This is a genomic window from Pseudomonas sp. R3-57, assembly GCF_051132065.1.
Taxonomy (GTDB): domain Bacteria; phylum Pseudomonadota; class Gammaproteobacteria; order Pseudomonadales; family Pseudomonadaceae; genus Aquipseudomonas.
On the sequence record NZ_CP071655.1, the window covers coordinates 6024560 to 6079857 of the forward strand.

General features: G+C 60.4%; 55 protein-coding genes (1 of these 55 cut by a window edge). 34 read left to right on the forward strand and 21 right to left on the reverse strand.

Annotated elements, in window-relative coordinates:
* A protein-coding gene (locus J3P93_RS26980; RefSeq protein ID WP_203420211.1) for an LLM class flavin-dependent oxidoreductase crosses the window boundary here: on the reverse strand, positions 1-227 show its 5' end (the start). It extends 775 nt beyond the left edge of the window; the window shows 227 of its 1002 coding nt (coding positions 1-227); it begins with the start codon at positions 225-227; its stop codon lies beyond the left edge, outside the window.
* A 240-nt stretch (positions 228-467) separates the two neighbouring features.
* Between J3P93_RS26980 and J3P93_RS26985 the strand changes: the two genes are divergently transcribed.
* The gene (locus J3P93_RS26985; protein ID WP_016772308.1) at positions 468-899 is read left to right on the forward strand and encodes an OsmC family protein; all 432 of its coding nucleotides are present in this window, start codon (positions 468-470) and stop codon (positions 897-899) included.
* Between the two features lie 248 nt (positions 900-1147).
* Positions 1148-1387, forward strand: coding sequence for a DUF1161 domain-containing protein (locus J3P93_RS26990; protein WP_434593798.1), 240 nt, complete (start codon positions 1148-1150; stop codon positions 1385-1387).
* A 4-nt stretch (positions 1388-1391) separates the two neighbouring features.
* Here the strand turns inward: J3P93_RS26990 and J3P93_RS26995 are convergent, their stop codons facing one another.
* Positions 1392-1811 carry a hypothetical protein gene (locus tag J3P93_RS26995; protein WP_434593801.1) on the reverse strand — a complete coding sequence of 140 codons (420 nt, stop codon included), beginning with the start codon at positions 1809-1811 and terminating at the stop codon, positions 1392-1394.
* A gap of 40 nt (positions 1812-1851) precedes the next feature.
* Positions 1852-2274, reverse strand: coding sequence for a hypothetical protein (locus J3P93_RS27000; RefSeq protein ID WP_434593803.1), 423 nt, complete (start codon positions 2272-2274; stop codon positions 1852-1854).
* Positions 2275-2334: 60 nt separating this feature from the next.
* On the opposite strand from J3P93_RS27000, the gene J3P93_RS27005 reads away from it, so the two are divergent.
* A complete protein-coding gene (locus tag J3P93_RS27005; RefSeq protein WP_434593806.1) occupies positions 2335-3426 on the forward strand; it encodes an aminopeptidase in 1092 nt (363 codons plus the stop codon).
* An 83-nt stretch (positions 3427-3509) separates the two neighbouring features.
* On the opposite strand, the gene J3P93_RS27010 is transcribed toward J3P93_RS27005, so the two are convergent.
* The gene (locus J3P93_RS27010) at positions 3510-4160 is read right to left on the reverse strand and encodes an HAD family hydrolase (protein WP_434593808.1); all 651 of its coding nucleotides are present in this window, start codon (positions 4158-4160) and stop codon (positions 3510-3512) included.
* A gap of 29 nt (positions 4161-4189) precedes the next feature.
* Positions 4190-4735, reverse strand: a complete 546-nt coding sequence (locus J3P93_RS27015; protein WP_434593811.1) for a gamma carbonic anhydrase family protein — start codon at positions 4733-4735, stop codon at positions 4190-4192.
* A 62-nt stretch (positions 4736-4797) separates the two neighbouring features.
* On the opposite strand from J3P93_RS27015, the gene prlC reads away from it, so the two are divergent.
* From prlC to J3P93_RS27030, 3 genes are all read left to right on the forward strand, one after another.
* Positions 4798-6876, forward strand: a complete 2079-nt coding sequence (prlC, locus tag J3P93_RS27020; RefSeq protein WP_434593814.1) for an oligopeptidase A — start codon at positions 4798-4800, stop codon at positions 6874-6876.
* Positions 6873-7157 (forward strand): YheV family putative zinc ribbon protein, encoded by a 285-nt coding sequence (locus tag J3P93_RS27025; RefSeq protein WP_090288005.1) that lies wholly within the window; start codon positions 6873-6875, stop codon positions 7155-7157. The genes prlC and J3P93_RS27025 overlap by 4 nt, the downstream gene beginning before the upstream one ends.
* A gap of 92 nt (positions 7158-7249) precedes the next feature.
* The gene (locus J3P93_RS27030) at positions 7250-9277 is read left to right on the forward strand and encodes a M3 family metallopeptidase (protein WP_434593818.1); all 2028 of its coding nucleotides are present in this window, start codon (positions 7250-7252) and stop codon (positions 9275-9277) included.
* Positions 9278-9285: 8 nt separating this feature from the next.
* Here J3P93_RS27030 and J3P93_RS27035 read toward each other — a convergent pair whose 3' ends face one another.
* Complete coding sequence (locus J3P93_RS27035; RefSeq protein WP_434593821.1) at positions 9286-9930, reverse strand: dual specificity protein phosphatase family protein; 645 nt, start codon at positions 9928-9930, stop codon at positions 9286-9288.
* Between the two features lie 300 nt (positions 9931-10230).
* Here J3P93_RS27035 and J3P93_RS27040 point away from each other — a divergent pair, with 300 nt between their 5' ends.
* From J3P93_RS27040 to J3P93_RS27050, 3 genes are read left to right on the forward strand one after another with little or no spacing between them, the layout of a single operon-like run.
* Positions 10231-10977 carry a gluconate 2-dehydrogenase subunit 3 family protein gene (locus J3P93_RS27040; protein WP_434593823.1) on the forward strand — a complete coding sequence of 249 codons (747 nt, stop codon included), beginning with the start codon at positions 10231-10233 and terminating at the stop codon, positions 10975-10977.
* A 2-nt stretch (positions 10978-10979) separates the two neighbouring features.
* Complete coding sequence (locus J3P93_RS27045; RefSeq protein ID WP_394504928.1) at positions 10980-12764, forward strand: GMC family oxidoreductase; 1785 nt, start codon at positions 10980-10982, stop codon at positions 12762-12764.
* Positions 12765-12776: 12 nt separating this feature from the next.
* Complete coding sequence (locus J3P93_RS27050) at positions 12777-14078, forward strand: c-type cytochrome (RefSeq protein WP_434593825.1); 1302 nt, start codon at positions 12777-12779, stop codon at positions 14076-14078.
* Positions 14079-14143: 65 nt separating this feature from the next.
* On the opposite strand, the gene J3P93_RS27055 is transcribed toward J3P93_RS27050, so the two are convergent.
* Complete coding sequence (locus tag J3P93_RS27055; protein WP_434593828.1) at positions 14144-14446, reverse strand: hypothetical protein; 303 nt, start codon at positions 14444-14446, stop codon at positions 14144-14146.
* A gap of 212 nt (positions 14447-14658) precedes the next feature.
* Here J3P93_RS27055 and J3P93_RS27060 point away from each other — a divergent pair, with 212 nt between their 5' ends.
* The 3 genes from J3P93_RS27060 to J3P93_RS27070 all read left to right on the forward strand — a co-directional run bounded on the left by J3P93_RS27060 (position 14659) and on the right by J3P93_RS27070 (position 18297).
* Positions 14659-15714: a PA0069 family radical SAM protein gene (locus tag J3P93_RS27060; protein ID WP_434593831.1), complete on the forward strand. Its 1056-nt coding sequence runs from the start codon at positions 14659-14661 to the stop codon at positions 15712-15714.
* Between the two features lie 237 nt (positions 15715-15951).
* Positions 15952-16680, forward strand: coding sequence for a carbonic anhydrase (locus J3P93_RS27065; RefSeq protein WP_258451014.1), 729 nt, complete (start codon positions 15952-15954; stop codon positions 16678-16680).
* 90 nt (positions 16681-16770) lie between these two features.
* Positions 16771-18297, forward strand: coding sequence for a SulP family inorganic anion transporter (locus J3P93_RS27070; protein WP_090287988.1), 1527 nt, complete (start codon positions 16771-16773; stop codon positions 18295-18297).
* Positions 18298-18433: 136 nt separating this feature from the next.
* Here J3P93_RS27070 and J3P93_RS27075 read toward each other — a convergent pair whose 3' ends face one another.
* The gene (locus J3P93_RS27075; RefSeq protein ID WP_093096227.1) at positions 18434-19084 is read right to left on the reverse strand and encodes a hypothetical protein; all 651 of its coding nucleotides are present in this window, start codon (positions 19082-19084) and stop codon (positions 18434-18436) included.
* 369 nt (positions 19085-19453) lie between these two features.
* Between J3P93_RS27075 and coxB the strand changes: the two genes are divergently transcribed.
* From coxB to J3P93_RS27095, 4 genes are all read left to right on the forward strand, one after another.
* Positions 19454-20581 (forward strand): cytochrome c oxidase subunit II, encoded by a 1128-nt coding sequence (coxB, locus tag J3P93_RS27080; protein ID WP_434593836.1) that lies wholly within the window; start codon positions 19454-19456, stop codon positions 20579-20581.
* An 82-nt stretch (positions 20582-20663) separates the two neighbouring features.
* Positions 20664-22250 (forward strand): cytochrome c oxidase subunit I, encoded by a 1587-nt coding sequence (gene ctaD, locus J3P93_RS27085; RefSeq protein ID WP_042609004.1) that lies wholly within the window; start codon positions 20664-20666, stop codon positions 22248-22250.
* 129 nt (positions 22251-22379) lie between these two features.
* On the forward strand, positions 22380-22931 hold the full coding sequence (locus J3P93_RS27090; protein WP_434593840.1) for a cytochrome c oxidase assembly protein: 552 nt from the start codon (positions 22380-22382) through the stop codon (positions 22929-22931).
* A 25-nt stretch (positions 22932-22956) separates the two neighbouring features.
* On the forward strand, positions 22957-23844 hold the full coding sequence (locus J3P93_RS27095; RefSeq protein ID WP_093096231.1) for a cytochrome c oxidase subunit 3: 888 nt from the start codon (positions 22957-22959) through the stop codon (positions 23842-23844).
* 62 nt (positions 23845-23906) lie between these two features.
* On the opposite strand, the gene J3P93_RS27100 is transcribed toward J3P93_RS27095, so the two are convergent.
* Positions 23907-24110, reverse strand: coding sequence for a twin transmembrane helix small protein (locus J3P93_RS27100; RefSeq protein ID WP_434593843.1), 204 nt, complete (start codon positions 24108-24110; stop codon positions 23907-23909).
* Positions 24111-24181: 71 nt separating this feature from the next.
* Between J3P93_RS27100 and J3P93_RS27105 the strand changes: the two genes are divergently transcribed.
* From J3P93_RS27105 to J3P93_RS27125, 5 genes are read left to right on the forward strand one after another with little or no spacing between them, the layout of a single operon-like run.
* Positions 24182-24922, forward strand: coding sequence for an SURF1 family protein (locus J3P93_RS27105; protein ID WP_434593846.1), 741 nt, complete (start codon positions 24182-24184; stop codon positions 24920-24922).
* A complete protein-coding gene (locus J3P93_RS27110) occupies positions 24888-25481 on the forward strand; it encodes a hypothetical protein (protein WP_434593849.1) in 594 nt (197 codons plus the stop codon). The genes J3P93_RS27105 and J3P93_RS27110 overlap by 35 nt, the downstream gene beginning before the upstream one ends.
* Before the next feature lie 10 nt (positions 25482-25491).
* Positions 25492-26571 (forward strand): COX15/CtaA family protein, encoded by a 1080-nt coding sequence (locus J3P93_RS27115; RefSeq protein ID WP_434593852.1) that lies wholly within the window; start codon positions 25492-25494, stop codon positions 26569-26571.
* A complete protein-coding gene (gene cyoE, locus J3P93_RS27120; protein WP_434593855.1) occupies positions 26559-27458 on the forward strand; it encodes a heme o synthase in 900 nt (299 codons plus the stop codon). Before J3P93_RS27115 ends, cyoE begins: the two co-directional genes overlap by 13 nt.
* Positions 27455-28090 (forward strand): SCO family protein, encoded by a 636-nt coding sequence (locus J3P93_RS27125; protein WP_434593858.1) that lies wholly within the window; start codon positions 27455-27457, stop codon positions 28088-28090. The genes cyoE and J3P93_RS27125 overlap by 4 nt, the downstream gene beginning before the upstream one ends.
* 294 nt (positions 28091-28384) lie before the next feature.
* Here the strand turns inward: J3P93_RS27125 and J3P93_RS27130 are convergent, their stop codons facing one another.
* The 3 genes from J3P93_RS27130 to J3P93_RS27140 form a co-directional block, all read right to left on the reverse strand.
* The gene (locus tag J3P93_RS27130; protein ID WP_434593861.1) at positions 28385-29155 is read right to left on the reverse strand and encodes a MetQ/NlpA family ABC transporter substrate-binding protein; all 771 of its coding nucleotides are present in this window, start codon (positions 29153-29155) and stop codon (positions 28385-28387) included.
* A 66-nt stretch (positions 29156-29221) separates the two neighbouring features.
* Entirely contained in the window at positions 29222-29896 is a 675-nt protein-coding gene (locus J3P93_RS27135; RefSeq protein ID WP_434593864.1) for a methionine ABC transporter permease, read from the reverse strand.
* Positions 29896-30903, reverse strand: a complete 1008-nt coding sequence (locus J3P93_RS27140; RefSeq protein ID WP_203420185.1) for a methionine ABC transporter ATP-binding protein — start codon at positions 30901-30903, stop codon at positions 29896-29898. The genes J3P93_RS27135 and J3P93_RS27140 overlap by 1 nt, the downstream gene beginning before the upstream one ends.
* Before the next feature lie 262 nt (positions 30904-31165).
* On the opposite strand from J3P93_RS27140, the gene katE reads away from it, so the two are divergent.
* A complete protein-coding gene (katE, locus tag J3P93_RS27145) occupies positions 31166-33307 on the forward strand; it encodes a catalase HPII (protein WP_434593868.1) in 2142 nt (713 codons plus the stop codon).
* 93 nt (positions 33308-33400) lie between these two features.
* On the opposite strand, the gene J3P93_RS27150 is transcribed toward katE, so the two are convergent.
* Genes J3P93_RS27150 through J3P93_RS27165 form a run of 4 tightly spaced genes read right to left on the reverse strand, consistent with a single transcriptional unit; the run spans position 33401 to position 36200 of the window.
* Entirely contained in the window at positions 33401-34114 is a 714-nt protein-coding gene (locus tag J3P93_RS27150) for a PA5502 family lipoprotein (protein WP_434593871.1), read from the reverse strand.
* Between the two features lie 37 nt (positions 34115-34151).
* Positions 34152-34940 carry a zinc ABC transporter permease subunit ZnuB gene (gene znuB, locus J3P93_RS27155; RefSeq protein ID WP_434593873.1) on the reverse strand — a complete coding sequence of 263 codons (789 nt, stop codon included), beginning with the start codon at positions 34938-34940 and terminating at the stop codon, positions 34152-34154.
* Positions 34933-35718, reverse strand: coding sequence for a zinc ABC transporter ATP-binding protein ZnuC (gene znuC / locus J3P93_RS27160; RefSeq protein WP_434593875.1), 786 nt, complete (start codon positions 35716-35718; stop codon positions 34933-34935). The genes znuB and znuC overlap by 8 nt, the downstream gene beginning before the upstream one ends.
* Positions 35718-36200 carry a Fur family transcriptional regulator gene (locus tag J3P93_RS27165; protein ID WP_090287953.1) on the reverse strand — a complete coding sequence of 161 codons (483 nt, stop codon included), beginning with the start codon at positions 36198-36200 and terminating at the stop codon, positions 35718-35720. Before J3P93_RS27165 ends, znuC begins: the two co-directional genes overlap by 1 nt.
* Before the next feature lie 66 nt (positions 36201-36266).
* Between J3P93_RS27165 and znuA the strand changes: the two genes are divergently transcribed.
* Complete coding sequence (znuA, locus tag J3P93_RS27170) at positions 36267-37187, forward strand: zinc ABC transporter substrate-binding protein ZnuA (protein ID WP_434593879.1); 921 nt, start codon at positions 36267-36269, stop codon at positions 37185-37187.
* A 127-nt stretch (positions 37188-37314) separates the two neighbouring features.
* On the opposite strand, the gene J3P93_RS27175 is transcribed toward znuA, so the two are convergent.
* Positions 37315-38268 carry a homoserine kinase gene (locus J3P93_RS27175; protein ID WP_434593882.1) on the reverse strand — a complete coding sequence of 318 codons (954 nt, stop codon included), beginning with the start codon at positions 38266-38268 and terminating at the stop codon, positions 37315-37317.
* 61 nt (positions 38269-38329) lie between these two features.
* Positions 38330-38620 carry a DUF2782 domain-containing protein gene (locus J3P93_RS27180; RefSeq protein WP_090287949.1) on the reverse strand — a complete coding sequence of 97 codons (291 nt, stop codon included), beginning with the start codon at positions 38618-38620 and terminating at the stop codon, positions 38330-38332.
* Positions 38621-38694: 74 nt separating this feature from the next.
* On the opposite strand from J3P93_RS27180, the gene polA reads away from it, so the two are divergent.
* Positions 38695-41499 (forward strand): DNA polymerase I, encoded by a 2805-nt coding sequence (gene polA / locus J3P93_RS27185; protein ID WP_434593885.1) that lies wholly within the window; start codon positions 38695-38697, stop codon positions 41497-41499.
* Positions 41500-41917: 418 nt separating this feature from the next.
* Here polA and yihA read toward each other — a convergent pair whose 3' ends face one another.
* Complete coding sequence (gene yihA, locus J3P93_RS27190) at positions 41918-42562, reverse strand: ribosome biogenesis GTP-binding protein YihA/YsxC (protein WP_056791221.1); 645 nt, start codon at positions 42560-42562, stop codon at positions 41918-41920.
* A gap of 191 nt (positions 42563-42753) precedes the next feature.
* On the opposite strand from yihA, the gene J3P93_RS27195 reads away from it, so the two are divergent.
* The 7 genes from J3P93_RS27195 to J3P93_RS27225 all read left to right on the forward strand — a co-directional run bounded on the left by J3P93_RS27195 (position 42754) and on the right by J3P93_RS27225 (position 50062).
* Positions 42754-43059, forward strand: coding sequence for a c-type cytochrome (locus J3P93_RS27195; protein WP_016772347.1), 306 nt, complete (start codon positions 42754-42756; stop codon positions 43057-43059).
* A 30-nt stretch (positions 43060-43089) separates the two neighbouring features.
* Positions 43090-43701 carry a c-type cytochrome gene (locus J3P93_RS27200; protein ID WP_434593890.1) on the forward strand — a complete coding sequence of 204 codons (612 nt, stop codon included), beginning with the start codon at positions 43090-43092 and terminating at the stop codon, positions 43699-43701.
* Positions 43702-43900: 199 nt separating this feature from the next.
* Entirely contained in the window at positions 43901-44542 is a 642-nt protein-coding gene (locus J3P93_RS27205; RefSeq protein WP_434593893.1) for a thiol:disulfide interchange protein DsbA/DsbL, read from the forward strand.
* Positions 44543-44556: 14 nt separating this feature from the next.
* A complete protein-coding gene (locus J3P93_RS27210; protein ID WP_434593896.1) occupies positions 44557-45435 on the forward strand; it encodes an endonuclease/exonuclease/phosphatase family protein in 879 nt (292 codons plus the stop codon).
* The gene (locus J3P93_RS27215; protein ID WP_434593899.1) at positions 45432-47489 is read left to right on the forward strand and encodes a diguanylate cyclase; all 2058 of its coding nucleotides are present in this window, start codon (positions 45432-45434) and stop codon (positions 47487-47489) included. The genes J3P93_RS27210 and J3P93_RS27215 overlap by 4 nt, the downstream gene beginning before the upstream one ends.
* 100 nt (positions 47490-47589) lie before the next feature.
* Entirely contained in the window at positions 47590-48372 is a 783-nt protein-coding gene (locus J3P93_RS27220) for an N-acetylmuramoyl-L-alanine amidase (protein ID WP_434593902.1), read from the forward strand.
* A 76-nt stretch (positions 48373-48448) separates the two neighbouring features.
* On the forward strand, positions 48449-50062 hold the full coding sequence (locus tag J3P93_RS27225; RefSeq protein WP_434593905.1) for an EAL domain-containing protein: 1614 nt from the start codon (positions 48449-48451) through the stop codon (positions 50060-50062).
* Positions 50063-50089: 27 nt separating this feature from the next.
* Here J3P93_RS27225 and J3P93_RS27230 read toward each other — a convergent pair whose 3' ends face one another.
* Together J3P93_RS27230 and algB are read right to left on the reverse strand one after the other, a co-directional pair.
* Positions 50090-51880, reverse strand: a complete 1791-nt coding sequence (locus tag J3P93_RS27230) for an ATP-binding protein (protein WP_093096328.1) — start codon at positions 51878-51880, stop codon at positions 50090-50092.
* Positions 51881-51890: 10 nt separating this feature from the next.
* Entirely contained in the window at positions 51891-53237 is a 1347-nt protein-coding gene (gene algB, locus J3P93_RS27235) for a sigma-54-dependent response regulator transcription factor AlgB (protein ID WP_093096334.1), read from the reverse strand.
* Positions 53238-53666: 429 nt separating this feature from the next.
* On the opposite strand from algB, the gene J3P93_RS27240 reads away from it, so the two are divergent.
* From J3P93_RS27240 to J3P93_RS27250, 3 genes are all read left to right on the forward strand, one after another.
* Positions 53667-53954 carry a hypothetical protein gene (locus tag J3P93_RS27240; protein WP_093096338.1) on the forward strand — a complete coding sequence of 96 codons (288 nt, stop codon included), beginning with the start codon at positions 53667-53669 and terminating at the stop codon, positions 53952-53954.
* Between the two features lie 74 nt (positions 53955-54028).
* Complete coding sequence (locus J3P93_RS27245) at positions 54029-54193, forward strand: DUF1328 domain-containing protein (protein ID WP_003177151.1); 165 nt, start codon at positions 54029-54031, stop codon at positions 54191-54193.
* 2 nt (positions 54194-54195) lie between these two features.
* Positions 54196-54660, forward strand: coding sequence for an inhibitor of vertebrate lysozyme family protein (locus tag J3P93_RS27250; protein ID WP_434593909.1), 465 nt, complete (start codon positions 54196-54198; stop codon positions 54658-54660).
* The last annotated feature ends 638 nt before the right edge of the window (positions 54661-55298 follow it).

The following is a 55298-nucleotide window of genomic DNA, read 5'->3' on the forward strand; positions in this document are numbered from 1 at the left end:
CGAATGCTCGAGGTTCCGCCGGCCAGATAACCGAGCAGCACCGACGTCGCCGAGCTGGCGATGCCATCCATGTTGTGGTGTTCAGCCACCCAGAAGCGCGTGTAGCCAAGTTTCTCGACATGCTGCGCCAGGTCCAGCGAATTGCGCAGCGACTGCGCCGGGCTGCCGTTTTCGCGCACCGGCACCAGGTCGAGGGTGGAAAACTTTACGTCGGACAGTTGTTTCATAAACCTGCATCTCCGAGTGGGGAGGCAGGTTTTTCTTGCGAACGAAAACCTGCCAGATCCATAAGCGTGTTTCATGCAATGAGGGCATATACCCGAGTTTCAATAGACGCGTCGAAATTTCCCACTAAAAAAGTCAACGATTCAGCCGGGCTGAACTTTGTTCCGCGGTCTATCCTCAGAAGCCTTGCTAGTGAAAACCACAACGGCGCGGCGTTCCGCGCCCTACTTGAGGAGGCAGACATGGCTATCGTGAAAAAGGCATCGGCGCATTGGGAAGGTGATCTGAAAACCGGTCTGGGCTCGATTTCCACCGAAACCGGCGTACTCAGAGAAGCACCTTATGGCTTCAAGGCGCGCTTCGAGGGCGGCAAGGGCACCAACCCGGAAGAACTGATCGGCGCCGCGCATGCCGGCTGCTTCTCCATGGCGTTTTCGATGATTCTCGGCGATGCGGGCCTGAAGGCCGACAGCATCGACACCAACGCTGAAGTCACGCTGGATCAAGTCGATGGCGGATTCGCGATCACTGCGGTGAAACTGATCCTCAAGGCGAAGATTCCCGGGGCGACCCAGCAACAGTTTGAGGAATTGAGCAACAAGGCCAAGGAAGGTTGCCCGGTGTCCAAGGTGCTGAATGCGAAAATTACCCTTGAGGCTTCGCTGGTCAGCTGATTCAGCATCGGCTGGTCTGACGCTATCGCGAGCAGGCTCACTCCTACAGTTGATCGCATTCCAGCTGAACAAATGTGATCCCTTGTAGGAGTGAGGCTGCTCGCGATAGCAATCTCAGCGTTACGAAGACCTCAGGCTCTAGGCACAAGGTGTGAGCAAAGTCAGAACCCGCTCCGTGGAAATGTGGTCGAATAACTGACAGCAGCTTCAGCGCACGCCTGTGCGCGCTGCCTCAAGGAGCTTCATCGATGAAACGTATTGGCTTGGCGATCCTTTGCAGTGCACTGGCCACCTCCGCTATCGCAGCCCCCAAGAACTGCGAAGAACTCAGAAAGGAAATCGAAATCAAGATTCAGGCGAAGGCGATCCCGTCATACACCCTGGAAATCATCACCAAGGAGGAGGCGAAGCAGCACGATTCAGCCATGATCGTCGGTTCTTGCGAGAGCGGTCAGAAAAGAATCATCTACCAGAAAAACGACAGCTGACCCGCTAGATGATGCAGTTGAACTCGCGGTCTTCGGCAACGATTTCCCGTTTCGCGTTGTATAACCGCGCACTTGGCGTAAAGGCCAGCGAGCGCCCCTCCAGCAGATAACGCTGGCCCGCCTCGAAATGCTCGTAACGAATGGTCAGGTAGCACAAGCGCTCGACCGGGCCGGTCAGCAAGCTGCCGCCGCCACCGAACACTTCGAAATCGAAGCGCACGCGCAGTTCATGGCTGCCGGGGGTGACCTGAAAGTAACGCCCGTCGTTCAGGCGTTGGTTGTCCAGGCGCTCGGCCATCAATAACTTGCCACCGGGGCTAGGCGTCGAGAACTCGACCCAGGCCATTTGCGGATCAACCGGGGGCAGCGGCGTCTGACAACCGGCGAGCAGAATGGCAGCGAGCAACAACAGCACTTGGCGCATGATGAATGTCCACGGATCGGAACATTCAGCATAGCGCCGATCAGCTGCTCTGGCAGCCCGCCGGCGTGGCTTGGCCGACTACCTTGCGCTGTTCGTCATACAGTTTGGCCCACGGCCGGAAGCCGATACTGCCAGCTTGCAATTGATAGCGTTGGCCGGCATTGAAGTCCTTGAACTTGACGCTCAACCGGCAATCGCGCCAGAGCGGTTCAGCGCCAGGGCCGATATTGGTGGCCTCGACCGGGAACTGATAACGCACCTTCAGCTCATGGCTGCCGGGCTGTACTTCGAAGTAGCGCTTGTCGACGGCGACTTGCGTGTCGACCTGCAGCGCTTGCAGCGCCGTGTCCTGTTGTCGGGCGTCCAGATCGATCCAGGCTTGCGAGGGGTCAGGGTCGGGCATGCCGAATCCGGCACAACCGGCCAGCGTCAGCAGGCCCCCTGTCAGCATCAACTTGCGCATAGCGGTGCTCCTGAAGGCGGGATAGTCTTGCGGGGCAGACTCTCCGGGGGATTTCTTATTTTGATCAGGCCGTTTCCAAGCCTTGGGTTACTTGATCGCGTTTTTGCGATTTTGTTTCCGGGTGTGTTGTTTTTGTTGCTCAACGGTTGTGCCAGCGTCAGTTACTACGGCCAATTGGCCAGTGGGCAGTTACAACTGCTGCGCGCGCGCGAACCGGTCCAAAACGTGATCAACGACCCGAGCCGCGACGCGACGTTGCGCGCCCACCTGGCGCAATCGCAGAAGGCCCGCGCCTTCGCCAGCGAGCATCTGCACCTGCCGGATAACCAGAGCTACCGGCTATACGCCGACATCGGTCGGCCGTTCGTGGTGTGGAACGTGTTCGCCACTGCCGAATTTTCCCTGACCCCGCAGAATCATTGTTTCCCGATTGCCGGGTGTGTGGCCTATCGCGGCTATTACAGTCAAAGCGCGGCGCGGGGCGAAGCCGCGATCCAGCGCTTGAATGGTATGGACGTGTCGATTGGCGGCGTCGAGGCCTATTCGACGCTCGGCTGGTTCAACGACCCGATTATCAACACGATGATGGGCTGGGGCGACGAGCGTCTTGCCACGCTGATCTTCCATGAGCTGGCACACCAGCGTTGTTATGTGCAGGACGACACCGAGTTCAATGAGTCCTTTGCCACGTTTGTAGAGCAGGAAGGTACCCGACAGTGGCGCGCGTTTCGCGGGTTGCCGGCCGATAACGCTTCACGGCTCAAGCAGCGCGACCAGTTCATCGGATTGGTTCTCGACACTCGCTCACGCCTGGAAACCTTATATGCGCAGCCATTGCCAGCCGAGCAGATGCGCGAGCGCAAAGCAGCGGAGTTCGAGCGTTTTCGGCGCGATTATCGGGCGCTGCGCGATCGCGAATGGGCCGGCGACAAGCGCTATGACGTCTGGGTGAACGCGCCGCTGAACAATGCGCGATTGTTGCCGTTTGGGCTGTATGACCAGTGGGTGCCGGCGTTTGCGGCGGTGTTCAAAAAGGTCGGGGGGGATTGGCAGAGGTTTTATGCGGAGGTTGAGCGGTTGGGTGAATCGCCGGCGGCTGAGCGTAAGGCGGCACTGAAAGCACTGACAGATCCGGAACTTGGAGGTGGCTGAAAGGGGCCATCGCGAGCAGGCTCACTCCTACAGGGGAATGCGTTCCAAATTTAGGAGTGAGCCTGCTCGCGATTGCAATCTAATCAGCGCCGCAAAAACGCCTGATGCAACTGATCCAGTGTCTCGAAGTGATAAGCCGGCGCTTCGGCATTCAGCTCTTCAAAGCTGCCAAACCCATACCCCACCGCCGCTGCATCCAGGCCATTACTACGCGCGCCGATCAAGTCATGCTTGCGATCGCCGATCATCAGCGTATCGGCCGGGTCCAGCCTTTCTTCCTGCAGCAGATGCGCGATCAGCTCGACCTTGTTGGTCCGCGTGCCATCCAGTTCGCTGCCGTAAATCACCTTGAAATGCCGAGCGAAATCAAAGTGCCGGGCAATCTCACGGGCGAATTCCCACGGTTTCGACGTGGCGATAAACAGCTGTCGCCCCTGCCCGCTCAAGGTTTCCAGCAACGGCGTGACGCCATCGAACACCCGGTTCTCATAAAGGCCAGTGACCTTGAAGCGCTCGCGGTAGAAATTCACCGCCTGCCACGCCTTGGCCTCATCGAACGCGTAGAACTGCATGAACGCCTGCAACAGCGGCGGGCCGATGAAGTGTTCGAGTCTGGTCAGATCCGGCTCGTCGATGCCGAGTTTGCCAAGGGCGAACTGGATGGAACGGGTGATGCCCTCACGCGGGTCGGTCAGGGTGCCATCGAGGTCGAACAATACGGTCTGGTAATGCATGAATAATCCTGCGCAGTCGCGATTTCGCTTCAGAGTGTGTCGTAGCCTTCGACCAGATGCAGGTCCTTGAGCTTCACATAATTGGCAGCGCTGTAGGTGAAGAAGGCGTTTTCCTTCTCAGTGAGCGGGCGCACCTGTTTCACCGGGCTGCCCACGTACAGGAAGCCGCTTTGCAGGCGCTTGCCCGGCGGCACCAGGCTGCCGGCGCCGATGATCACATCGTCCTCGACCACGGCGCCGTCCATGACAATGCTGCCCATGCCGATCAACACGCGGCTGCCGACGGTGCAGCCGTGCAGCATGACTTTGTGGGCGATGGTCACGTCGTCGCCGATCAGCAACGGAAAGCCATCGGGGTTGAACGGGCCGGCATGGGTGATGTGCAGCACGCAGCCGTCTTGCACGCTGGTGCGCGCGCCGATGCGAATTCGGTGCATGTCGCCGCGGATCACGGTCAGCGGCCAGACGGAGCTGTCTTCTCCGATTTCGACGTCGCCGATCACCACCGCGGAGCCGTCGACAAACGCGCCTTTCCTCAACTGCGGGGTGTGTTGCTGGTACTTGCGAAGGGCCACGATTAGTTCTCTCTCTGTCGCCGATAGCTGCGGTGAGTGTCGATTGTAATTAAGATGGGCGCATGTTTCTTCCAGCCAAGGTGCCAACCGTGAGCGTGAACAACCCTCTGCTGCAGTCCTACGACCTGCCACCGTTCTCCACGATCCGTGCCGAACACGTGCTGCCGGCCATCGAAACCATTCTGGCCGATAATCGCGCGGCCATCGCCGAAATTCTCAAGAACCAGGGCCAGCACCCGACGTGGGCCGGTCTGGTATTGGCGATGGACGAACTCAATGACCGTCTCGGCGCAGCCTGGAGCCCGGTCAGCCATCTCAATGCCGTGTGCAACAGTGCCGAGCTGCGTGAAGCCTACGAGTCGTGCCTGCCGGCCCTGAGCGCCTACTCCACCGAGATGGGCCAGAACCGCGAGCTGTTCCAGGCTTATGAAGCGCTGGCCAGCAGCCCGGAGGCCGCCAACTTCGACGTCGCGCAAAAGACTATTCTCGAACAGGCGCTGCGTGACTTCCGTCTGTCGGGTATCGACCTGCCGGAAGCCGAACAGAAGCGCTACGCCGAAGTGCAAAGCAAACTGTCCGAGCTGGGCAGCCGGTTCTCCAACCAATTGCTCGATGCCACTCAGGCCTGGACCAAGCACGTCACCGACGAAGCCGCCCTCGCCGGCCTGACCGATTCGGCCAAGGCGCAAATGGCCGCCGCCGCGCAAGCCAAAGGCCTCGACGGCTGGTTGATCACCCTCGAATTCCCGAGCTACTACGCGGTAATGACCTACGCGCAAGATCGTGCGTTGCGTGAGGAAGTCTATGCCGCCTACTGCACCCGCGCCTCGGATCAAGGCCCGAACGCCGGCCAGAACGACAACGGCCCGGTGATGGAACAGATCCTCGACCTGCGTCAGGAACTGGCGAAACTGTTGGGCTTCGCCAGCTTCGCCGAACTGAGTCTGGCGACCAAGATGGCCGAATCCAGCGATCAGGTGCTGAGCTTCCTGCGTGATCTGGCCAAGCGCAGCAAGCCGTTCGCCGAGCAGGATCTGCAACAGTTGCGCGCCTACGCCGCCGAACAGGGCTGCGCCGATCTGCAAAGCTGGGACAGCGGTTTCTACGGCGAAAAACTGCGCGAACAGCGTTACAGCGTCGCTCAGGAAACCCTGCGCGCCTACTTCCCGATCGACAAAGTGTTGAGCGGTCTGTTCGCTATCGTTCAGCGTCTGTACGGCATCGAAATCGCCGAGTTGAAAGGCTTCGACACCTGGCACCCGGACGTGCGCCTGTTCGAAATCAAGGAAAACGGCGAGCACGTCGGGCGCTTCTTCTTCGACCTCTATGCCCGCGCCAACAAGCGTGGCGGTGCGTGGATGGACGGCGCCCGCGACCGTCGTCGCACCGTCGAAGGCGTGCTGCAAAGCCCGGTGGCCAACCTGGTGTGCAACTTCACCCCGGCCGACAGCGGCAAGCCAGCGCTGCTGACCCACGATGAAGTGACCACCCTGTTCCACGAGTTCGGCCATGGTTTGCATCACCTGCTGACCCGTGTCGATCATGCTGGCGTATCGGGCATCAATGGCGTGGCGTGGGATGCGGTCGAGCTGCCGAGCCAGTTCATGGAAAACTGGTGCTGGGAGCCGGAGGGCCTCGCACTGATTTCAGGTCACTACGAAACCGGCGAGCCGCTGCCGCAGGACCTGCTGGAAAAAATGCTCGCTGCGAAAAACTTCCAGTCCGGCCTGATGATGGTCCGTCAGCTGGAGTTCTCGCTGTTCGACTTCGAACTGCACGCCACCCACGGTGACGGCCGCAGCGTGGCGCAAGTACTCGAAGGCGTGCGCGATGAGGTATCGGTCATGCGCCCACCGGCGTACAACCGCTTCCCCAACAGCTTTGCGCACATCTTCGCTGGCGGGTATGCCGCCGGTTATTACAGCTACAAGTGGGCTGAAGTGCTGTCCGCGGATGCCTTCTCCAGATTCGAAGAAGACGGTGTGCTCAACGCGCAAACCGGTCGCGCTTTCCGCGAGGCGATTCTGGCCCGTGGCGGTTCGCAGGCACCGATGGTGCTGTTCGTCGATTTCCGGGGCCGTGAGCCGTCGATTGACGCACTGTTGCGCCACAGCGGCCTGAGTGAGGACGCGGCAGCATGAGTGAGGGGCCTGTGATTACCAAAAAACGCTTCATCGCCGGGGCCGTCTGTCCGGCGTGCAGCGAGCCGGACAAACTGATGATGTGGAACGAAGACGGCGTGCCGCACCGCGAATGTGTGGCCTGCGGTTATTCAGACACGCTGAATGAGCAAGGGCTGTCGGTGCCCAAGGAATTGGGCACACGGGTCAACACCAGCGCGCTCAAGCCGCCAGCGGACAAGAAAGTCCAGGCGGTGCAGTTTTTCCCCAATCCGAAACTGAAGAAAAAGACCGACGAGTAAAATCGCCCCTTCGAGGTGGTATTCCTTTACCGCCTGATCTTCGCGCTTTGTCCGTAGGCTGAGTTTTTCAGCCTACGGTCAAGGAAGACGCGATGCCCCCTGCCAACCCCCTGCTGCAACGCTGGCAACTGCCGGCCTGGTCCAAGATACAAGCCGAACACTTGGTACCCGCCTTCAATGCCATCGTCGCTGACAACCAGCGGATCATCGCCGAGGTGATTGCCACCCAGACCGTTCACCCGAACTGGGATGATCTGGTGATCGCCGTCGACGAGGCCGACGCACGGATCGCCGAAGCCATCGCCATCATCGAAGTGCTCGACACGGTCAAAGGCACTGATGCCGACTGGCTGGCGCGAAGCGCACAGTGCAGCCTGATCGCGAAGCGCTATCGCTCGCAGAAATTTGCCAATCTGGCGCTATACCGCACCTATCAAGGTCTGGAGCGGAGCCCGATCGCCGCCAGCTTCGATGCGTTTCGCAAGGCATCGCTGGCCAGGACCCTGTCCGGCTTCCGTCTGACAGGCATCGAATTGCCCGCCGAACAACGGGAGCGACTGGCTGCGATCACCGTCGACATCGACTTTCAACAGCAATTGTTTCTGATCAATCTGGAGCGCAGTAACGCGGCCTGGACCCGACAGATCGACGAGTTTGCCACGCTGGATAGCCTGTCTGCCGACTTCACGGATCAGTTGCTGCTCAACGCGCGTCAGGCCGGAAAAACCGGCTGGCTGCTGACGCTGGATCGCAACACTTATGAATACCTGATGAAAAACGCGAGCGACCGCCGTTTGCGTGAGGCGTACTTCGTCGCGTTCAACACCCGGGCCTCGGATCAGGGGCCGCATGCCGACCGGTTCGACAACGGCCCGGTCTTGCAGAAACTGCTCGCGCTGCGCCATGAACAAGCTCGATTGCTAGGCTTCGAAAGCTTTGCCCATCTGCGCCTTTCGCAACAGATGGCGACCTCGCCGGCTCAGGTCGAAGCATTTCTAAAGCAGCAGATCGCACACAATCGCGCGGCGCTGGAGCGGGACACGCAGGACTTACAGGCATTTGCTGCGACCCAGGGCGTCGATGATCTGCAGGCTTGGGATTTCGACTATTTCGCTGAACAATGGCGCCAGCAACATTCGGCCAGCGCGCTCAAAGGCCTTCGTCAGTATTTCGCGCTGGACGAAACGCTACGCCGGTTCTGCCAGTTCATTGAACACCTGTTCGGGATCAAACTGACCGAGCGCAAAGACCACACCCATTGGCACGAGAAGGTGCGACTGTTGGAGGTCAGCGAATACGATCAAGTCATCGGCTTTATCTACTTCGATCCCTTTCATCGCACGGACGCCCCCGACTATGCCCTGACCCACACCGTGCGCGACCACCGTATCAGTGCCGAAGGTCGGCCGGCCCTGCCGATCGCCATCCTGCATTGCAACTTCCCGCCGGTCAGCGGCGACCATCCCGGCCTGCTGTCGCACAAGGACTTGCGCGTGCTGTTTCACGAGTTCGGGCATTGTCTGCAGCATGTGCTGACCCGCTCGCCGCACCATAATCTTTCGGGTATCTCGCAAATGGCGCGGGATTCGGGGGAGTTCGCCGGACAGCTGTTCGAACAATTGAGCCTGTCGGAGGAGCTTCTACAGTGGCTGTCGGCGCATTACGAAAGCCATGTGCCGTTGGACCACACGCGGATAACCTCGGCGCTGACCGCTATCGCAGCGCACACCAGCCGCGAGACCGCGACGCTATTGCTCGAAGCTTTGCTCGACCTTGAGCTGCACCGCAGCGACGCCAATGGCCGCAACGTGCAGCAGTGCTTCGATGCGGTACAGCAGCAGATACCGCAACTGAACCTGCCGGCCTATTGCCGGTTTGCCAACAGTTTCGATTACGTGGTGACCGGTTACGAAGCCTCGGTGTACGCCTACAAATGGTCGGGCGTGCTGGCCTCCGAAGCATTCAAGCGTGTCGAACGCGAAGGCGTGTTCAACACACAGACCGGTCGGGACCTGCGCGAGGCATTCTTCTCTGGTGATTCGATTTCGCTGCCGAGCGCAATGGAGAAGTTTCTCGGCAAGCCAGTGCCTGCCGAACTGTTTTCAGCGCCGCCGGATTAAACCGCGGGCTACTCGACGTGGGCCGATTTGAACCAGCTTTTCATCGAGCAGGTGGCAAAGGCACTGGTGCTGCAATCGCCGTTGGCCAGCGCTGTGCGCAGCTTGTCGACATCCGCCTGCATCATGTAACGAATGCCGTCCTTGAAGTGGGTGCTGTCGCCGAAACCGCCCTGAGTCATTTCGCTCAGGGCGTCCTCTTTGCTCCACCCCTGCATCACGACCCGATACATGGCCGCCATCAGCCCGGTGCGGTCAGAACCGTGCTTGCAATGCATCAGCACCGGGCCGTTGGCTTCGGCCGCCTGGATCGCACGCAACGCCTTGAGCACGTCACTGTCGTCGACATGATTGGTGCGGTAGGGCAATCGCACCTGCTCAATGGCAGGATCCGCTAGCCAGCTGCGGTCATCATCCGGGAGAAAGTTGATCACGGTGATGATCTTCAGATTTTTCAGCAGCGGCAGCGCACCACCGTCGGGCAAGGCGCTGCGATACAAGGTCGGCGACATCTGGAACAGGTTGTACTGCACTTCGACCGGCTGCGCCCATTCCGCGGGGCGGGCCATCGATAGCGACTCCGCCTGAGCGGATGTCAGCTGCAACAGGGCGAAAAGAGCCGAGCAAAACACAGGAAAAACACGCACTCGAGACATGCTGGTATTGACCGTTTCGGATGTTTCAGTGAGAGACGGCGCAGCTTCGCGGTAGTGCGGTCAAAGCCCTGTGAGCCGCTTGTTAAAGAATTGTGAACAGCGCTTGATGACAAAAAATTCACCTCGGCCGCGGCTTTTTTCCATCGAGCCGGTTCATGCTGATGCTTAGCCTGCTACCATTTGTCACACGATGTTGCAGGCACCCCTGCCTTTTTCAGGCCAGAGCGCTGTCGTTGCGACGCAAAATCCCAAGCCTTTCGCAGAATCGGCTCAATGCTAATGCCTGATGAGGTGCACCCCATGTCTGATGAAGATCGAGACAACCCGCGGCGTGAGTTTTTGCGCAAATCCCTGACCCTGATCCCAGTCGTCACCCTGGCCGGCACCGGTCTGGGCAGCAGCGTGCTGAACGCCGCGCCTGAAACCGCGCCCGCCAAACCTGCCACCCAGCCAGTTCGTGCCGAGACCGGCGAGTACCAGCCCAGCTATTTCACCCCTGAGGAGTGGGCGTTCATCAATGCCGCCGTCGCGCAATTGATCCCCATCGATGCCCAAGGCCCGGGCGCGCTCGAAGCCGGCGTGCCGGAATACATCGATCGTCAGATGAACACGCCGTACGCCGCCGGTGCCCTGTGGTACATGCAAGGCCCGTTCAATGCCGACGCCGCGCCGGAGATGGGCTGGCAGAGCAAACTGGTGCCCAAGGACATCTATCGCCTAGGCATCGCCGCCACGGATCAGTGGGCAAAAGCCCTCAACGGTAAAACATTTGCCGAGCAAGACAGCGCTACCCGAGACGATTTGCTCAAGCAGCTTGAAGCCGGCAAACCACAGTTCGACGCGGTTCCGGCGAAGATTTTTTTCAATCTGCTGCTGCAAAACACCAAGGAAGGCTTCTTCTGCGACCCGATTCACGGTGGCAATAAAGGCATGGTCGGCTGGACCATGATCGGTTTCCCCGGCGCCCGCGCCGATTTCATGGATTGGGTAGAACGCAACGAGCAGTACCCCTTCCCGGCAGTGTCGATTCGCGGCGAGAGGGCGTAAGCATGGCAACGGTAATGAAAAAGGTCGACGCCGTGATCGTCGGTTTCGGCTGGACCGGTGCGATCATGGCCAAGGAACTGACCGAAGCGGGTCTCAACGTGCTGGCGCTGGAGCGCGGGCCGATGCAGGACACCTACCCCGACGGCAACTATCCGCAGGTGATTGACGAACTCACCTACAGCGTGCGCAAAAAACTCTTTCAGGACATCTCCAAAGAGACCGTGACCATTCGCCATAGCGTCAACGACATCGCCCTGCCGAACCGCCAGTTAGGCGCGTTCCTGCCGGGCAATGGCGTCGGCGGTGCCGGTTTGCATTGGTCGGGCGTGCACTTTCGTGTCGATCCGATCGAGTTGCGCATGCGCAGCCATTACGAAGAGCGCTACGGCAAAAGCTTCATTCCCAAGGACATGACCATTCAGGACTTCGGCGTCAGCTATGAAGAGCTGGAGCCGTTCTTCGACTTCGCCGAAAAAGTCTTTGGCACATCCGGCCAGGCCTGGACCGTGAAGGGCCAACTGGTCGGTCAGGGCAAGGGCGGCAACCCCTACGCCCCGGACCGCTCCAACCCGTTCCCGCTCGAAGCGCAGAAGAATACGGTTTCGGCTCAGCTGTTCGGCAAAGCCGCTACGGAGGTCGGTTACAAACCCTACAACCTGCCTTCGGCCAACACCTCAGGTCCGTACACCAATCCCTACGGTGCGCAGATGGGCCCGTGCAACTTCTGCGGTTTCTGCAGCGGTTATGTCTGCTACATGTATTCCAAGGCCTCGCCGAACGTGAACATTCTGCCGGCGCTCAAGCCATTGCCGAATTTCGAACTGCGGCCCAACTCCCATGTGCTGCGGGTCAACCTCGACAGCAGCAAGAGCAAAGCCACCGGCGTGACCTACATTGACGGCCAGGGTCGTGAGATCGAACAGCCAGCGGATCTGGTGATTCTCGGCGCGTTCCAGTTGCACAACGTGCGTCTGATGCTGCTCTCGGGCATTGGCAAACCGTACGATCCGATCAGCGGCGAAGGCGTGGTCGGGCGCAACTTCGCCTACCAGAACATGGCGACCATCAAGGCGTTCTTCGACAAGGACACCCACACCAATAACTTCATCGGTGCCGGCGGCAACGGCGTGGCGCTGGATGACTTCAACGCCGACAACTTCGACCACGGCCCGCACGGCTTCGTCGGCGGCTCGCCGATGTGGGTCAACCAGGCCGGCAGCCGCCCGATTGCCGGCACCTCGAACCCGCCCGGCACACCGGCGTGGGGCAGTGCGTGGAAACGTGCGACCGCCGATTACTACACCCATCAAGTGTCGATGGACGCCCACGGTGCGCATCAGTCCTACCGCGGCAACTACCTCGATCTCGACCCGGTGTATCGCGATGCCTACGGCCTGCCGCTGCTGCGGATGACCTTCGACTGGCAGGAAAACGACATCAAGATGAACCGCTTCATGGTCGAAAAAATGGGCAAGGTCGCGCAAGCGATGGGCCCCAAGGCGATTGCGGTGATCGGCAAACAGGTCGGCGACCACTTCAACACGGCGTCTTATCAGACCACCCACCTCAACGGTGGCGCGATCATGGGCACCGATCCGAAGACCAGCGCGTTGAACCGCTACTTGCAGAGCTGGGACGTGCACAACGTCTTCGTGCCCGGCGCCTCGGCGTTCCCGCAAGGCCTGGGCTACAACCCGACCGGGCTGGTCGCAGCACTGACCTACTGGTCGGCAAAAGCGATCCGCGAGCAATACCTGAAAAACCCCGGCCCGCTGGTTCAGGCATAAGGAGCGATGACCATGAAAAATCTCGTTATCGCGACCTTGGCGCTGCTCGGCAGCGCCTCCCTGCAGGCAGCGGAAGTTGATCAGAATCTGATCAAACAAGGCGAATACCTCGCCCGCGCCGGTGACTGCGTGGCTTGCCATACCGCCAAAAACGGCAAGCCGTTCGCGGGCGGCCTGCCGATGGAAACCCCGATCGGCACGATCTACTCGACCAACATCACCCCGGACAAATCCGGTATCGGTGATTACAGCTTTGAGGACTTTGACCAGGCCGTGCGCCATGGCGTCGCGAAAAACGGCAGCACGTTGTACCCGGCGATGCCGTATCCGTCCTACGCACGGGTCGACCAGGCCGACATGCAAGCGCTGTACGCGTATTTCATGCACGGCGTGGCACCGGTCGCGCAGGACAACCAGGCCAGCGACATCCCGTGGCCGCTGAGCATACGCTGGCCGTTGATGGGCTGGCGCTGGCTGTTTGCGCCAAAGGTCGAGGACTTCACGGCAACCGGTGAGGATGCGGTGATCAACCGTGGTGCGTATCTGGTCGAAGGTCTCGGGCATTGCGGCGCCTGCCACACGCCGCGCGCCCTGACCATGCAGGAAAAATCCCTCAGCGCATCGGATGGCAAAACCTTCCTCGCCGGCAGTGCGCCGCTGGAAGGCTGGATCGCCAAGAGCCTGCGCGGCGACCACAAGGACGGCCTCGGCAGCTGGAGCGAGGAGCAACTGGTGCAATTCCTCAAGACCGGGCGCAGTGATCGCAGCGCGGTGTTCGGCGGCATGAGCGACGTGGTCACCCACAGCATGCAGTACATGACCGACGCCGACCTGACCGCCATCGCCCGTTATCTGAAGTCGCTGCCGGCCAGCAATCCCGCCGATCAGCCGCATCAGTACGATGAAAAAGCTGCCAAAGCGCTGTGGAACGGCGACGACAGTCAGCGTGGCGCTTCGGTGTACATCGACAACTGCGCGGCATGCCACCGCACCGACGGCCATGGCTACACTCGCGTGTTCCCGGCGCTGGCGGGCAATCCGGTGTTGCAGACCGACGATCCAACCTCGTTGATTCACATTGTGCTCAAGGGCGGCACGCTGCCGGCCACGCACACCGCGCCATCGACCTTTGCCATGCCCGGCTTCGCCTGGCGCCTGTCGGATCAGGAAGTCGCGGATGTGGTGAGTTTCATTCGGGGGAGTTGGGGTAACAAGGGCACACCGGTGAGCGCCAAAGACGTCGCCAACCTGCGCAGCAATGACATGGAAACCATGTCGCCGAATGATCTTGGTCAAGTGACCGAGCATCAATAAAACAAAACCCTGCATGAGCTTTTCATGCAGGGTTTTTTATTTGAGGCGGTGACAGTAAATCCAACTTACGGATTGACGATACTCACATACGCCTTGGCCAGCGCAATCAACTTTTCCTTGTCATCGCTATCGATATCACTGTCGCCGTCTACATCATTTTTGTTGCTGCGAATAGTGAAGGTCTTGCCCCGGTCAGCAGACACTGCGACCACGTAACTCGAGTCGACCAGGGCCTCGGTGGGCTGTTCCTGCTCGGCGTTCCAGCCCAATTCCTTGCGTGCCAGTTGCAGCGAAACAATGGTGTTGGGCTCGGAGGCATTGGGCAACATCATTTGCATGAAGACGCCACGTTGATTAAGAAACGACATCAACTAAATCCTTTTGTTTTTGTAACCCATCTTGGGTCCACCTGAGTGCTGAAGATTATCTGCGGTAACTTTGCACAACAACCCAGTATATGTATCGCCGGTTGTCTCTTGTTTGCGGATTAATACAGGGCAATGGCCTCATCGCTGAACGGTACTGGATCAGACACCCCGCACTCGGATACTGTATGCCCATACAGACCGAGAGCAGCATTATGATCACTCCACCGCCTCGCGGTCGCGGCACCGCCACCAACCCGCACAACCGCTTCGCGCCGAACCGTTCGGTGGCCGAGGATGACGGCTGGTTTCAGGAAGTGCCTGAAACGCAGAACACCGAGGTGCTGATCGAAACTGCAAAAACCATCATCACCCGCAATACGTCACCGGATTTGCCCTTCGACCGATCGATCAATCCCTATCGCGGCTGCGAGCACGGCTGCATTTATTGCTACGCGCGGCCCAGCCATGCCTATTGGGACATGTCGCCGGGGCTGGATTTCGAAACCCGACTGATTGCCAAGACCAACGCCGCGCAAGTGCTGGAAGAGCAGTTGAGCAAGAAGGGCTATGAATGCGCGCCGATCAATCTGGGCTCCAACACCGATCCGTACCAGCCGATCGAACGCGAATACAAAATTACCCGGCAGACCCTCGAAGTGCTGCTGCGCTATCGGCATCCGGTGACCATCGTCACCAAAGGTTCGCTGATTTTGCGCGATCTGGATTTGCTCACCGAACTGGCGCAGCAACGGCTGGTGAAAGTGATGATCAGCCTGACCACCCTGGATGACGAACTCAAACGCATTCTTGAACCGCGTGCCGCCGCGCCGAAGGCACGCTTGCGCGCGATCCGGGTGATGCGCGAAGCCGGGATTCCGGTCGGCGTGCTGTGTTCGCCGATGATTCCGATGATCAATGACAGCGAGATCGAAAGCCTGCTCAGCGAAGCCCACGCCGCCGGTGCGCAAAGCGCGGCGTACATGATGCTGCGCCTGCCGCTGGAGGTGGCGCCGCTGTTCGAGGAATGGCTGGCCGCGCATTATCCGCAACGTGCCGCCCACGTCCTGAGCCTGATTCGCCAGAGCCGCGGCGGCGAGCTTTACGACAGCCGTTTCGGTGCGCGCATGCGTGGCGAAGGCATTTTTGCCGAGCTGCTCGCGCAGCGTTTTGCCAAGGCCATCAAACGCCTCGGCCTGAATTATCGCGAGGGTTACGACCTCGATTGCACAGCCTTCTGTCCGCCGGGTCGCCAGATGTCTCTGATTTAGCGACAATTGACCCAGGGTTGTGGGTTGGAATCCTTCTGCCGGGATTGCTCGGTCACGTTTTTTGTGACCTGGAACACACGTTCTAGAGCGTTTGATTCAGTTTGAGTTAAGTTTCGGCAGCTACCTTGTTCATCGAGTGACTGACGGGTCGGGATGACCCGGATGGTTTAAACAGCCACTGGCTTCATACCGGAATACCGGGGGAAGACTCCCTGAATCCGCCAAAGAGGATGAATCATGAGTGACAAGGATAAACAGTCGTTGGCTGCCTCGGCGCAAAGCCCTGAAGCGGAATCCGCCGATGCAGCACTGCGACAGATCGTTGATGGCTTTTTACGCTTTCATCATGAGGTTTTTCCCCAGCAGGAAGAACTGTTCAAGAAACTCGCTACGGCCCAGGCGCCCAAGGCGATGTTCATCACCTGCGCCGACTCGCGCATCGTTCCCGAGCTGATCACCCAGAGTTCGCCTGGCGATCTGTTCGTGACCCGTAACGTCGGCAACGTCGTGCCACCCTACGGGCAGATGAACGGTGGTGTTTCCACCGCAATCGAATATGCGGTGCTGGCGCTTGGCGTGCAGCACATCATCATCTGCGGCCATTCCGATTGCGGCGCCATGCGTGCGGTACTCAACCCGGACAGCCTGGAAAAAATGCCGACGGTCAAAGCCTGGCTGCGCCACGCGGAAGTGGCGAAAACCATGGTGCATGACAACTGCAACTGCACCGACGAAAAAGAAAGCATGCCGATCCTCACCGAGGAAAACGTCATCGCCCAGCTGCAGCACTTGCGTACCCATCCTTCGGTAGCCTCGCGCATGGCGAACGGTCATCTGTTCATCCATGGCTGGGTCTACAACATCGAAACCAGCGAAATCAAAGCTTACGACGCAGATCAGGGTCGTTTCCTGCCGCTCGATGGCAGCCATCCGATACCGGTCGCGACGCCCAAAGCGCGCTTCTAACTCTTCCTAAACATCTGTGTGGTTTGACGCCGGCCGCTGATTCAGCGGCCCGGCCTCGCCACGCCTGAAGAAAACTTCGGGAGAATCGCCATGCGTGCGGCTCAATTGAAAGCGGTGTTGCCCCGGGAGCTGCTCGCTTCCGTGGTTGTGTTTCTGGTCGCCCTGCCGCTGTGCATGGGTATTGCGATTGCCTCAGGATTGCCGCCGGCCAAAGGTCTGATCACCGGGATCATCGGTGGCCTGGTAGTCGGTTGGCTGGCGGGTTCGCCGTTGCAGGTCAGCGGGCCGGCGGCGGGGCTGGCGGTGTTGGTGTTCGAACTGGTGCGCCAGCATGGTATCGAGATGCTCGGACCGATTCTGTTGCTGGCCGGTTTTCTGCAACTGGTCGCCGGGCGCCTGAAGCTCGGTTGCTGGTTCCGGGTCACGGCGCCAGCGGTGGTCTACGGCATGCTGGCGGGGATTGGCGTGCTGATTGTGCTGTCGCAAGTGCATGTGATGCTCGATGCCAAGCCGCAACCGTCAGGGCTGGACAACCTCACGGCATTCCCGGCGGCGGTGGCGCAGGCCTTGCCGTCGTTTGGCTGGCAGGCCGGGTTGCTCGGGCTGGCGACGATTGCGGTGATGTGGCTGTGGGAAAAATTTCGCCCGCATTCGCTGCGTTTCGTTCCCGGCGCGCTGCTGGGTGTAGGTCTGGCGACGGCTGCGAGTCTGCTGCTGGCCTTGCAAGTCAAGCGTGTTGAAGTGCCGGCGAATCTGGCCGAAGCCATCGACTGGCTCAAGCCTGCCGACCTGATGAGTCTGGCCGACCCGACGCTGTTGATTGCCGCGTTCGCCGTGGCGTTCATCGCCAGCGCCGAGACCCTGTTGTCCGCCGCCGCGGTGGACCGCATGCACAGCGGCGTGCGCTCGGATTTTGACCGTGAACTGTCGGCGCAGGGTGTCGGCAACATGCTCTGCGGACTGGTCGGTGCATTGCCGATGACCGGTGTGATCGTGCGCAGTTCGGCCAACGTTCAGGCCGGTGCGACCACGCGCTATTCGACAATCTTTCATGGCCTGTGGCTGCTGGCGTTCGTGCTGTTGCTGTCGAGCGTGTTGCAGAGCATTCCGGTCGCCAGCCTGGCCGGCGTGCTGGTGTACACCGGTTTCAAACTGGTCGATCTCAAGGCGTTTCGCCGCTTGGGTCGCTACGGACGGATGCCGATGTTCACCTACGCCGCGACGGCGCTGGCGATCATCTTCACCGACCTGTTGACCGGCGTGCTGATCGGTTTCGGCCTGACGTTGTTGAAGCTGGCATTCAAGGCCTCGCGCCTGAAAATCAGCCTGATCGATCTGCCGCAGGACGGCGAGATGGAGCTGCGCCTGATCGGTGCGGCGACGTTCCTCAAGGTGCCGGCGCTGACCCAGGTGCTGAACACCATTCCCCACGGCACGACCGTGCATGTGCCGCTGAACAACCTGAGTTACATCGACCACTCGTGTCTGGAGCTGCTCGAGGAATGGGGCCGGGCGAACGCGGCGAAGGGCTCGAAGCTGTTGATTGAGTCGCGAGGGTTGAAGCGACGGCTTGAGGGCAGAGTTCGGACGAATACCGGTATCGGTGCGGCCGGTTAAATCTCACAGTCCAGAAACAAACCCTGTGGGAGCTGGCTTGCCAGCGATAGCGGTCTGTCAATCAGCGACAATGTTGACTGATCCACCGCCATCGCTGGCAAGCCAGCTCCCACAGGTATTTGGGTCTACCTCTGGATTACGCAGCAGGCTGATCCAGCTCCAGCCCCACACCCAACCGCCGGCTCATGCACGGCCAGCGTTTCCACGCCGCGCCGGTGTCCGGGCTGCTGAGTTTGTCGCGGTAGGCTTCTACTGACTCCAGGGCAAAACTCTCGTCGTTGAGCATTTCATCAATCGCGTGGTGTACCGCTTCGTCCAGTTGGTTGGCAAATGCCTCACCGATCAATTGATGAGCAATCAGATTGGCCACCGTCATGTCCAGGGGGATCAGTGGCTGGCCGAAATGCTTGATGTACAGGTCGTTGACCTCTTCGACAAAACGGTGCGCCAGATAGGCTTCGTCGAGCAGGCTGTCCAGGCCGACATGCCCGGCCATGATCGCCGGCGGCTGGAGAAAATACTGCTCGGCGATTTTCAGCACCGGTTTGATCTGCGATTCGATTCCCGCTTCCCTGGCGACTTCATTGGCTGCGTCCAGCAGGTCTGGTACTTCATCGATGTAGGCGGCGACAAAACGCGTCAGCACGCCGTTGGCGTCGGCTTCCGGCAACTGGATCGCCGGGTGCAGATGAGGCAGCTTGCTTTCCAGCTGACGGGTCAGCAGGCCGGTGTCTTTTTCGTGTTGTTGGGCTTTTTGGATCTGCTCGCGCAATGCGGCGGTGTTCATGAAAACTCCAGGAAACAAGGCAATGAAATAGGGAAGACATAAGTTAGCTGGCTTACGAAAAACGCTAAGACGCATTTGTCATAATTATTTCATCCTTGATGCAGCTGCGTTATATCCATTCGCCACCACTCGTCTGCATCCTTCTCCATTCGTGCCCTTGAACGCAAGTCCGGGCTGTTTCAGATCATTTACGTACGCGGGTTGCAATTTCCCGGCGCTGTCTATACTCGCCAATGAATGGAGTTAGCTGATGACGCCCGACTGCACCCGCAGCAAGGCCCGGCGATTCAAGTTCGTAGTCTGATGCAGCCGCTCCCTTGCCGCAGGCGTATGCCGGCGGGATAACAAGAACGATAAGGGGAACCCGCAATGATGCGACATCCACATGTCTGGATGGGCCTCCTGTTGTGGTCGATATTCAGCCAGGCCAATGCGGCCTGGACGGTGAATATGGCGCCTGGAGCGACTGAAATCAGTCACGCAGTATTCGACCTGCACATGACCATTTTCTGGATCTGTGTGGTGATCGGGATCATCGTCTTCGGCGCCATGTTCTGGTCGATGATGGTGCACCGCCGCTCCACCGGCCAGGTCGCCGCGAAATTCCACGAAAGCACCGGCGTCGAAATCATGTGGACCGTCGTGCCGCTGCTGATTCTGGTAGCCATGGCAGTCCCCGCCACCGCCACGCTGATCAAGATGTACGACACCAGTGAGCCGGATATCGATATCCAGATCACCGGTTATCAGTGGAAGTGGCACTACAAATATCTGGGTCAGGACGTCGAGTTCTTCAGCAACCTGGCCACCCCCGCCGAGCAGATCCATAACAAAGAAGCAAAGGGCGAGCATTACTTGCTCGAAGTCGACAAGCCGCTGGTGCTGCCGATCGGCGCCAAGGTGCGCTTCCTCGTCACCTCCGCCGACGTTATTCACTCATGGTGGGTGCCAGCGTTCGCGGTCAAGCGCGATGCGATCCCCGGTTTCGTCAACGAAGCCTGGACCCGTATCGACAAGCCCGGCCTCTACCGCGGCCAATGCGCCGAACTGTGCGGCAAGGACCATGGCTTCATGCCGATCGTGGTCGAGGTCAAGGAGCAGGCCGATTACGAAAAATGGCTCGCCGAGCGCAAGGCCGAAGCGGCGCAGCTCAAGGAGCTGACCAGCAAGGAATGGACCCTCGACGAACTCAAGGAGCGCGGCGACAAGATCTACCACACCACTTGCGTGGCTTGTCACCAGGCCGAAGGCCAGGGCCTGCCGCCGATGTTCCCGGCGCTCAAGGGCTCGAAAATCGCCACCGGACCGATCAAGGATCACCTGGGCATCGTCTTCCACGGCAAACCCGGCACCGCCATGGCGGCGTTCGGCAAACAACTGTCGGAAGTCGACATAGCTGCGGTCGTGACCTACGAACGTAACGCCTGGGGCAACAACAAGGGCGACATGGTCACGCCTAAGGAAGTGCTGGAGCTGAAACAGGCGGAAAGCCAATGAGCCGGTCTATCGCGTACTTCGTCAATCGTTCGGGGCCGCACGTCCCGGCAAATCCACTCCACTCATTTGAAGGAGACCGGCCATGAGCGCTGTCATCGATGACCACGGTCACGCCGACCACGCCCACGGCCCCGCCAAAGGCCTGATGCGCTGGGTGCTGACCACCAACCACAAGGACATCGGCACGCTGTACCTGTGGTTTGCCTTCTGCATGTTCCTGCTCGGCGGTTCGTTCGCCATGGTGATTCGCGCCGAGCTGTTCCAGCCCGGCCTGCAGATCGTCCAGCCGGAATTCTTCAACCAGATGACCACCATGCACGGCCTGGTGATGGTGTTCGGTGCGGTGATGCCGGCGTTCGTCGGCCTCGCCAACTGGATGATCCCGCTGATGGTCGGCGCGCCGGACATGGCCCTGCCACGGATGAACAACTTCAGCTTCTGGCTGTTGCCGGCGGCGTTTCTGCTGCTGGTCTCGACACTGTTCACACCCGGCGGCGGGCCGAATTTCGGCTGGACGTTCTATGCGCCGCTGTCGACGACCTATGCACCCGAGAGCGTGACGTTCTTCATCTTCGCCATTCACCTGATGGGCATCAGCTCGATCATGGGCGCGATCAACGTGGTCGCGACCATCCTCAACCTGCGCGCCCCCGGCATGACCCTGATGAAAATGCCGCTGTTCGTCTGGACCTGGCTGATCACCGCGTTCCTGCTGATCGCAGTGATGCCGGTGCTGGCCGGGTGCGTAACGATGATGCTGATGGACATTCACTTCGGCACCAGTTTCTTCAGCGCCGCCGGTGGCGGTGATCCGGTGTTGTTCCAGCACGTGTTCTGGTTCTTCGGCCACCCCGAGGTGTACATCATGATCCTGCCGGCTTTCGGCGCGGTCAGCCAGATCATCCCGACCTTCGCGCGCAAGCCGCTGTTCGGCTACACCTCGATGGTTTACGCCACAGCGAGTATCGCCTTCCTGTCGTTCATCGTCTGGGCGCACCACATGTTTGTGGTCGGCATTCCGCTGGTGGGCGAGTTGTTCTTCATGTACGCAACCATGCTGATCGCCGTACCGACCGGAGTAAAAGTGTTCAACTGGGCCAGCACCATGTGGCAGGGCTCGATGACCTTCGAGACGCCGATGCTGTTCGCGGTGGCGTTCGTGATCCTGTTCTCCATCGGTGGCTTCTCCGGGCTGATGCTGGCGATTGCCCCGGCGGACTTCCAGTACCAGGACACCTACTTTGTGGTCGCGCACTTCCACTACGTACTGGTACCCGGGGCGATCTTCGGCATCTTCGCCTCGGCCTATTACTGGCTGCCGAAATGGACCGGGCACATGTACGACGAAACCCTCGGCAAGCTGCATTTCTGGCTGTCGTTCGTCGGCATGAACCTGACTTTCTTCCCGATGCACTTCGTCGGGCTGGCGGGCATGCCGCGACGGATTCCGGACTACAACCTGCAGTTCGCCGACTTCAACATGGTCTCGTCGATCGGCGCCTTCATGTTCGGCGCCACGCAGATCTTCTTCCTGTTCATTGTGATCAAGACCATCCGTGGCGGCGAACCGGCACCGGCCAAACCTTGGGATGGCGCCGAAGGGCTGGAGTGGAGCGTGCCGTCGCCAGCGCCGTATCACACCTTTACCACGCCGCCGGAAGTGAAATGAACACCTTCAGCCTTGTGAAAATCTCTGTGGGAGCTGGCTTGCCAGCGATGGCTGCCTGCCTGACACACCGCGGGGGCGCCATCGCTGGCAAGCCAGCTCCCACAGGGTTCTCGGCAGAGGTCAAACACCATGGCTGACTCGATCTCGCTGAAAAAACTGGTCACCCGCCTGTTACTGGTGGTGGTGGCGATGTTTGTTTTCGGGTTTGCCCTGGTGCCGATCTACGACGTGATGTGCAAGGCCTTCGGCATCAACGGCAAGACCGGCGGGCAGTACGAGGGCGAGCAAGTGGTCGACACCTCGCGCCAGGTGCGCGTGCAGTTTCTCTCGACCAACACCGCCGACATGCCATGGGATTTCTATCCCAAGCATGACGAGCTGACCGCCAACCCCGGTGCGGTCAACGAGATGGTGTTCATCGCCCGCAATCCCACCGACAAGCCGATGAGTGCGCAAGCGGTGCCGAGCATCGCGCCGAGCAACGCAGCAGCGTATTTCCACAAGACCGAATGCTTTTGTTTCACCCAGCAGGTGCTGCAACCCGGTGAACAGATCGAGATGCCCGTGCGTTTCATCGTTGACCGCGACATGCCCAAGGAAGTGAAGCACCTGACGCTGTCCTACACGCTGTTCGATATCACCGCCCGACATCCACCGGTGGCTGTTAATACCGGCGGTTGAGCGTGCTCGATAAGGAGAACAATAAATGGCAACTCATGAGCACTATTACGTCCCGGCCCAGAGCAAATGGCCGATCATTGCCACGCTCGGGATGTTCGTCACCGTGTACGGCCTGGCTACCTGGTTCAACGATCTGAAGGCAGCGCGGCCGGATTCCCACGGCCCGCTGATCTTTTTCGTCGGCGGCCTGTTGCTGGCGTACATGCTGTTCGGCTGGTTCGGCGCGGTGATCAAGGAAAGCCGCGCGGGTCTCTACAGCCCACAGCTGGATCGCTCGTTCCGCTGGGGCATGAGCTGGTTCATCTTTTCCGAGGTGATGTTCTTTGTCGCTTTCTTCGGCGCGCTGTTTTATATCCGCACGGTTTCCGCGCCCGGTCTGGCCGGCGAAGGCAGCAAGGGCGTGTCGGAAATGCTCTGGCCGAACTTCGAGTACGTCTGGCCACTGCTGAACAACCCGGACCCGAAACTCTTCCCGCCACCCAAGGATGTCATCAGTCCGTGGGGCCTGCCGCTGATCAATACGATCCTGCTGGTCAGCTCCAGCGTGACCATCACCATCGCCCACCACGCCTTGAAGAAGGGCCATCGCGGCGCGCTGAAACTGTGGCTGGCGATCACCGTGCTGCTCGGCATCGCGTTCCTTGGCTTTCAGGCTGAAGAATATATCCACGCCTACAAGGAGCTGGGACTGACTCTCGGCTCGGGGATCTACGGCGCAACGTTCTTCATGCTCACCGGGTTCCACGGCGCCCACGTGACCATCGGCACGATCATTCTGTTCGTGATGCTGATGCGGATCATGAAGGGCCATTTCGACAACGAGCACCAGTTCGGCTTCGAAGCCGCGAGCTGGTATTGGCACTTCGTCGACGTGGTGTGGATCGGCTTGTTCTTCTTCGTCTATGTGCTTTGACAGCAGCTGCAAGTTGCTAGCTGCAAGCTTCAAGCTTGAAGCTGCCAACTTGTAGCTTGCAGCTACCAAGGCACGTGGAAGACCAACTGGCCGCTGTAGAAACCCCAGGCCATCAGGCCGACGGTGATGGCGGCCAAGGCCACCCGAACACTCAAGGCGATGACCAGGCGATTGGAGCTGCTGTCGTCCTTGACCAGGAAAAACAGGCCGCTGAACAGGCTGATCACCGTGGCAATCAGCATCAGGACGATCGCTGCTTTGAGCATGGGAAGAACTCCGGGGGACAGGCGATGCAGTTGAGTATAGCGAGCGCGACGACTGACTTTGTGGCGCGGCCATGAAGCGCTTCCGTCCGGGGGTGATACCGACCGTGGTGGTCGCGTTGTTGCTGCCGCTGATGATCGCGCTGGGCTTTTGGCAACTGGGCCGGGGCGCGGAAAAAACCGCGCTGCTGGCCAGCTACGCCGAGCGTCGTGTGGCCGAGCCGATGGCCAGCAGCGAACTCGCAACCAGCGCCGATCCGGCCTATCGCCCCGTGCGCCTGCACGGTCAATTCGATGCCGCGCACAGCTTGTTGCTCGATAACCGCCAGCGTGGCGGCAAGGTTGGCGTCGAGTTGCTGCAACCGTTTCAGGATCAGCGCAGCGGGTTGTGGCTGCTGGTCAATCGCGGCTGGCTGCCGTGGCCGGATCGCCGTGTCGCACCGCAGTTCTCCACGCCTACTGATGCGCTGACGCTCGACGCCTGGGTCTACGTCGCCCCCGGCGCGACGTTCCAATTGCATGCCGATCCGGTCAGCCGCACCTGGCCGCAAACCGTCACCGCCGTCGAGCCGGGCAAGCTCTGGCAAACCCTTGAGCGCGACGGCTTCGCCTATGAAGTGCGCGCCGAACCCGGCCCGGCCAGCTATCAGACCGATTGGCCGGTAGTCGCGATGGGCCCGGAAAAACACCTCGGCTATGCCGTGCAGTGGTTCGCCATGGCGACCGCCCTGCTCGGTCTCTACGTTTATTTGGGCTTGCACAACGCAAAGGAGAAGCACCATGGGAACGGCCATGAATCCACCCAGCATGTCTGAAGCCAAACCTGCCGTCAGCCGCCGTCGCGGACGCATCCAGCTGCTGTTGATTGTGCTCGGCGTGGTCGGGCCGATGATCCTCGCCACCGGCATGTACAAATTGCAGTTCTGGGTACCCGAGGGCCGCAGCTATCACGGCGAACTGATCGGCAACGGCCAGACCCGAGCCGACCTCGGCGTGCAGGCGGACGAGGAGCGCTGGCAATTGCTGGTGACCGCGCCAACCGCGTGTGCGGTGGATTGCCAGCAACTGGTGTATCTGGCGCGGCAGATCCAGATCGGTCTCGGTCGCGAAGCCGGGCGCGCCAGCCACGCCCTCGCCGCGACGCAACCGCTGAGCGCTGACTACGAGGCCAAGCTCACACGCGAGTATCCGCAACTGCAGCGCTATCCGCTGGACGCTGCCGCCTTCAGCAAGGCCACCGGCGATAAAGCCACGCCACAACTGTGGATCGTCGACCCGCACGGCAACCTGGTGCTGCGCTACGAACCGAACGTGAAAGGCAAGGATCTGCTCAACGACCTGCGGCATCTGCTGAAACTGTCCAACATCGGATAAGGGCATCGTCATGGCCAAACCTGGATTTCGCCTCGCGCTGTTTGCCACCCTGCTGGCGCTGATTGTGGTATTGCTCGGCGCCTACACGCGCCTGACCCACGCCGGCCTCGGCTGCCCCGACTGGCCGGGTTGCTACGGCTTTATCAGCGTGCCGAAAAGCGAGGCGCAACTGGCCCATGCCGAGCTGCATTACCCGGACTCGCCGGTGGAAGCGCACAAGGGCTGGAACGAGATGATCCACCGCTACTTCGCCGGCACCCTCGGTTTGCTGATTGCCGTATTGGCCGGGCGCGCCTGGGTCAATCGCCGCCATCCGGGGCTGCCGTTGAAGCTGCCGTTGTTTCTGCTGGCGGTGGTGTTTGCGCAAGCGGCGTTCGGCATGTGGACGGTAACGCTCAAGCTCTGGCCGCAAGTGGTCACGGGGCATTTGCTCGGTGGCTTCGCGACCTTGAGCCTGCTGTTTCTGCTGACGCTGCGTTTGTCTGGGGTACTGCCGGCGCTGAGCGTGCCCAGACGCTTGCAATATTGGGCCACGGCCGGACTGTTACTGGTGATCGGACAGATTGCGCTGGGCGGTTGGGTCAGTTCCAACTACGCCGCGGTGGCGTGCATCGACTTCCCGACCTGCCACGGGCAATGGCTGCCGCCGGCGGATTTCGCCAATGGCTTTCACCTGACTCAACACATCGGCCCGAATTATCTGGGCGGGCAACTCGATAGCGATGCGCGCACCGCGATTCACCTGACCCATCGCATCGGCGCGCTGCTGGTAACCGTTGTGCTGCTCGGTCTGGCCTGGCAATTGAAAGTGGTGGGCATGACGCGACTGGCCACTCTGGTGCTGGTGGCTCTAGGCGCACAGATCACCCTCGGCATCAGTAACGTGCTGTTCCACCTGCCGCTCGCGGTGGCGGTCGCGCACAACATCGGGGGCGCGGCGCTGTTACTGAGCATGGTTTTGGTCAATTATCACGCACGCACCCGCCTCGTCCGGGTCACCCGACCGGCGCTCGCACGCTGGCACCTGAGCCCGCGTAAACATGCTGTCGGGCCCATTGCATTGAAAGGAGAAACGCCATGGCGAGTCTGATCGGCGCGCGCGCGACGCAAGCGCTGTGGCGCGATTATCTCGAGCTGACCAAACCGAAAGTCGTGGTGCTGATGCTGATCACCTCGCTGGTCGGCATGTTCCTCGCCACCCGCGCCGGCGTGCCGTGGACGGTGCTGGTGTTTGGCAATCTCGGTATTGCGCTGTGCGCGGGCGGCGCGGCGGCGGTCAATCATGTGGTCGATCGGCGCATCGATGCGGTGATGGCGCGGACGCACAAGCGACCCTTGGCCGAGGGCCGGGTTTCACCAGCGGCAGCGCTGACCTTTGCGCTGGTGCTGGCGCTGCTCGGCCAGGCCTTGTTGCTGGCCTTCACCAACCCGCTGACGGCGTGGCTGACCCTCGCCTCGCTGCTCGGTTACGCGGTGATCTACACCGGTTTCCTCAAACGTGCGACACCGCAGAACATCGTCATCGGCGGCCTCGCCGGCGCGGCACCGCCGTTGCTCGGCTGGACCGCCGCTACCGGCCATGTCAGCGCCGAACCGCTGCTGCTGGTGTTGATCATCTTCGCCTGGACCCCGCCGCATTTCTGGGCGCTGGCCATCCACCGCAAGGAGGAATACGCCAAAGCCGACATTCCAATGCTGCCGGTGACCCACGGCGAGCACTACACCAAAGTGCACATCCTGCTGTACACCTTCGCGCTGCTGGCGGTGAGTCTGCTGCCGTACGTGATTCACATGAGCGGCATGCTCTACCTGATCTGCGCCCTCGCCCTCGGCGCGAGGTTTCTGCAATGGGCCGTGGTGCTGTACCGTGGCACTCGGCCGCACGCGGCGATCAACACCTTCAAGTACTCTATTTATTACTTGTTCCTGTTGTTCATCGCCCTGCTCGTAGACCACTACTTACTGTTGAACCTATGACCCGAACCCAGAAAACCGTTTTCATCCTCGTCGCCGTGATCGCGCTGATCCTGGGCCTGACCGTCAACAAAGTGCTGAGCGGCAAAGGCCAGGGCGACCCGACCGCGCTGATCGACGCCGGAATCATTCTGCTGCCGCAGAGCCGCACCCTCCCGGACGTGACGATGACCGATCAGGACGGCAAACCGCTGGCCATCGATGAACTGCAAGGCAAATGGAGTCTGTTGTTTTTCGGCTACACCTTCTGCCCGGACATCTGCCCGACCACACTCGCGCAACTGCGCCAGATCAAGAGCGAATTGCCCAAGGATGCGGTGGATAAATTGCAGATTGTCTTGGTCAGCGTTGACCCGAACCGCGATACGCCAAAGCAGTTGAAGCAGTACCTGGGTTATTTCGATCCGCAGTTCATTGGCCTGACGCCGGCGTCGATTGAAGAGCTGCAGAAGGTTGCGAATGCGGTGAGCATTCCGTTTATACCGGCCGACACCAGCAAACCGAATTACACGGTGGATCACAGCGGCAACCTCGCGGTGATCGGCCCGGATGGCAAGCAGCGCGGGTTTATCCGGGCGCCGTTGAACAATGCCAAGCTGGTTGCGCAGTTGCCGGTGATGCTCAACGGCAATTAATCGCCCAAGATCAAAATCCCCTCACCCTAGCCCTCTCCCGGAGGGAGAGGGGACTGAATGGGGGATATTCAGAAGTTACGCCGAATTGAACGTGCTGCTTTGAATCCATAATCGCCAAGATCTTTCAAGTCGATGCATAGCGCAAGACACCTCGGTCGGCCCCCTCTCCCTCCGGGAGAGGGCTGGGCGGGCGGCGTTCCGATGAGGGTAAGCTTCACCGCAGATCCACAGCCAAACACCAGACACAAAAAAGGGGACGCTCATGGCGTCCCCTTTTTCATGTAACTACCGGAATCAGAACGCCGGCAACACCGCACCCTTGTACTTCTCGGTGATGAACTGCTTCACCTCCGGGCTGTGCAGCGCAGCCGCCAGTTTCTTCATCGCGTCGCTGTCCTTGTTGTCCGCTCGGGACACGAGGATGTTCACGTACGGCGAGTCGTTACCTTCAATCACCAGCGCATCCTTGGACGGATCGAGCTTGGCTTCCAGCGCGTAGTTGGTGTTGATCAGCGCCAGATCGACCTGGGTCAGCACGCGCGGAATGGTCGCTGCTTCCAGTTCACGGAATTTCAGGTCTTTCGGGTTCTGCGCGATGTCCTTGATGGTCGACAGGATGTTGGTCGGATCCTTCAAAGTGATCACACCGGCCTTTGCCAGCAGCAACAGCGCACGGCCGCCGTTGGTGGCGTCGTTCGGGATGACCACGTTGGCGCCGCCTGGCAACTCTTCAATTTTCTTGTATTTGCTCGAATAGGCGCCCAGCGGCTCCAGGTGCACACCGGTGACGGCAACCAGGCTGGTGCCCTTGGCCTTGTTGAATTCATCGAGGTACGGCTGGTGCTGGAAGAAGTTCGCGTCCAGACGCTTTTCCGCCACCTGCACGTTTGGCTGAATGTAGTCGGTGAAGACTTTGACCTTGAGATCCACGCCTTCTTTGGCCAGCGTCGGTTTGACGAACTCGAGGATTTCCGCGTGCGGCACCGGGGTGGCGGCCACGGTCAGGGTTTCGGCTTGGGCCGAGAATGCTGCAACGGCAGCAAAAGCAGCGATCAGTTTTTTCATTCAGCGAACTCCTTGTGATGGCGCTCGCCAGCGAATGGCCCGCGCCTCTCTTGATTAAAAAACCGCTTATTTGCGCGAGAAATGCACGACCAGTCGATCGCCAACCATTTGCAACACCTGCACCAGAATCAGCAGCAGCACCACGGTGACGATCATCACGTCGGTCTGGAACCGCTGGTAACCGAACCGGATCGCCAGGTCACCCAGCCCACCTGCGCCAACTACACCGGCCATCGCCGTGTAGGACACCAGTGTAATCGCTGTCACCGTAATCGCCGCGAAGATGCCCGGGCGTGCTTCCGGCAGCAAGGCATTGATGATGATCTGCCGCGTGGTCGCACCCATCGACTGGGTCGCTTCGATGATGCCGCGATCGACCTCACGCAGCGCGGTTTCCACCAGTCGCGCGAAGAACGGCGTGGCACCGACCACCAGTGGCGGAATCGCACCGGCCACGCCCAACGACGTGCCAGTAATCAGTACGGTGAACGGGATCATCACGATCAAAAGGATGATGAATGGCAGAGAACGCAGGATGTTCACCGCCAGCGACATGATTGCGTACAGGCCTCGGTTTTCCAGTAACTGACGCGGGCTGCAAAGAAACAGCAGCACACCCAGCGGCAAGCCGAGCAGCACGGTGAACAACAGCGAACCGCCGAGCATCAGCATCGTGTCGCCGGTGGCCAGCCAGATTTCGTACCAGTCGATATTGGTGAAGAAACTGATCAGGTCTTCCATTAGCGCAATACCTCCATGTGAACGTCAGCGGCGGTGAAGCGGGCAAAGGCCGCTTCCATGTCGCCACCGGTGACGGCGAGGGTCAATTGCCCGTACGGAATGTCTTTGATGCGGTCGATGCGACCGGCCAGAATGCTGTAGTCGACGCCAGTTTCCCGAGCGACGGTTCCGAGCAACGGCGCGTAGGTCGCTTCCCCCTGGAAGGTCAGACGCACGATCCGGCCCGGCACGTGGGCGAAATCGTCACGCTGCTCGCTTTCGTCGATCTGCTCGCTTTCCTGAACGAAACGCTTGGTCGTCGGGTGCTGCGGATGCAGGAACACATCGGCTACCGAACCCTGCTCGACGATAACGCCGGCGTCCATCACCGCCACTTGGTCGCAGACACGGCGAATCACGTCCATCTCGTGGGTGATCAGGACGATGGTCAGTTTCAGTTCGCGGTTGATCTCCGCCAGCAGTTGCAAAACCGAGGCGGTGGTCTGTGGGTCGAGGGCGCTGGTGGCCTCGTCGCACAGCAGAATCTTCGGCTTGGTCGCCAGAGCGCGGGCAATGCCGACGCGCTGCTTCTGGCCGCCGGACAGTTGCGCCGGGTACTTCTTCGCGTGGTCGGACAGACCGACCCGCGCGAGCAATTCGGCGACGCGTTTGTCGATGTCGCTGGCCGACAGTTCGCCGGCCAGGGTCAGCGGCAACGCGACGTTATCGGCCACCGTCTTCGACGCCAGCAGGTTGAAGTGCTGGAAGATCATTCCGACCTGCTGACGGAAACGGCGCAGGCCGTTGGCGTCCAGCGCGGTGACTTCTTCGCCGTCGACGATGATCTTGCCGCCGCTGGAATCTTCCAGGCGATTGATCAGACGCAGCAGGGTACTTTTTCCCGCACCGGAATGGCCAATCAGGCCGAACACCTGACCGTTCTCGATGGTGAGACTGGTCGGGTGCAGCGCGGGGATGTCCTTACCGGCGACGCGGTAAGTCTTGTGCACGTTTTGAAACTCGATCACGTAGCGAACCTTGTGGGGCGCGTTGGAAAAGGATCAGCGGTTAGCCGGGCGCGCATTTTAGCCTGTCCGTATAGAGGTTCTTAGCATTTATTTCGCAATTAACCTTCGATTTGGCAATAACACGATCAAAGGTCAGATAAACGGAACGGCTGAAACGCTCGCAAGTCACTAAGTAAGCGACTTGAAACCCTGGGTGCCGTGCCCGGGAATCACTCAAGGGTCTGCGGAAGGCATCCGGGGCCAAACGAGGAGTTTACGTCTGATGAGCATCAAAAAGCCTGCACCCGCTAAAAGCGAACTGGCCGGGACCGATACCCCGGATCGCGCCAACACCAACGCCAAGCTCGAGAGCCTGGAAGAATTCCGTTCCGACGCCACCGGGCAGGCCCTGCGCACCAATCAGGGGGTGAAGATCGCCGATAACCAGAACACTCTAAAAGCCGGGCCACGCGGGCCGTCGCTGCTGGAAGACTTCATCATGCGTGAGAAAATCACGCACTTTGACCATGAGCGCATTCCCGAGCGCATCGTCCACGCCCGCGGCACCGGTGCCCATGGTTTCTTCCAGAGCTACGAGAATCATGCGGCGCTGACCAAGGCCGGTTTCCTGCAGGACCCGGGCAAGAAAACCCCGGTGTTCGTGCGCTTTTCCACGGTGCAGGGCCCGCGCGGTTCCGGCGATACCGTGCGTGACGTACGAGGGTTTGCGGTGAAGTTTTTCACCGATGAAGGCAACTTCGACCTGGTCGGCAACAACATGCCGGTGTTCTTCATTCAGGACGCAATCAAGTTTCCCGACTTCGTCCACGCGGTGAAGCCCGAACCGCACAATGAAATTCCTACCGGCGGCTCGGCTCACGACACCTTCTGGGACTTCGTCTCGCTGGTGCCGGAATCGGCGCACATGGTGATCTGGGCGATGTCCGACCGGGCGATCCCGAAAAGCCTGCGCAGCATGCAGGGCTTCGGCGTGCACACCTTCCGCCTGATCAACGCCGAGGGCAAATCGCGCTTCGTCAAATTCCATTGGCGCCCGACTGCCGGCACCTGCTCGCTGGTGTGGGACGAGGCACAGAAGCTGGCTGGTAAAGACACCGACTACCATCGCCGGGACCTGTGGGAGTCGATCGAAATGGGCGACTATCCGGAATGGGAACTCGGCGTACAAATCGTCGAGGAGGAAAACGAACACGCCTTCGATTTCGACATTCTCGACCCGACCAAGATCATCCCCGAAGAAATCGTACCGATCACGCCGCTGGGCAAAATGACCCTCAACCGCAACCCGGACAACTTCTTTGCCGAAGTCGAGCAGATCGCGTTCTGCCCGGGCCATATCGTGCCGGGCATCGATTTTTCCAACGACCCGCTGCTGCAAGGCCGGCTGTTTTCCTACACCGACACGCAAATCAGCCGACTCGGCGGACCGAATTTTCATGAGTTGCCGATCAACCGCCCGGTCGCGCCGTTCCACAACGGCCAGCGTGACGCGCAGCATCGCACTACCATCGACAAGGGCCGCGCCTCCTATGAGCCGAACTCGATCGATGGCGGCTGGCCGAAAGAAACCCCGCCGGCCGCGCAGGACGGTGGCTTCGAAAGTTATCCGGAGCGCATCGACGCCGCCAAGATCCGCCAGCGCAGCGAATCGTTCAGCGACCACTTTTCTCAGGCGCGGCTGTTTTTCAACAGCATGAGCGACCACGAGAAGGAGCACATCATCGCGGCCTATAGCTTCGAACTGGGCAAGGTCGAGCGCGAGTTCATCCGCGCACGGGAAGTGAACGAAATTCTCGCCAATATCGACCTGACCCTGGCCAAGCGCGTCGCAGAGAACCTCGGTTTGCCAGCGCCGACCCAAGGCACCGTCGAGGTTCGCAAGACCTCGTTGGAGCGCTCGCCAGCGTTGAGCCAGGCCAACCTGCTGCCGGGTGATATCAAGACGCGCAAAGTGGCGATCCTCGCGGCCAACGGCGTAGACGCCGCAGCCATCGACGCGATGAAAAAAGCGCTGAAAGCCGAAGGCGCCCACGCCAAAGTGCTCGGCCCGACTTCGGCGCCGGTAAAAACTGCGGACGGCAAGGCATTGCCGGTGGACGCGTCGATGGAAGGCATGCCATCAATCGCCTTCGACGCGGTGTTCGTGCCGGGTGGCGCGGCGTCGATCAAGGCGTTGAGCGCTGATGGTGTGGCGTTGCATTACCTGCTCGAGGCTTACAAGCACCTGAAAGCGATCGCGCTGCATGGCGACGCCAAGCAGTTGCAGGACTTGCTCAAACTGGAGGCGGATGCCGGGTTGTTGCAGGGTGCGGATGTGGCTGCGTTGACCAAGCCGTTCTTTGCGGCGATTGGCGAGCATCGGGTTTGGGCGCGGGAGCCTAAGGCCAAGGCTGTTCCAGCCTAAAAATCTTCGCTGACAGTAACAACGCCATCGCGGGCAAGCCCGATCCCACAGGGTCATATTGTCCTGTGGGAGCGGGCTTGCCCGCGATGCTTTTTATGGCTTGCGCGGGCTTAAGACCATCTGCGCCGGCACGGTGCGCAAAATCTGCTTCTCGATCTGCAAATCAAAATCCGGATTCAGCTTTTTAACCCGCTTGCTCAGCAACGTCGCCAGCCACGGATAATCCGCCGTGCGCGGCGCCTGGATACTCACGGCACACTGGTAATTCACTACATCGGCGGCGATCGCATCGAGTTGCCGCTGCAGTTTGTGAATATCATGGATGTTCAGCGCAACCGTGGTGCTTTCCGCGGTCGGGTCGATCACTTTGGCTTTCGGCCGGGCTTCGGCAGCCAGCAGCGCCGCTTCGGCTTTTTCCAGCTCGGCCTTGCGCGCTTCGGTGATGGCGCCGTTGACGCCGCCGGTCAGCGCTGGCGCCTTGGGCATCAGCACACGGGCGCGGCTTAACGCTGTCGCGGCGGCGTTGACATCGCCCTTTTGCAGAACGATCTGGCTGCGCAGCAGGTATGCCTCGGCCAGTTGCCGTTGATATTGCTCAAGGGACTGATCGTTGGGGGTTGCGGCCTGCAAAGCGGCCAACTGGTCTTCGGCGGTGGCCAGTTCGCTGCTGGCCAGGCTTTGCTCCAGCTGTGCGATGGCCGTAGCCCGCGCGTCGGGGACTTCAGCCACCGGCGGCGTACTTTGGCAGGCGCCCAGCAGCACGGAAAATGCGACAAGGAGCAGATAACGGGAGGCGAACGGCTTCATTCCTGCGACTCTCTAATTGCGCAAAAAGCGAGCAAGTCTACACCCCTCGACGGGGCAGAACAAAACTCAGCAGAAACAGTGCGGCGGCCGTCACAACGATTGACGGCCCCGCCGGGGTGTCCTTGAACCACGACAGCGCCAGCCCGCCGCACACCGCGACCATGCCCAGCAGGCTCGCGCCCAGCGCCATTTGCTCCGGCGAACGGGCGTGACGCTGTGCCGCAGCCGCCGGGATGATCAGCAGCGAAGTAATCAGCAACACCCCGACGATTTTCATCGCCACCGCAATCACCACCGCGATCAACAGCATCAGCGCCATGCGCAGGCCGGCCACTGGCAGACCTTCGACCCGCGCCAGTTCTTCGTGCACGGTAACCGCCAGCAAGGGCCGCCACAGCGCCACCAGCAACACCAGCACCGCCGCCGTGCCGCCGAGAATCCACGCCAGATCGGTCGGGCTGATCGCCAGCAGGTCGCCGAACAGATAGGCCATCAGGTCGATCCGCACTTCATGCATGAAGCTTAGTACCACCAGACCGAGCGAGAGGGTGCTCGGCGCAAGAATTCCGAGCAGCGTGTCGGAGGCCAGCGGCTGACGCTGCTGCAAGGTCACCAGCAACACCGCCAGCAACAGGCAACCGACCGTCACCGCCACCGTCGGGCTGACATCCAGCAAAAAGCCCAGCGCCACACCGAGCAACGCGGCGTGGGACAGGGTATCGCCGAAATAGGCCATGCGCCGCCACACCACGAACGAACCCAGCGGGCCTGCCACCAGCGCCAGTGCCAGACCTGCAAGCAGGGCATACAACAGAAAATCAGCCATGCTTGCAGTGGTCTCCGTGAACATGGGGTTGCCCGGAAACCGGGCCTTTGACCACCGAACCGTGCAGGTCGTGGGCGTGGTCGTGATGGTGGTGATAGATCGCCAGGCTTGGTGCATTCTTGCCGAACAGCTCGACGAACGCCGGATCGCCGCTGACCTGCTCGGGATGCCCGGAGCAGCAGACGTGACGATTGAGGCAGACCACCTGATCGGTGGTGCTCATCACCAGATGCAGATCATGGGAGACCATCAACACACCGCAGCCATGGCGGTCGCGCAGGCGGGTGATCAGGCTATAAAGCTCGGCCTGCCCGGCAACGTCGACGCCTTGTACCGGCTCGTCGAGCACCAGCAGTTCCGGTTCACGCAGCAATGCCCGAGCGAGCAATACGCGCTGCATTTCACCGCCGGAAACACTTTGCACCGGGCTGTCGATCACATGTTCGGCGCCGACTTCCTTCAACGCAGCCAACGCTCGCGGACGATCAACCCCCGGCACCAGACGCAGAAAGCGCAACACCGAGAGCGGCAGGGTTGGATCGACATGCAGTTTCTGCGGCATATAGCCAACGCGCAGTCTGGGCTTGCGCCAGACGCTGCCGCTGTCCGGTTTGAGCAAGCCGAGCACGGCGCGCACCAGCGTGGTCTTGCCAGCGCCGTTGGGCCCGATCAGGGTGACGATCTGCCCCGGCTCGACGCTCAATTCGATGTTGTCCAGCACGGTCTGCCCGGCAAATGTCACGGCGACCTGTTCCAGACGGATCAGCGCGTTGCTCATCAAGCCCCCTGGCAACCGGAGCACAGGCCGACCACTTCGACGGTCTGCGCTTCAACGATGAAGCCAACATCCCTGGCGCTGTTGATGATCGCGTCGCTGATCACTTTTTGTTCAAGTTCAATGGCGGCGTGGCACACCCGGCAAATCAGGAACTGGCCCTGATGCGCGTGTTCCGGGTGGACGCAGCCGACAAAGGCGTTGAGCGAAGAGATGCGGTGCACCAGACCGTTTTCCAGGAGGAAATCCAGTGCGCGGTACACGGTAGGTGGCGCGGCGCGGCGGCCGTCCTGCTCGCTGAGTACGGCAAGGATATCGTAGGCGCCCAGCGGCTTGTGGCTCTGCCAGACCAGTTCCAGCACCCGCCGGCGCAGGGCAGTCAGGCGCAGGCCTTTCTGGGCGCACAAGGTATCGGCCTCGGACAAAGCGCTGTGCACGCAATGTGAGTGGTCGTGGGGACGGCTGGCAATCGGTGTAATAGGCATGGGCGGCGACGAGTTTTGATAGAGACGTTATTATGTTACCCGTTCTCGCCTCCTAGAGTGGTCATCGTGTCCCGAATTTTTTCTGTCTTTGTGGCTTTTATCGCCAGTTTCCTGCTGATCGGTCCGGCTCAGGCCGAGGTCAAAGTGCTCACCAGCATCAAGCCGCTGCAGCTGATCGCCGCAGCCGTGCAGGACGGCGTAGCGATTCCCGAAGTGCTGCTGCCGCCGGGCGCCTCGCCGCATAACTATGCACTGCGCCCGTCCGACGTACGGAAGGTGCAGTCGGTCGATCTGTTGTACTGGATTGGCCCGGACATGGAAGGTTTCCTGCCGCGCGTACTCAATGGCCGCAAGCTGCCAAGCGTCGCGGTGCAGGATCTGCCGGGGCTGAAACTCCGGCATTTCGCCGAAGACAACCATTCCCACGCCGAAGAAACCGACGACCATGATCACGACCATCGCCCCGGCTCGCTGGATGCCCACCTGTGGCTGTCACCGGTGAATGCGCGGGTGATCGCCGAAAAAATGGCCGCCGACCTGAGCGCTGCCGACCCAGCCAATGCCGAGCGTTATCAGCACAATGCCAAGGCATTCGATGAGCGTCTGGATGCCTTGGATCAACGCCTGAAACAGCGCTTGGCCAGTGTCGAGGGCAAGCCTTACTTCGTGTTTCACGAGGCGTTTGATTATTTCGAAGACGCCTACGGCCTGAAGCACGCCGGGGTCTTTGCTGTCGCCGCTGAAGTGCAGCCGGGCGCCCAGCACGTCGCGGCGATGCGCACCCGTTTGCAGGAAGTCGGCAAGACCTGCGTGTTCAGCGAACCACCGCTGCGTCCGCGTCTGGCGGAGACGCTGGTCGCCGGCCTGCCGGTGAAACTGGCCGAACTGGATGCACTGGGTGGTTATACGCCGGCGACGGCTCAGGGTTATGAGCAGATGCTGGAGAAGTTGGGGAATGATCTGGCCGGGTGCCTGGAATCGCTCTAACGCCGCAATCCTTGTGGGAGCGAGCCTGCTCGCAAAAGCGCTGGGTCAGTCAACATTCATGCTGAATGGACCGCCGCATTCGCGAGCAGGCTCGCTCCCACAGGTTCGGGTTGCTTTCAGAATTGATTCAAAGGGCGAAAGGCAACGGTGTATTGACCTGCTGCCGCTGCGCCAACCGCTGCTCGAATTCCTGCGGGTCGTGAATCAGCACATCCTGCCCGGCAAACTGTTCGGCGGCTATCAACCGCGACAGCCAGAACCGTACACAGGCCACGCGCAGCATCGTCGGCCACAACTCGGCTTCCGCCGCGGTGAACGGGCGCAGCGCCGCATAGGCGCCGAGGAACGCGCGGGCACGCGGCCCGTCGAGCACGCCGTCTTCGTTCGAACACCAGTCATTCAAGGCAATCGCCACGTCGTAGAGCATCGGCCCCGAGCAGGCGTTGTAGAAGTCGATCAACCCGGTCAGGTGAGTGCCTTCGAACATCGCGTTATCGCGAAACAGATCGGCGTGAATGTTCGCCCGCGGCAACGCCAGAATCCGCTCCTTCTGCACGGTGATTTCATCCAGAGCCTTTTGCAGCAGGGTTTGCGGTTCACCGCTCAGGTGCGACAGGAACTCGCCACCCTCCTCCAGCATCCAGTCCAGGCCACGATCGGTCTTGCGCTTGATCATGCGCTCGCCCTGAGTCGCCAAGTGCAGATGTGCCTGCAACTCGCCGACCTGCGCGCAATGCTGGGCATTGGCGACCTTGATGTGCTTGCCGGCCAGACGCGGTTGCAGCAATGCCGGTTTGCCTTTCAATTCGCGCAAGGCCACGCCGTCCGTGGTGCGCAGCGCGTAAGGCACCGGCAGATCGGCTTCGTGCAGCACATCGAGCAGGTCGATGAAAAACGGCATCTCCTGCACCGGCCCGCGCTCGACCAGGGTCAGGACAAATTCGCCCTGCTCCAGGCTGATGAAGAAATTGGTGTTTTCGCTGCCGGCGGCGATCCCCTGGAAATCAAGCAGACGGCCGAGCCCGTAAGGGGCGAGAAAGGTTTCCAGCTCGGGCCGAGCCAGGGGCGTGAACACAGACATGGTTAAAAACTGCTCAGTTCAGGCGTCGCGGTCAGGCGACGCCGATTAAAAGTCGGGAATCTTACTTCCAGGTAAAGATTTCCCACGACGGAATCAGCATATCCGGCTGGTCAGATCGGATGTAATTGGCGTCCGAACCATCGGCGCGCACCAGGAAATACGGTTTGCCTTTCTTGGGTGTGACCTTGATCGCATAGACGAAGCCATTCCGGCTGTATTCCTGAATGGTCTTGTCGCCGTCCGTACGGATGGTGACCTCAGGGTCTCCCCCCGGCGCATCATCCGCCGCCATCGCGGCCAACGGTGAGACAGCAATCAGACCGACCAGCAGCAAGCGATTTAACGTACGCATGATAACCTTGTCCCTTTGTCGTCAACGGTCCCGCTATTCTAGCCCCGGACCCGCCGAAAAGGTTGATCCTGCTCATGAGCCAAGCCCCCCTCGTCCTGGTGGACGGTTCGTCTTACCTGTACCGCGCTTTCCACGCGCTGCCACCACTGACCACGTCCAAAGGCCTGCCGACCGGTGCGGTCAAGGGCGTGCTGAACATGCTCAAGAGTCTGCGCAAGCAGTACCCGGACAGCCCGTTCGCCGTGGTGTTCGACGCCAAGGGCGGGACATTTCGCGATGAGATGTACGCCGAATACAAGGCCAACCGCCCGAGCATGCCCGACGACATGCGCGTGCAGATCGAGCCGCTGCACCAGAGCGTGATCGCCCTCGGTTTCCCGCTGCTGTGCGTGGACGGCGTCGAGGCCGACGACGTCATCGGCACCCTCGCCCGCAGCAGCGCGGCGGCGGATCGCCCGGTGATCATCTCCACCGGCGACAAGGACATGGCGCAGCTGGTCGACGGCCACATTACCTTGGTCAACACCATGTCCGGTAGCTCGATGGATGTGGAGGGCGTGAAGGAGAAATTCGGCGTCGCTCCAGAGCAGATCATCGATTATCTGGCGCTGATGGGCGATTCGTCCGACAACATTCCGGGCGTTCCCGGCATCGGCCCGAAAACCGCGTCCGGCCTGTTGGTCGGGGTCAATGGCGGCCTGACTGAGCTGTACGCCAACCTCGACATCGTCCCGAGCCTGCCGATTCGCGGCGCCAAGACCCTGCCGGCCAAGCTCGAAGAGCACAAGGAGATGGCATTCCTCTCCTACCAACTGGCGACGATCAAGATCGACGTGCCGCTGGATATCGGCCTCGACGATTTGCAGATGGGCCCGGAAGACCCAGCCAAGCTGTACGAGCTGTACACCCTGCTGGAATTCAAGAGCTGGCTGAACGATCTCGATCGCGACGCCAAGCGCCTGGAACTGAGCGCGGCGGCCGAACCGGCGCCCGCGCATGATCTGTTCAGCGCGGCCGCCGCCGAGGCACCCGCCGCGCCTGCTGAGGCCGCGTACGAAACCATCCTCGATCAGGCGCGCTTTGACGTCTGGCTGGAAAAACTGCGCAACGCCAAGCTGTTCGCCTTCGACACCGAAACCACCGGCATCGACGCGCAACAGGCGCAACTGGTCGGCCTGTCGTTTGCCGTACAGGCCAACGAAGCCGCCTATATCCCGCTGACCCACTCCTACATCGGCGTGCCGGAGCAACTGGATCGCGACAGCGTGTTGCGCGCACTGAAACCGATTCTCGAAGATCCGGAGAAGCTGAAAGTCGGCCAGCACGCCAAGTTCGACATGAACATTCTGGCCAATTGCGCCATCGGTGGTGATCAGAACGAAGGCATCAGTGTGCGCGGGATTGCCTACGACACCATGCTCGAGTCCTACGTGCTCAACTCCACCGCGACCCGTCACGACATGGACAGCCTCGCGCTGAAATACCTGGACCATACCACCGTGAGCTTCCAGGACATTGCCGGCAAAGGCGCCAAGCAGCTGACCTTCGACCAGATCGCGCTGGAACAGGCCGGGCCGTATGCCGCCGAAGACGCCGACATCACCCTGCGCCTGCATCAGGCGCTGGTGGAAAAACTCAATGCGATTCCGAGTCTGGCCAGCGTGCTGACCGATATCGAAATGCCGCTGGTGCCGGTCCTGGCGCGCATCGAGCGTCAGGGCGCCTTCGTCGACGCGGAATTGCTCGGCATCCAGAGCATCGAGCTGGGCAACAAGATGGTCGCGCTGGAGCGCGAAGCGTTCGAAATCGCCGGTGAAGAATTCAATCTCGGTTCGCCGAAACAGCTAGGCGTGATCCTTTACGAGAAACTCGGCCTGCCAGTGCTGAAGAAGACCGCCAAAGGCCAGCCGTCCACCGCCGAAGAAGTGCTGGCGAAACTCGCCGAGGACGATCACCGCTTGCCGAAGGTGCTGATGGAGCACCGTTCGATGAGCAAGCTGAAAAGCACCTACACCGATCGCCTGCCGGAGCAGATCAACCCGCGCACCGGGCGTATCCATACCTCGTATCATCAAGCCGTGGCATCGACCGGTCGCCTGTCTTCCAGCGATCCGAACCTGCAGAACATTCCGGTACGCACCGCTGAAGGCCGACGCATTCGCCAGGCCTTTGTCGCACCGAAAGGCTACAAATTGCTGGCGGCGGACTATTCGCAGATCGAACTGCGGATCATGGCGCACCTGTCGCGCGACGAAGGCCTGATGAACGCTTTCCGCAACAACCTGGACGTGCACACCGCCACCGCTGCCGAAGTGTTCAAGGTCGAGTTGCATGAAGTGAGTTCCGACCAGCGTCGCAGCGCCAAAGCAATCAACTTCGGTCTGATCTACGGCATGGGCGCGCAGAAACTGGGCAAGGACATTGGCGTCGATACCAAGACCGCCAAGGCCTACATCGAAACCTACTTCGCCCGTTATCCGGGGGTTCGCGAGTACATGGAACGCACCCGCGCGCAGGCGGCGGATCAGGGCTACGTCGAGACGTTCTTCGGCCGTCGCCTGTACTTGCCGGAGATCAACTCCAACAAGCCGCAGGAACGCGCCGCCGCCGAGCGCACGGCGATCAACGCGCCGATGCAAGGCACCGCCGCCGACATCATCAAGAAAGCCATGGTCGCGGTGGACAACTGGCTGACGACGTCCGGGCTCGATGCCCGGGTCATCCTGCAGGTGCACGACGAACTGGTGCTGGAGGTGCGTGAGGATCTGGTCGAGCAGGTCAGCGCCGAGATTCGTCAGCACATGAGCGAAGCGGCGACACTGGATGTGCCGTTGCTGGTTGAAGTCGGTGTGGGCAATAACTGGGATGAGGCGCACTGAGGCGCGTGTCTTGCCGCGACCGAGGTCGCGGCAAACCCCCTGAAAACGGGCTTAGACCTGAACGCGCTGCAACCTATTCCAAACTTTTCGAAAAAAATCTGAACTAATCTGGCGACCGAACACTCAGAGGTACTGAATGGCTGGTGAAGCCCTTCGATGCTCCTATGTTGTGTTAAGTGTTGGCAGATATCTGAACCCCGCCCTAGCGGTTCGGAACTTGAACCCCGGAATTCGACCTCCCCACTGAATCCCGGGGCTTTTTTTTGCCAAAAATCGGCTGTAGCGCGGCCATGCTGCGTTAAAAGTAGCGCTAAAAATGCTCATTTAGGTCCCCTAAAGCCGAGCGCGCCCCCGGCCGTTTTAGCGCTACTTTTGCCTTGCCTGGCCACACTACAACCAATTTTTCCCCATTCTGAATTTACTCGGCAGCGGCCTCGGTGTTTTTGTCTGCCAGTTCCATCCAGTCGGCCAGGACGGTGTAGGCCTCTTCCAGGCCCATGCGTTTGGGGGCGGAGAACAGCTGGATGGTGATGGAGTCGCCCCAGCCTTTGCGGATTTCCGACTGTACTTTCAGCAGCGTGTTTTTTGCCGCGCCGTAGGTGAGCTTGTCGGCCTTGGTCAGCAGGATGTGCATCGGCATGCCGGCAGCGACGGCCCAGTCGAGCATCAGCAGGTCGAAATCGGTCATTGGATGGCGGATGTCCATCATCAGGATCAGACCCTTCAAACTCTCCCGACCACCGAGGTAAGCCTCCAGGTGACGCTGCCAGTGTTGCTTGAGCGGGATCGGTACTTTTGCGTAACCGTAGCCCGGCAGGTCGACCAGACGCCGATCATCGTCTAGCTTGAAGAAATTCAATAGCTGTGTGCGACCCGGGGTTTTCGAGGTCCGCGCCAGGCTGGCGTGGGTCAAAGTGTTCAGTGCGCTGGATTTACCGGCGTTTGAACGACCGGCAAATGCCACTTCGAAGCCTTCGTCGTCAGGGCATTGATCGACTTTGGCGGCACTGAGCATGAACGTGGACTGTTGGCACAGGCCGAGGATGGGATTCTTGAGTTGCATGGGATTTCCGATGTGGGCGGCGCCGGGATTGGGCGCGGAACGCGGTGTCGCTTCCGTTTCAGTGACGCCAGTATATAATGCCGCAGATTTTGTGTGTGCTTTGTCCCAGCGAAGGATGAAGTTCACGAGAGCGACGAACCTTGATTGCGCATTAGAACGCAGATCGCTCTCAACCCTGAAAAGGTCGTTTTATGACGAAATGGCTGCTGGCTGCCGGAGTCTTGATGCCGCTTTACAGCGCACAGGCTACACAGGATCCGGAAGCAGTGTACAACCGTGTTTGTGGTGCCTGTCATTCCGGCCAACTACCCATGGCGCCCGCAAGAGGCGATCAGGAAGCTTGGACGCCGAGGTTGGCGAAAGGTATGGGGACGCTGGTGCAACACGTGACCCAGGGTTTCAAGGCGATGCCGCCGCGTGGTTTGTGCATGGACTGCAGTGCCGAGGATTACCAGGCCATCATCCTGTGGATGAGCGAGAGTAAACCCGGTCCATAACTTAACCCTTAGCCGTAGTTGGATTAGCTGATGAACAAACTGATCGTGAGTCTGCTGTTGACCGTGGGAATTTCAGGCTTCGCCCATGCTGCCGGCGATGCCGCAGCAGGCCAGGCAAAAGCGGCCGTATGCGGAGCCTGCCATGGCCCGGACGGCAACAGCATGGCACCCAACTTTCCGAAGCTGGCCGGGCAAGGCGAACGCTACCTGACCAAGCAACTGAAAGACATCAAGGATGGCAAGCGGGTCGTGCTGGAAATGACCGGTTTGCTGACCAACCTCAATGATCAGGACCTGGCTGACCTCGCGGCGTACTTCGCCAGCCAGAAAGGCAGCGTCGGCGCCGCCGATCCGAAGATCGTCGCGCGCGGTGAAGGGCTGTTCCGTGGCGGCAATCTGGACAAAGGCTTGCCGGCCTGCACCGGCTGCCACTCGCCGAACGGTTCTGGCAACGCCGCCGCCGGTTTCCCGCATCTGGGCGGCCAGCACGCGCAATACATTGCCAAGCAGCTGACCGACTTCCGCAAGGAAGACGGCGGCCGGGCCAACGACGGTGACGCGATGACCATGCGCACCATCGCCCGCAAGCTGAGCGACGAAGACATCGCGGCTGTTTCCAGCTACATCCAGGGCCTGCACTGAGGCCTGGTTTCGAGCGTTGAGCGAGGCGCGCATCTGCGGCAACGTTAACGCTCGATTAATCCGTCGCAGCAAGTATAAAAAGGGTGGCTTTGGCCGCCCTTTTTTGTGGCCGCTGCCGTTACACTACAGCACTCATGCCCGCCAGGACCTGTCTGAAAACAGGTCGAGCGAGGCGACCCAAATTGTTCAGGAGTAAAGCATGCGTAATCTGATCATCAGCGCCGCCCTTGTCGCTGCCAGCCTGTTCGGCGTCACCGCCCAGGCCGCTGAAACCCCTGCCGCCCCTTACACGGTATTGGAGAATCCGGTTCCGGTTGCAGAGCCTGGCAAGATCGAAGTGGTCGAGCTGTTCTGGTATGGCTGCCCGCACTGCTACGCGTTCGAGCCGGTGATCAATCCCTGGGTTGAAAAACTGCCTTCCGATGTCAACTTCGTGCGTATCCCGGCGATGTTCGGCGGCCCTTGGGACGCTCACGGCCAGATGTTCCTGACCCTCGAAGCCATGGGTGTCGAGCACAAGGTTCATGCGGCGGTGTTCAACGCGATCCAGAAAGAACACAAGAAGCTGACCGACAAGAACGACATGGCTGACTTCCTCGCCACGCAAGGCGTGGACAAGGACAAGTTTCTGGCCACCTTCGATTCGTTCGCCATCAAAGGCCAGATCGTCAAGGCTCGTGAACTGGCCAAGAAGTACGAAATCACTGGCGTTCCGACTATGATCGTCAACGGCAAATACCGTTTCGACATCGGCTCGGCCGGTGGTGCCGAACAAGCGCTGAAACTGGCTGACGATCTGGTCGCCAAAGAGCGAGCGGCGACCAAGGCGGCTGCCAACTAAGCGCGGCCATCGCCATGCGCCGCTGGAAGTCTGAACGCAGTGTTGGCCTGCATGATCCGCAGGTCAACGAGCATCATCTGGCGTCTACGGGCTTGCCCGCAGACCAGCGTCTGCGTTTGCTCAGTTTCAACATCCAGGTCGGCATTAGCACCGAGCGCTATCGGCATTACCTGACCCGCAGCTGGCAGCACCTGCTGCCGCACACCGGGCGCTCGGGCAATCTGCAAAAGATCGGTGAACTGCTCGGCGACTTCGATCTGGTCGCCCTGCAGGAAGCCGATGGCGGCAGCCTGCGTTCGGGCTACGTCAATCAGGTCGAACATCTGGCCCAGCTCGGCGCCTTCCCCTATTGGTATCAACAACTCAACCGCAACCTCGGCCGACTGGCCCAGCACAGCAACGGCGTGCTCAGTCGCCTCAAGCCGTGGGCGATTGAAGATCACCCGCTGCCCGGCCCGAAAGGTCGCGGCGCGATTCTGCTGCGCTTCGGCGAAGGCCCGGAAGCGCTGGTGGTGGTGATGATGCACCTGGCCCTTGGCGCGCGTACGCGCAGCCTGCAACTGGCCTATATCCGTGAGCTGATCGGTGGCTACAAGCATCAAGTGTTGATGGGTGACATGAACACCCACGCCAGCGATCTGCTGCAAAACTCGCCGTTACGCGATCTTGGCCTGCTGGCCCCGCAGGTGGAAGCGACCTTCCCCAGCTGGCGTCCTCAGCGCTGCCTTGATCATATTCTGCTCAGCCCGACCCTGACTCTGGAAAAGGTCGAAGTGCTGGCACAACCGATTTCCGATCACCTGCCGGTCGCGGTAGAGATTCGTCTGCCGGGTTCGCTCACGGCCGATGCATTGCCCGCGTTGAGTCCTGACCTTCGCGGAAGCCCTGAATGAGCGACGACGCCCAACGCTGGAAAGAGAAATACCTCAAAAGCATCGAACAACAGGACAAGCTCGAACGGCGCTGGGCCGCCCGCCTCGACTTGCTGCGCCGCGGTCTGGTACGCAGCACCCTGGCGGCGGAAGGCACCGACAAGGCGGTCGATCAGTGCATGAAAGAGATGCGCGATGTGGTGCGCACTGACGACATGGACGCCGGCCTCGCCGCCCTGCTGCCACGCCTGGAAAAAGCCGTGCTCGACTCCGAGCAGCGCCGGGAAACCCGTATCGAACAGGTCAGCACCGCACTGACGTCGCTGGTCACGCAGCTACAGGCGTTGCCGCTGCCGCGTGAAGTCGCGCAACCCTTGAAGAAATTCGCCAAGCAACTGGACGGCCGCGTCAGCTCGGCGCGGGAAATGCCGCTGTTGCTCAGCGAACTGAGTGGCTTGCAAGGCAAGGCGTTGAGCCAGCTGGAAACCCCGGCAGAACCCGGACGTCCGGGCTTGCTGCAACGTTTGTTCGGCAATCGCGATAACCCGCAGACGCCGACGCCAGAACAAGCTACATCGACCGCAGAGGTTACGCCGCCCATCCAGGCCGAAGCAGCCGCACAGCCCGAACCCGAGCTGGTACCACCAGTTCCGACCGCGCCGATGACAGTCGCGCCCGCTGCCACGATCAGTGCGCCGTCTGACGAAACGCCCCTGCCGGCAGCGCAGAGCCCAATAGAACCGGAGGAAGTGGTGGCTTTCGTGCCGCCCACGGTTGCCAGCGATGTCGCCGCTCATCCGACCGAGCCGCCAGAAAAGCCCTTCGAACCCGTGCCCGTGTTCGCCACGGCTGCCGTTCAGCCGCCCGCCGCGGTCAACCCCGACGAACTGATTCATCCCGGCGACCCGGTGCCGCTGATCCTCGACAGTCTGCCGCTGCCCGAGCCGATCGCCCAGGCCTTGGCCGCGATCGACCCGGAGCAGTCGGAGCATGACATCCTGTTTGCCCTGCCAGACTCTCCGGAGCCGTCCTATAGTTCGGTCGCCCGGCACATCGAAGACACCCTGATCGGCCTGCTTGACGATCTGACCCTGCCGGAACGCCATCGCCCGCAAGCCGAAGCGATGCGCGATCGGCTCAAACATGGTCTGAACTGGTACGAACTGATCCCGATCCTCGACGATCTCGCCACATTGATGCTGGCGATCACTGACAGCGGCCAGCATGAGTTCGAAGCATATCTGCAGCAACTCAATGAACGCCTCGAAGCCTTTCAGAGCAACCTGCAAGCCGCCAGCGACGGCCACGCCGACAACAGCTCGGCAGCGCGGGCGATGGACACGCAGATCCGCGAGCAGGTCGACGGCCTGCAGACCAGCGTGCAAGAGGCGGCAGACCTGGACGACCTCAAGCAAGTGCTGGAAAACCATCTTGAAGGCCTGCTCGGCACCATGGACCAGCACCGCCAGCAGCGCGACGCCCGCGAACAGGAAGTGGCGGCGCGGCTCAAAGGCTTGTCTGAACGGGTGGCGCATATGGAGCAGGAAGCCTTGGGCTTTCGCGAACATCTTGAAGAGCAACGCCAGAAAGCCCTGATCGACCCGCTCACCGGCCTGCCCAATCGCGCGGCCTGGAGCGAACGCCTCGAACACGAAATCAAGCAATGGCAGCAGCACGGCAACACCCTGAGCCTGGCGATGCTCGACCTTGATCACTTCAAACGGATCAACGACAGCTATGGCCATCTGGCCGGTGACAAAGTGTTGAAGATCATCGCCACGGTGTTGCGCAAACGCCTGCGCGGCTCTGACTTCATCGCGCGTTTTGGCGGTGAGGAATTCGTTCTGCTGCTGCCCGCCACACCGCCAGCGGTCGGTGCGAAACTGCTGGAGGGGTTGCGAGCGGCAATCGAAGCCTGCCCGTTTCACTTCAAAGGCGAGCGCGTGACGATCACCCTTTCCATGGGGCTCGCGTCATTCAGAGCCGGAGAACATAGCGACGCGGTGCTGAAACGAGCCGATCAGGCGCTGTACCGGGCAAAAAATGCAGGTCGCAATCGAGTCGAGCTGGGCTGAACAAATTGTTCCATTTTGTTTATTTGCCTCGCTGACCGTTGATACATGGGGCATTACGTTACACTGTTGCATTATCGTCTCCCGCGTACTCTTCTCTGCCATGAAATTTTTCGCCCTTATCGCTTCGTTGCTCGTCCTGGCCGGTTGCGCCAGCGGCCCGCGTTACGACACCAGCCACCCTTCGGCCAACTTCGACAGCCGCATCCAGTTTGTGGTTGTTCACTACACTTCGGCCTCGCTGGAGCGGTCCCTGCAACTGCTGACCCACGGTGAAGTCAGCAGTCATTACCTGATCGGCGACGACAAGGGCGGCACGATCTACAAGCTGGTGGACGAGAACCAGCGCGCCTGGCACGCCGGCGAAAGCCAGTGGCAGGGCCGCACCTGGCTCAACTCCAGCTCGATCGGCATCGAAATCGTCAATCCCGGTTTCAAGGACACCCCAACCGGGCGCCTCTGGTACCCCTACAGCGAAGCGCAGATTCAATCGCTGATCGCCCTGCTCAAGGACATCAGCAAGCGCAACGGTATCAGCCCGCAGCACATCATCGGTCACAGCGATATTGCGCCGCTGCGCAAACTCGATCCGGGCCCATTGTTCCCATGGAAGCGTCTCGCCGCTGAAGGCCTTGGCCGGTGGCCGAACGAACAAGCGGTGGTGCGTCAGCAAGCAATATTCAACAACGGCGAGCTGCCAAGCATCAGCTGGTTCCAGGCACAGTTGGCGCGTGTGGGCTACGACACTCCGCAAACCGGCGAACTGGATATCGCCACCCGCCACGTCCTCGCGGCGTTTCAAATGCACTATCGCCCTGCGCGCTTCGATGGCACGCCGGACGCGCAAACCGCGGCGCTGCTGCTGGTCCTCAATCAGACAAAATAATGACGCCCGCCCGACGGTCAGGGCAGATTCACAATCAGCAGCTATAACTCATTGGTAATTCTTCGGATATCCCCTGATGGCTGCTACCCGAGAGACGCTGCGTAGCTGGTTTTATCGCCCGGTGTTTTTGGCGATGATCGCGGCTGTCCTCAGTGCCGGCCTGCTGATTGCCGGCGGAATGTTCGTGGCGATGCGTCAAGTCGAGCAGAATGAAAGCCAGGAAATGAACGCCCAAGGCGAGCGTTTTCTGGTGCGCCTGGAACAGCTGTTCGGCCAGTTGCGCGAAAGCCTGGACGATCTTGAAGCTCAGCCGTTGCGCAGCTGCGACGATGAAATGATCGCCACCCTGCAACAAGTCACCTTCAACTATCGCTTCGTGTATGAAGCGGCTTACATGGACGCCTCGCGCACCTGCTCCAACCGCCCGCGCCAGGAAGGCCTGTCGAGTGCGCGCGCGCCGGACATCACAGGCCCGACCTACAGCTATTGGCTGAACACCACCACAGAACCTGATGAGAACCGCGCGGCGCTGATGCTCGGGCGCGGCAATTTCCGCGTGGCCACCTCGCGCGGGCACCTCACCGACATGGTCGACCTGTCGCCCGGCAGCAGCCTGTTGGTAGTACTCGATCACGGCACCCGGGCCATCCCGGTGCTGGGCCAGGCGCAGGCATGGCCGCCAACCGAACCGTGGCCGCTGAAAGCCAGCGCGGCCTTGCAAGTCACGCAAACCCGCCTGATCTACCGCATGCCCACAGACAACCCGGAATATCAGCTGGTGTTGATCGCGCCACGCACCGGCATGCACATTCCCGTCGTATGGTGGTGGGTGATCCCGCTGTGCGTGGTGCTCGGCGCCTTCGTTGGCTTCTGCGTGTTCTTGCTGGTGCGCCAGCGCCAGTCCCTCGATGCCGAGCTGCACGGCGCGATTCGGCGCGGTGAGTTGCAGGTGCTCTATCAACCGATCTTCGATCTCGACAGCCGCAACTGTGTCGGCGCCGAAGCCCTGCTGCGCTGGCGACGACCGGACGGCACGCTGACCAGCCCCGATCTGTTTATTCCGATGGCGGAAAACACCGGGCAGATTCGGCAGATGACCGACTTCGTCCTGCAGCGCTTGCTGGAGCAACTGGGGCAGTTATTGCGCGCCAATCCGCAGCTTTATATTTCGGTCAATCTGGCTGCCTGCGACGTAATGGTGCCGAGGGTCGGACAGGTCATGGCGCGTCTGCTGGCCTTGCACCGGGTCGCGGCGCGGCAGATTGCTTTCGAAGTTACCGAACGTGGCCTGATCGATGTGGTGGTGGCACGGGAGAATCTGCAAGCCTTGCGCGATGTCGGCCATCAGGTCCTGATCGACGATTTTGGCACCGGCTATTGCAGCCTTGCCTATCTGCAAACATTGCCGGTGGACTGCCTGAAGATCGACAAGGCGTTCATCGATGCCCTCGGCCATGACGCGGCAAGCAGCGGCGTTGCGCCGCATATCATTCATATGGCACAGGCGCTGGATCTGAAGGTGATTGCCGAAGGCATTGAGCTGGAATCACAAGCGCAATTGCTCAGCAGTGAGGGGGTGAAGTTCGGCCAGGGCTGGCTGTTCGCTCATGCACTGAGCGCGGTGCAGTTCATCGAACTGATCACCCGTGGCCGTCGCCTCGCCGGGCGGCGCATGGACGACGAAGCCTAGAAACACACAGGTACCTTCAAAGAATGCCTAAACGGCAAGAGCCATATAAAACTGCGTACCCTGCCCCGGCCGCGAATACACGCCCATGCGGCCGCCGTGCAGCTGGACAATTTCCTTGCACAGCGCCAGCCCGAGCCCGGCGCCGCCCTTCTTGCGGCCGACCTGCACGAACGGTTCGAAAATTCGCCCCTGCTGGCCGTACGCAATGCCTTCGCCATTGTCTTCGACACTGATGATCACCCGCTCGCCGTGCCGACGCGCCTGCAAACGGATCTGCCCGTCGCGCGCGGTGTGACGCAGCGCATTGTCGATCAAATTGTCGAGGACCCGATCCAGTTGTGCCTGATCGGCCTGCAAGCGCGGCAACGGTCCCTGCACTTCGACCTTCAAGGCAATGCCTTTGGCCTCTGCCGCCTCGGCGAAGCGCAATTGCGCCTGTTCCAGCAGGTCCTCGATGGAGCATGGTGCGAGCGTGAGTTTCTGCAAGCCGTTCTGGTAGCGCGAGAAATTGAGCAGGTCGTTGATCAACTGCATCAGCCGCTGCATCTCCTCGTTGACCGTGTCGAGCAAGTCGGCTTCGCGGGACTCTTCGGGGAACTTCGCCCGCTCGCGGAACAGGCCGAACGCCATGTGCATCCCGGTAACCGGCGTGCGCAACTCGTGGGAGGCGCGCAGGACGAACTCGCTGCGCACCCGTTCGAATGCACGCTGCTCGGTGACATCGTGCAGCACCATCACAGCGCCCAGGATGTGCCCTTGGGTATGGCTGACTGGCGTCAGGCTGTAGGTGAGCAAGCGCGATTCGCCGTCGACTTCGATGCTCAGATCGTCTGGCGCGCGCTCAAGGGTGCCGCCGCGTAATACCAGTTGCAGCTGCGCATCCAGCTCAGGCCGCCCGAGGGCGGTGCCCAGGCCTTGACCGAGACGGTCATCCTCCCAGCCCAGTTGCCGCTGCGCGACTGGATTGAGGTGCTCCAGTTGCCCTTGGCGATCAATCATCAGCAAGCCGTCATCGATACTGTCGAGGACCGCCTGCAAGCGTTGCTGCCCGGCCAGCAGCTCATCGACGTTGGTCGCCTGGTGCTCGCGCAAGGCCTCGGCCATCTGGCCGAAACGTTTGGTCAGCTGATTCAGTTCCAGCGACGAGGACACCGGCAGGGTCACGTCGTATTTGCCTTTGCCGATTTCGTCCGCCGCTTGCGCCAGCGCTTCGATCGGCGCGCCAAAACGCCGGGCTACGCCGTGGGCCGTGACAAATCCGATAATCAGTACGGCGAGTCCGACCAGCCCGAGCAGGCCAGCGATCAACAGGGCGCGATCACGCGCGTCGTTCTGTACGCCGTTGATTTTATCCAGTGCGTGTTTGTGTTCGGTGATCAGCCCGTTTCGGAGAATATTGAAGCGCTCTCGGAAATCGGCGCTGGAGCTTGCGGCGTTGCTCGGGTCACGCGACAGGTCGAAGGCTTGCAGGAAACTCAGGTAGTCGGCCTTGGCCTGGCTGAAGCCGTACTGGCGCTCTTCATCGTGCTGCTCCTTGGCGATACCTTCGTCGAGCAACTGGAAGTAATGCTGTTTGGAGGCCTCGAACGCGACGGGATCAGGCTTTTCCGCGAGCATGATGATCAGTTGATCGCCCAAGGTCTGACGCAACTTGAGCCCCAGCTCAAGGGTGACGAAGTTGCTGCGCACCAACGCTTCCTGCGTTCCGGCCATCTGCATCACGCTGACCAGCCCGAGCAACAGCCCGAGCAAGGCCACGGTGATCAGCGCGGAAATGCTCAGGAACAAACGGGTCCGCAACTTCATCGCCAGTTTCATCGTCGGGCGCTCACAGGTTGTACTGCTTGCGCTTGCGGTACAGGGTCGAGGCGTCGATACCCAAGGTCTTGGCGGCTTGGTCGAGAGTGCCGGCGGTGGCGAGGACGGCGCCGATATGAGCTTTTTCCAGTTCGTCGAGGCTCAGTGCGGCGCCGACCCGTGGCGCGTTATTGGCCGGTTGCTCGGCCATGCCGAGGTGGCTGATTTCCACACGTTCCTGCGGGCAAATGATGCTGGCCCGCTCGACCACGTTGCGCAGCTCACGGATGTTGCCGGGCCAACGGTAGCCGAGCAGCGCCTCGCGGGCCTCGTCGCTGAAACCACGCGCCGGACGCGCATATTCTTTGACGAAACGCGCCAGGAAGCGGTCGGCCAGGGTCAGGATGTCCTCGGCACGCTCACGCAAGGGCGGCAGATGCAGCGTAATGACGTTGAGGCGATAGAGCAGGTCTTCACGAAAGCGCCCGTCGCGCACCATGTCTTCGAGGTTGAGGTTGGTTGCCGCGAGAATCCGCACATCCGCGCGGCGGGTGACCGGGTCGCCTACCCGTTCGTATTCCTTGTCCTGGATGAAACGCAGCAGTTTCGGCTGCAATGTCAGTGGAAAATCGCCGATCTCGTCGAGAAACAGCGTACCGCCGTCAGCCTGATTGACCCGGCCCAAGGTGCTTTCGCTGGCGCCGGTAAACGCCCCGCGGCTATGGCCGAACAGTTCGCTTTCCATCAGCTCGGCGGTCAGTGAAGGGCAGTTGATGGTTACGCAGGATTTCTTCTCGCGCTTGCTCCAGCCGTGAATGGCGCGGGCCAACTCGCCCTTACCGGTACCGGATTCGCCGAGAATCAGAATATTGGCATCGGTGCTGGCGACCTGGCGGGCCGTCTCAAGCACAACCTTCATCGCCGGGCTGTGGGAGTCGAGGCCGTCCTTGGGTTTGCGGATTTCGCCTTCCAGCGCTTCGAGGCGAGCCGACAGCCGACGCACTTCCAGTTGCTTGGCGGTGGCCAGACGCAACTGGTCGGGGCTGCACGGTTTCACCAGATAATCCGCCGCGCCCGCCTGAATGGCATCCACCGCGGTGTCGACAGCCGAGTGCGCGGTAACAATGACTACACGCATCCAGGGCGCCTGAATGCGCATTTGCGCGAGCACATCGAGGCCGTTGTCTTCGCCCAAGCGTAAATCAAGGAAGCACAGATCGAACACCTGACGTTGCAGCAATGCCTCGGCCTGAGCCGCGCTGTTGGCGGTGGCCACCGTATAACCTTCGTCTTCGAGGCAATAACGGAAGGTACGCAGGATGGCGGATTCGTCGTCCACCAGCAGAATGCGGCCTTGATGCTCAGTGGCAGATTCCATTTTTCCTACGCTCCATAGTGATTGGTCTTGGGTTAGTCCCGGAAAAATCGGGCAAGTTGCATGGTTTATTCTGAACGATGCCAGCCATAGGAGGGTAGCCCTCTCCAGCCGATACGGCCAATACGTTGATTTTATTGATTTTTTAATCCGCCACCGGTTTGCAGGGTTTCTCCTGCGTACATCTCTGACATCTGCGGCGTGCTCTTCATTCCGTAAGACCGAAATCTCCTACGAAATAATCGTGCAATCCGCACGACGCTGGGTAACCCCATCGTGCAGGATGCGTCGCGAAGGCTTTTTCAAATATCTGTAACTCGTTGTTTTTAAAGATGTTTCTGAACGTTGAAAAACTGGCATGCAGGCTGCAATACCTGTTTCAGCCCGGGCAGATCAGCACTGCCCCAACCGAACAAGAGTGAGGAACCCAGGATGACTCGCCAACGTGCCGCCCACATGCGTCTCTCGCCACTGCATATCCAGCAAGGTCTGTTCGCTGTGCTGGCGCTGCTGATCACCCTGATCGCCTGCCAGCAATACCTGCGCTGGGAAAACAGCCAGCAGCCGGAAGCGCCACTGGTGTCGATGCAGCATGCGACGCAGAGCCATTTCAGCGCCGTCAGCAGCACTCAGGACGAGCGCGCCACGATGCGCATGATGGAAGTCGATCAGGCCCAACCGCTGGATCAACTGCCTCGCGAAGAACGTTGGGTTTTCTGACTCGCTAAAACCGATTCGGGCGCGTCGCGCCGGAACACGTAACACCCCTAAATAGAGAAGTAAGGAGAATCACCATGTTGAGCTGGGCAATTACATTCTTGATCATTGCCATCATCGCCGCCGTACTGGGCTTCGGTGGTATCGCGGGCACCGCCACGGGTATCGCCAAGATTCTCTTTGTCGTGTTCCTGGTGATGTTCATCGCTTCCTTCTTCTTTGGCCGTCGCGGCCGAGGTTAACGATGACAGTCTTGAAGACGCTGGCCGCCGCCCTGCTTCTGGGCGGGAGTGCCATGGCGATGGCGGCCAATGACGGCCAGACGCGGGTCAACGAGTTGCTCGCGTCCGATGCGCAATACCGGGAAACCTGGGAAGGCGTAATCAAAAAGGAAGAGCGCGTACCGGAATGGGTGATCAACCTCTCCGGCACCTCGGAGCAACAGATGCACGCCGTCACTGAAGACGGCGACAAATATCTGGTGGGCCCGCTCTGCGAAAGTCAGGACAAATGCCTGAACCATCGCTTGATCGTCGCCTTCAGCTTCGACAAGGACGACGCCTACGCCATGCTGGTCGATGTGCCGGAAGGTCTGCCGCAGGACAAGTCGCCGACGCGACATGCCACCTACCGCTTCTTCGGCAAACCCGACCAAGGGATGCAGGATCTGCTGATGGAAACCCTGAAGAAAGATCCGAAGTGGTACTGATTCGAACATGAAGGCAGCAGCCCTGCTGCTTTCCATTGCGCCCACCCGAGGAGGGTCGGTGCATGACCAGGGGGCCGGGACGTTCTGACTGTTGCAGGGTCGGAGTGACCTACGGGTACAGGGAGTGCCTGCGCGAGGGCCGGGTCAGGGTAAGTAAAAGCTGCGTCGCAGGTTCGTCGGCCGATCATGGCTCGACGGACTTGCGCTGAGCTTCCCCACCCGCAAAAAGCTTGATCCAGCGCGCCCTTCACAGCCTTTTTATCGTCGACACTGCGCGTGTAAATATTACGCGGTGTTTCCTGACGACCGTATATCGATAAAGAAACCGTTTAAACAGTGGGACTTCTAGTCTCCTCACGTAGGCTTTTTCGCAAAATTTCTGCCGATATTTTTCCCACGCAAATCGACCGATCTACGCTGGAATGGCCGGTTCACGGCACTTATAGCGGCTGAAATGTCACAATCGAACCGGTTGGGACGCCAGTTTCAATTGAAAAAGCTCATGCCGATTCGGCATAGGGTAGGCGGTTACGGCATTAGACGGCGCAACCTTGCATCGGAATAGTTGCGCCTTTTTTCGCCTGCCGAAGAGCCGTAAACACGCGCTTCGGGGCACCTTATACGGAGGCAGATGCACA

What these genes read in the sequence shown, in the direction of transcription:
- J3P93_RS27105 (WP_434593846.1), top strand. Translation starts at nt 24,182, where the DNA reads ATGAAGCGCTTCCGTCCGGGGGTGATACCGACCGTGGTGGTCGCGTTG.
- J3P93_RS26985 (WP_016772308.1), top strand. Translation starts at nt 468, where the DNA reads ATGGCTATCGTGAAAAAGGCATCGGCGCATTGGGAAGGTGATCTGAAA.
- J3P93_RS27045 (WP_394504928.1), top strand. Translation starts at nt 10,980, where the DNA reads ATGGCAACGGTAATGAAAAAGGTCGACGCCGTGATCGTCGGTTTCGGC.
- J3P93_RS27165 (WP_090287953.1), bottom strand. Translation starts at nt 36,200, where the DNA reads ATGCCTATTACACCGATTGCCAGCCGTCCCCACGACCACTCACATTGC.
- znuB (WP_434593873.1), bottom strand. Translation starts at nt 34,940, where the DNA reads ATGGCTGATTTTCTGTTGTATGCCCTGCTTGCAGGTCTGGCACTGGCG.
- J3P93_RS27220 (WP_434593902.1), top strand. Translation starts at nt 47,590, where the DNA reads ATGAAATTTTTCGCCCTTATCGCTTCGTTGCTCGTCCTGGCCGGTTGC.
- J3P93_RS27075 (WP_093096227.1), bottom strand. Translation starts at nt 19,084, where the DNA reads ATGAACACCGCCGCATTGCGCGAGCAGATCCAAAAAGCCCAACAACAC.
- znuC (WP_434593875.1), bottom strand. Translation starts at nt 35,718, where the DNA reads ATGAGCAACGCGCTGATCCGTCTGGAACAGGTCGCCGTGACATTTGCC.
- J3P93_RS27065 (WP_258451014.1), top strand. Translation starts at nt 15,952, where the DNA reads ATGAGTGACAAGGATAAACAGTCGTTGGCTGCCTCGGCGCAAAGCCCT.
- J3P93_RS27230 (WP_093096328.1), bottom strand. Translation starts at nt 51,880, where the DNA reads ATGAAACTGGCGATGAAGTTGCGGACCCGTTTGTTCCTGAGCATTTCC.
- J3P93_RS27050 (WP_434593825.1), top strand. Translation starts at nt 12,777, where the DNA reads ATGAAAAATCTCGTTATCGCGACCTTGGCGCTGCTCGGCAGCGCCTCC.
- J3P93_RS27030 (WP_434593818.1), top strand. Translation starts at nt 7,250, where the DNA reads ATGCCCCCTGCCAACCCCCTGCTGCAACGCTGGCAACTGCCGGCCTGG.
- J3P93_RS27225 (WP_434593905.1), top strand. Translation starts at nt 48,449, where the DNA reads ATGGCTGCTACCCGAGAGACGCTGCGTAGCTGGTTTTATCGCCCGGTG.
- coxB (WP_434593836.1), top strand. Translation starts at nt 19,454, where the DNA reads ATGATGCGACATCCACATGTCTGGATGGGCCTCCTGTTGTGGTCGATA.
- polA (WP_434593885.1), top strand. Translation starts at nt 38,695, where the DNA reads ATGAGCCAAGCCCCCCTCGTCCTGGTGGACGGTTCGTCTTACCTGTAC.
- J3P93_RS27205 (WP_434593893.1), top strand. Translation starts at nt 43,901, where the DNA reads ATGCGTAATCTGATCATCAGCGCCGCCCTTGTCGCTGCCAGCCTGTTC.
- J3P93_RS26990 (WP_434593798.1), top strand. Translation starts at nt 1,148, where the DNA reads ATGAAACGTATTGGCTTGGCGATCCTTTGCAGTGCACTGGCCACCTCC.
- J3P93_RS27180 (WP_090287949.1), bottom strand. Translation starts at nt 38,620, where the DNA reads ATGCGTACGTTAAATCGCTTGCTGCTGGTCGGTCTGATTGCTGTCTCA.
- J3P93_RS27025 (WP_090288005.1), top strand. Translation starts at nt 6,873, where the DNA reads ATGAGTGAGGGGCCTGTGATTACCAAAAAACGCTTCATCGCCGGGGCC.
- J3P93_RS27250 (WP_434593909.1), top strand. Translation starts at nt 54,196, where the DNA reads ATGACAGTCTTGAAGACGCTGGCCGCCGCCCTGCTTCTGGGCGGGAGT.
- J3P93_RS27135 (WP_434593864.1), bottom strand. Translation starts at nt 29,896, where the DNA reads ATGGAAGACCTGATCAGTTTCTTCACCAATATCGACTGGTACGAAATC.
- J3P93_RS27150 (WP_434593871.1), bottom strand. Translation starts at nt 34,114, where the DNA reads ATGAAGCCGTTCGCCTCCCGTTATCTGCTCCTTGTCGCATTTTCCGTG.
- J3P93_RS27000 (WP_434593803.1), bottom strand. Translation starts at nt 2,274, where the DNA reads ATGCGCAAGTTGATGCTGACAGGGGGCCTGCTGACGCTGGCCGGTTGT.
- prlC (WP_434593814.1), top strand. Translation starts at nt 4,798, where the DNA reads ATGTTTCTTCCAGCCAAGGTGCCAACCGTGAGCGTGAACAACCCTCTG.
- J3P93_RS27070 (WP_090287988.1), top strand. Translation starts at nt 16,771, where the DNA reads ATGCGTGCGGCTCAATTGAAAGCGGTGTTGCCCCGGGAGCTGCTCGCT.
- J3P93_RS27125 (WP_434593858.1), top strand. Translation starts at nt 27,455, where the DNA reads ATGACCCGAACCCAGAAAACCGTTTTCATCCTCGTCGCCGTGATCGCG.
- J3P93_RS27095 (WP_093096231.1), top strand. Translation starts at nt 22,957, where the DNA reads ATGGCAACTCATGAGCACTATTACGTCCCGGCCCAGAGCAAATGGCCG.
- J3P93_RS27210 (WP_434593896.1), top strand. Translation starts at nt 44,557, where the DNA reads ATGCGCCGCTGGAAGTCTGAACGCAGTGTTGGCCTGCATGATCCGCAG.
- J3P93_RS26995 (WP_434593801.1), bottom strand. Translation starts at nt 1,811, where the DNA reads ATGCGCCAAGTGCTGTTGTTGCTCGCTGCCATTCTGCTCGCCGGTTGT.
- algB (WP_093096334.1), bottom strand. Translation starts at nt 53,237, where the DNA reads ATGGAATCTGCCACTGAGCATCAAGGCCGCATTCTGCTGGTGGACGAC.
- J3P93_RS27010 (WP_434593808.1), bottom strand. Translation starts at nt 4,160, where the DNA reads ATGCATTACCAGACCGTATTGTTCGACCTCGATGGCACCCTGACCGAC.
- J3P93_RS27115 (WP_434593852.1), top strand. Translation starts at nt 25,492, where the DNA reads ATGGCCAAACCTGGATTTCGCCTCGCGCTGTTTGCCACCCTGCTGGCG.
- J3P93_RS27100 (WP_434593843.1), bottom strand. Translation starts at nt 24,110, where the DNA reads ATGCTCAAAGCAGCGATCGTCCTGATGCTGATTGCCACGGTGATCAGC.
- katE (WP_434593868.1), top strand. Translation starts at nt 31,166, where the DNA reads ATGAGCATCAAAAAGCCTGCACCCGCTAAAAGCGAACTGGCCGGGACC.
- J3P93_RS27060 (WP_434593831.1), top strand. Translation starts at nt 14,659, where the DNA reads ATGATCACTCCACCGCCTCGCGGTCGCGGCACCGCCACCAACCCGCAC.
- J3P93_RS27175 (WP_434593882.1), bottom strand. Translation starts at nt 38,268, where the DNA reads ATGTCTGTGTTCACGCCCCTGGCTCGGCCCGAGCTGGAAACCTTTCTC.
- J3P93_RS27090 (WP_434593840.1), top strand. Translation starts at nt 22,380, where the DNA reads ATGGCTGACTCGATCTCGCTGAAAAAACTGGTCACCCGCCTGTTACTG.
- J3P93_RS27195 (WP_016772347.1), top strand. Translation starts at nt 42,754, where the DNA reads ATGACGAAATGGCTGCTGGCTGCCGGAGTCTTGATGCCGCTTTACAGC.
- J3P93_RS27110 (WP_434593849.1), top strand. Translation starts at nt 24,888, where the DNA reads ATGGGAACGGCCATGAATCCACCCAGCATGTCTGAAGCCAAACCTGCC.
- J3P93_RS27240 (WP_093096338.1), top strand. Translation starts at nt 53,667, where the DNA reads ATGACTCGCCAACGTGCCGCCCACATGCGTCTCTCGCCACTGCATATC.
- J3P93_RS27200 (WP_434593890.1), top strand. Translation starts at nt 43,090, where the DNA reads ATGAACAAACTGATCGTGAGTCTGCTGTTGACCGTGGGAATTTCAGGC.
- J3P93_RS27040 (WP_434593823.1), top strand. Translation starts at nt 10,231, where the DNA reads ATGTCTGATGAAGATCGAGACAACCCGCGGCGTGAGTTTTTGCGCAAA.
- J3P93_RS27215 (WP_434593899.1), top strand. Translation starts at nt 45,432, where the DNA reads ATGAGCGACGACGCCCAACGCTGGAAAGAGAAATACCTCAAAAGCATC.
- J3P93_RS27130 (WP_434593861.1), bottom strand. Translation starts at nt 29,155, where the DNA reads ATGAAAAAACTGATCGCTGCTTTTGCTGCCGTTGCAGCATTCTCGGCC.
- J3P93_RS27245 (WP_003177151.1), top strand. Translation starts at nt 54,029, where the DNA reads ATGTTGAGCTGGGCAATTACATTCTTGATCATTGCCATCATCGCCGCC.
- J3P93_RS27055 (WP_434593828.1), bottom strand. Translation starts at nt 14,446, where the DNA reads ATGTCGTTTCTTAATCAACGTGGCGTCTTCATGCAAATGATGTTGCCC.
- yihA (WP_056791221.1), bottom strand. Translation starts at nt 42,562, where the DNA reads ATGCAACTCAAGAATCCCATCCTCGGCCTGTGCCAACAGTCCACGTTC.
- J3P93_RS27035 (WP_434593821.1), bottom strand. Translation starts at nt 9,930, where the DNA reads ATGTCTCGAGTGCGTGTTTTTCCTGTGTTTTGCTCGGCTCTTTTCGCC.
- cyoE (WP_434593855.1), top strand. Translation starts at nt 26,559, where the DNA reads ATGGCGAGTCTGATCGGCGCGCGCGCGACGCAAGCGCTGTGGCGCGAT.
- ctaD (WP_042609004.1), top strand. Translation starts at nt 20,664, where the DNA reads ATGAGCGCTGTCATCGATGACCACGGTCACGCCGACCACGCCCACGGC.